The organism is Ruegeria sp. O4, from assembly GCF_056535125.1.
In genome coordinates this window covers 53,902-109,894 of sequence record NZ_JBQERO010000014.1, presented here as the reverse complement: position 1 = coordinate 109,894, position 55,993 = coordinate 53,902, and the positions used below count along the sequence as shown (strand labels likewise).

General features: G+C 59.2%; 45 protein-coding genes (1 of these 45 cut by a window edge). 26 read left to right on the top strand and 19 right to left on the bottom strand.

Going from position 1 to position 55,993, the window contains the following annotated elements; translation table 11 throughout:
• The 11 genes from ACR0J7_RS15425 to ACR0J7_RS15375 all read left to right on the top strand — a co-directional run.
• Positions 1 to 1,099 (top strand): COG4223 family protein (locus ACR0J7_RS15425; RefSeq protein ID WP_480914833.1); only part of this gene is annotated, 1,099 nt, incomplete at its 5' end.
• A gap of 10 nt (positions 1,100 to 1,109) precedes the next feature.
• Positions 1,110 to 2,603 carry a heme biosynthesis HemY N-terminal domain-containing protein gene (locus ACR0J7_RS15420; RefSeq protein ID WP_480914831.1) on the top strand — a complete coding sequence of 498 codons (1,494 nt, stop codon included), beginning with the start codon at positions 1,110 to 1,112 and terminating at the stop codon, positions 2,601 to 2,603.
• Between the two features lie 85 nt (positions 2,604 to 2,688).
• Positions 2,689 to 3,777, top strand: coding sequence for an MHYT domain-containing protein (locus ACR0J7_RS15415; protein WP_480914829.1), 1,089 nt, complete (start codon positions 2,689 to 2,691; stop codon positions 3,775 to 3,777).
• A 139-nt stretch (positions 3,778 to 3,916) separates the two neighbouring features.
• Entirely contained in the window at positions 3,917 to 4,750 is an 834-nt protein-coding gene (locus ACR0J7_RS15410; RefSeq protein ID WP_209505219.1) for an FAD binding domain-containing protein, read from the top strand.
• Between the two features lie 14 nt (positions 4,751 to 4,764).
• Positions 4,765 to 5,259, top strand: a complete 495-nt coding sequence (locus tag ACR0J7_RS15405; protein ID WP_480474462.1) for a (2Fe-2S)-binding protein — start codon at positions 4,765 to 4,767, stop codon at positions 5,257 to 5,259.
• Positions 5,256 to 7,673: an aerobic carbon-monoxide dehydrogenase large subunit gene (locus ACR0J7_RS15400; RefSeq protein WP_480914827.1), complete on the top strand. Its 2,418-nt coding sequence runs from the start codon at positions 5,256 to 5,258 to the stop codon at positions 7,671 to 7,673. Before ACR0J7_RS15405 ends, ACR0J7_RS15400 begins: the two co-directional genes overlap by 4 nt.
• 105 nt (positions 7,674 to 7,778) lie before the next feature.
• On the top strand, positions 7,779 to 8,645 hold the full coding sequence (locus ACR0J7_RS15395; RefSeq protein WP_480487920.1) for an AAA family ATPase: 867 nt from the start codon (positions 7,779 to 7,781) through the stop codon (positions 8,643 to 8,645).
• On the top strand, positions 8,645 to 9,835 hold the full coding sequence (locus tag ACR0J7_RS15390) for a vWA domain-containing protein (RefSeq protein WP_480914825.1): 1,191 nt from the start codon (positions 8,645 to 8,647) through the stop codon (positions 9,833 to 9,835). The genes ACR0J7_RS15395 and ACR0J7_RS15390 overlap by 1 nt, the downstream gene beginning before the upstream one ends.
• A gap of 13 nt (positions 9,836 to 9,848) precedes the next feature.
• On the top strand, positions 9,849 to 10,661 hold the full coding sequence (locus ACR0J7_RS15385) for an XdhC family protein (RefSeq protein ID WP_480914824.1): 813 nt from the start codon (positions 9,849 to 9,851) through the stop codon (positions 10,659 to 10,661).
• 99 nt (positions 10,662 to 10,760) lie between these two features.
• Positions 10,761 to 11,213 carry an SRPBCC family protein gene (locus ACR0J7_RS15380; RefSeq protein WP_480494999.1) on the top strand — a complete coding sequence of 151 codons (453 nt, stop codon included), beginning with the start codon at positions 10,761 to 10,763 and terminating at the stop codon, positions 11,211 to 11,213.
• A 263-nt stretch (positions 11,214 to 11,476) separates the two neighbouring features.
• A complete protein-coding gene (locus ACR0J7_RS15375; RefSeq protein WP_267367879.1) occupies positions 11,477 to 11,701 on the top strand; it encodes a hypothetical protein in 225 nt (74 codons plus the stop codon).
• Positions 11,702 to 11,731: 30 nt separating this feature from the next.
• Here ACR0J7_RS15375 and ACR0J7_RS15370 read toward each other — a convergent pair whose 3' ends face one another.
• Genes ACR0J7_RS15370 through ACR0J7_RS15350 form a run of 5 tightly spaced genes read right to left on the bottom strand, consistent with a single transcriptional unit; the run spans position 11,732 to position 15,938 of the window.
• Complete coding sequence (locus tag ACR0J7_RS15370) at positions 11,732 to 12,274, bottom strand: DUF3833 domain-containing protein (RefSeq protein WP_480487914.1); 543 nt, start codon at positions 12,272 to 12,274, stop codon at positions 11,732 to 11,734.
• Positions 12,271 to 12,888, bottom strand: a complete 618-nt coding sequence (locus ACR0J7_RS15365) for a DUF3833 domain-containing protein (RefSeq protein WP_480487912.1) — start codon at positions 12,886 to 12,888, stop codon at positions 12,271 to 12,273. The genes ACR0J7_RS15370 and ACR0J7_RS15365 overlap by 4 nt, the downstream gene beginning before the upstream one ends.
• Positions 12,885 to 14,108, bottom strand: a complete 1,224-nt coding sequence (locus tag ACR0J7_RS15360) for an MFS transporter (RefSeq protein WP_480914822.1) — start codon at positions 14,106 to 14,108, stop codon at positions 12,885 to 12,887. The genes ACR0J7_RS15365 and ACR0J7_RS15360 overlap by 4 nt, the downstream gene beginning before the upstream one ends.
• Positions 14,108 to 14,653, bottom strand: coding sequence for a hypothetical protein (locus ACR0J7_RS15355; RefSeq protein WP_480898761.1), 546 nt, complete (start codon positions 14,651 to 14,653; stop codon positions 14,108 to 14,110). The genes ACR0J7_RS15360 and ACR0J7_RS15355 overlap by 1 nt, the downstream gene beginning before the upstream one ends.
• Positions 14,607 to 15,938 (bottom strand): NAD(P)/FAD-dependent oxidoreductase, encoded by a 1,332-nt coding sequence (locus tag ACR0J7_RS15350; RefSeq protein WP_480898764.1) that lies wholly within the window; start codon positions 15,936 to 15,938, stop codon positions 14,607 to 14,609. The genes ACR0J7_RS15355 and ACR0J7_RS15350 overlap by 47 nt, the downstream gene beginning before the upstream one ends.
• A gap of 152 nt (positions 15,939 to 16,090) precedes the next feature.
• Between ACR0J7_RS15350 and ACR0J7_RS15345 the strand changes: the two genes are divergently transcribed.
• Positions 16,091 to 16,816, top strand: a complete 726-nt coding sequence (locus ACR0J7_RS15345; RefSeq protein ID WP_480898766.1) for an SDR family NAD(P)-dependent oxidoreductase — start codon at positions 16,091 to 16,093, stop codon at positions 16,814 to 16,816.
• A gap of 3 nt (positions 16,817 to 16,819) precedes the next feature.
• Here ACR0J7_RS15345 and ACR0J7_RS15340 read toward each other — a convergent pair whose 3' ends face one another.
• Both ACR0J7_RS15340 and ACR0J7_RS15335 read right to left on the bottom strand, forming a co-directional pair.
• On the bottom strand, positions 16,820 to 18,472 hold the full coding sequence (locus ACR0J7_RS15340; RefSeq protein ID WP_480898768.1) for a DUF6504 family protein: 1,653 nt from the start codon (positions 18,470 to 18,472) through the stop codon (positions 16,820 to 16,822).
• A 66-nt stretch (positions 18,473 to 18,538) separates the two neighbouring features.
• Positions 18,539 to 18,829, bottom strand: coding sequence for an I78 family peptidase inhibitor (locus tag ACR0J7_RS15335; RefSeq protein ID WP_267364411.1), 291 nt, complete (start codon positions 18,827 to 18,829; stop codon positions 18,539 to 18,541).
• Between the two features lie 130 nt (positions 18,830 to 18,959).
• Between ACR0J7_RS15335 and ACR0J7_RS15330 the strand changes: the two genes are divergently transcribed.
• Positions 18,960 to 20,072: an S-(hydroxymethyl)glutathione dehydrogenase/class III alcohol dehydrogenase gene (locus ACR0J7_RS15330; RefSeq protein WP_480506583.1), complete on the top strand. Its 1,113-nt coding sequence runs from the start codon at positions 18,960 to 18,962 to the stop codon at positions 20,070 to 20,072.
• A gap of 58 nt (positions 20,073 to 20,130) precedes the next feature.
• Here the strand turns inward: ACR0J7_RS15330 and ACR0J7_RS15325 are convergent, their stop codons facing one another.
• The 3 genes from ACR0J7_RS15325 to ACR0J7_RS15315 form a co-directional block, all read right to left on the bottom strand.
• A complete protein-coding gene (locus tag ACR0J7_RS15325) occupies positions 20,131 to 21,069 on the bottom strand; it encodes a DMT family transporter (RefSeq protein WP_480494993.1) in 939 nt (312 codons plus the stop codon).
• A 153-nt stretch (positions 21,070 to 21,222) separates the two neighbouring features.
• A complete protein-coding gene (locus tag ACR0J7_RS15320) occupies positions 21,223 to 21,636 on the bottom strand; it encodes a group III truncated hemoglobin (protein WP_480538448.1) in 414 nt (137 codons plus the stop codon).
• A gap of 49 nt (positions 21,637 to 21,685) precedes the next feature.
• A complete protein-coding gene (locus ACR0J7_RS15315) occupies positions 21,686 to 24,604 on the bottom strand; it encodes an error-prone DNA polymerase (RefSeq protein ID WP_480914820.1) in 2,919 nt (972 codons plus the stop codon).
• A gap of 109 nt (positions 24,605 to 24,713) precedes the next feature.
• On the opposite strand from ACR0J7_RS15315, the gene ACR0J7_RS15310 reads away from it, so the two are divergent.
• Positions 24,714 to 25,178: a DUF1203 domain-containing protein gene (locus ACR0J7_RS15310; RefSeq protein ID WP_267364402.1), complete on the top strand. Its 465-nt coding sequence runs from the start codon at positions 24,714 to 24,716 to the stop codon at positions 25,176 to 25,178.
• Here the strand turns inward: ACR0J7_RS15310 and ACR0J7_RS15305 are convergent.
• Positions 25,175 to 26,167: an ABC transporter ATP-binding protein gene (locus ACR0J7_RS15305; protein WP_480914837.1), complete on the bottom strand. Its 993-nt coding sequence runs from the start codon at positions 26,165 to 26,167 to the stop codon at positions 25,175 to 25,177. The genes ACR0J7_RS15310 and ACR0J7_RS15305 overlap by 4 nt on opposite strands.
• An 87-nt stretch (positions 26,168 to 26,254) precedes the next feature.
• On the opposite strand from ACR0J7_RS15305, the gene ACR0J7_RS15300 reads away from it, so the two are divergent.
• Positions 26,255 to 26,434 (top strand): zinc-finger domain-containing protein, encoded by a 180-nt coding sequence (locus tag ACR0J7_RS15300; RefSeq protein ID WP_267364399.1) that lies wholly within the window; start codon positions 26,255 to 26,257, stop codon positions 26,432 to 26,434.
• A 126-nt stretch (positions 26,435 to 26,560) separates the two neighbouring features.
• Positions 26,561 to 29,362, top strand: coding sequence for a DNA polymerase I (polA, locus tag ACR0J7_RS15295; protein WP_480914818.1), 2,802 nt, complete (start codon positions 26,561 to 26,563; stop codon positions 29,360 to 29,362).
• Between the two features lie 43 nt (positions 29,363 to 29,405).
• Here the strand turns inward: polA and ACR0J7_RS15290 are convergent, their stop codons facing one another.
• Positions 29,406 to 29,645, bottom strand: a complete 240-nt coding sequence (locus ACR0J7_RS15290; RefSeq protein ID WP_480914817.1) for a DUF2798 domain-containing protein — start codon at positions 29,643 to 29,645, stop codon at positions 29,406 to 29,408.
• Between the two features lie 44 nt (positions 29,646 to 29,689).
• Positions 29,690 to 30,454, bottom strand: a complete 765-nt coding sequence (locus ACR0J7_RS15285) for a hydroxypyruvate isomerase family protein (protein WP_480871071.1) — start codon at positions 30,452 to 30,454, stop codon at positions 29,690 to 29,692.
• A gap of 268 nt (positions 30,455 to 30,722) precedes the next feature.
• Between ACR0J7_RS15285 and ACR0J7_RS15280 the strand changes: the two genes are divergently transcribed.
• On the top strand, positions 30,723 to 31,577 hold the full coding sequence (locus ACR0J7_RS15280) for a DMT family transporter (protein WP_480914816.1): 855 nt from the start codon (positions 30,723 to 30,725) through the stop codon (positions 31,575 to 31,577).
• Here ACR0J7_RS15280 and ACR0J7_RS15275 read toward each other — a convergent pair.
• Positions 31,560 to 32,135 carry a DUF1285 domain-containing protein gene (locus ACR0J7_RS15275; RefSeq protein ID WP_480914814.1) on the bottom strand — a complete coding sequence of 192 codons (576 nt, stop codon included), beginning with the start codon at positions 32,133 to 32,135 and terminating at the stop codon, positions 31,560 to 31,562. The genes ACR0J7_RS15280 and ACR0J7_RS15275 overlap by 18 nt on opposite strands.
• A 64-nt stretch (positions 32,136 to 32,199) precedes the next feature.
• Here ACR0J7_RS15275 and ACR0J7_RS15270 point away from each other — a divergent pair, with 64 nt between their 5' ends.
• The 4 genes from ACR0J7_RS15270 to ACR0J7_RS15255 are packed head-to-tail and all read left to right on the top strand — an operon-like array spanning position 32,200 to position 38,877.
• Complete coding sequence (locus tag ACR0J7_RS15270; RefSeq protein ID WP_267365919.1) at positions 32,200 to 33,207, top strand: AAA family ATPase; 1,008 nt, start codon at positions 32,200 to 32,202, stop codon at positions 33,205 to 33,207.
• On the top strand, positions 33,204 to 34,079 hold the full coding sequence (locus ACR0J7_RS15265; RefSeq protein WP_480914811.1) for a DUF58 domain-containing protein: 876 nt from the start codon (positions 33,204 to 33,206) through the stop codon (positions 34,077 to 34,079). Before ACR0J7_RS15270 ends, ACR0J7_RS15265 begins: the two co-directional genes overlap by 4 nt.
• Positions 34,076 to 36,838: a DUF4159 domain-containing protein gene (locus ACR0J7_RS15260; protein WP_480914809.1), complete on the top strand. Its 2,763-nt coding sequence runs from the start codon at positions 34,076 to 34,078 to the stop codon at positions 36,836 to 36,838. Before ACR0J7_RS15265 ends, ACR0J7_RS15260 begins: the two co-directional genes overlap by 4 nt.
• Positions 36,835 to 38,877 carry a hypothetical protein gene (locus tag ACR0J7_RS15255; RefSeq protein WP_480909951.1) on the top strand — a complete coding sequence of 681 codons (2,043 nt, stop codon included), beginning with the start codon at positions 36,835 to 36,837 and terminating at the stop codon, positions 38,875 to 38,877. The genes ACR0J7_RS15260 and ACR0J7_RS15255 overlap by 4 nt, the downstream gene beginning before the upstream one ends.
• Before the next feature lie 20 nt (positions 38,878 to 38,897).
• On the opposite strand, the gene pbpC is transcribed toward ACR0J7_RS15255, so the two are convergent.
• Together pbpC and ACR0J7_RS15245 are read right to left on the bottom strand one after the other, a co-directional pair.
• Positions 38,898 to 40,955 carry a penicillin-binding protein 1C gene (gene pbpC, locus ACR0J7_RS15250; protein ID WP_480482677.1) on the bottom strand — a complete coding sequence of 686 codons (2,058 nt, stop codon included), beginning with the start codon at positions 40,953 to 40,955 and terminating at the stop codon, positions 38,898 to 38,900.
• 36 nt (positions 40,956 to 40,991) lie between these two features.
• The gene (locus ACR0J7_RS15245) at positions 40,992 to 46,418 is read right to left on the bottom strand and encodes an alpha-2-macroglobulin family protein (protein WP_480914807.1); all 5,427 of its coding nucleotides are present in this window, start codon (positions 46,416 to 46,418) and stop codon (positions 40,992 to 40,994) included.
• A 115-nt stretch (positions 46,419 to 46,533) separates the two neighbouring features.
• On the opposite strand from ACR0J7_RS15245, the gene ACR0J7_RS15240 reads away from it, so the two are divergent.
• Complete coding sequence (locus tag ACR0J7_RS15240; protein ID WP_480914805.1) at positions 46,534 to 48,792, top strand: response regulator; 2,259 nt, start codon at positions 46,534 to 46,536, stop codon at positions 48,790 to 48,792.
• A gap of 47 nt (positions 48,793 to 48,839) precedes the next feature.
• On the opposite strand, the gene yaaA is transcribed toward ACR0J7_RS15240, so the two are convergent.
• From yaaA to ACR0J7_RS15225, 3 genes are all read right to left on the bottom strand, one after another.
• Positions 48,840 to 49,610 (bottom strand): peroxide stress protein YaaA, encoded by a 771-nt coding sequence (yaaA, locus tag ACR0J7_RS15235; protein ID WP_480538462.1) that lies wholly within the window; start codon positions 49,608 to 49,610, stop codon positions 48,840 to 48,842.
• Between the two features lie 32 nt (positions 49,611 to 49,642).
• Positions 49,643 to 51,682 carry a DNA helicase RecQ gene (recQ, locus tag ACR0J7_RS15230; RefSeq protein WP_480898795.1) on the bottom strand — a complete coding sequence of 680 codons (2,040 nt, stop codon included), beginning with the start codon at positions 51,680 to 51,682 and terminating at the stop codon, positions 49,643 to 49,645.
• Positions 51,683 to 51,760: 78 nt separating this feature from the next.
• Positions 51,761 to 52,048 (bottom strand): YggT family protein, encoded by a 288-nt coding sequence (locus ACR0J7_RS15225; RefSeq protein ID WP_170382138.1) that lies wholly within the window; start codon positions 52,046 to 52,048, stop codon positions 51,761 to 51,763.
• A gap of 129 nt (positions 52,049 to 52,177) precedes the next feature.
• Between ACR0J7_RS15225 and ACR0J7_RS15220 the strand changes: the two genes are divergently transcribed.
• From ACR0J7_RS15220 to ACR0J7_RS15205, 4 genes are all read left to right on the top strand, one after another.
• Complete coding sequence (locus ACR0J7_RS15220; RefSeq protein ID WP_209598483.1) at positions 52,178 to 53,545, top strand: MFS transporter; 1,368 nt, start codon at positions 52,178 to 52,180, stop codon at positions 53,543 to 53,545.
• The gene (gene mepA / locus ACR0J7_RS15215) at positions 53,542 to 54,405 is read left to right on the top strand and encodes a penicillin-insensitive murein endopeptidase (RefSeq protein WP_480914803.1); all 864 of its coding nucleotides are present in this window, start codon (positions 53,542 to 53,544) and stop codon (positions 54,403 to 54,405) included. The genes ACR0J7_RS15220 and mepA overlap by 4 nt, the downstream gene beginning before the upstream one ends.
• Positions 54,378 to 55,262 carry an esterase-like activity of phytase family protein gene (locus ACR0J7_RS15210; protein WP_480914802.1) on the top strand — a complete coding sequence of 295 codons (885 nt, stop codon included), beginning with the start codon at positions 54,378 to 54,380 and terminating at the stop codon, positions 55,260 to 55,262. The genes mepA and ACR0J7_RS15210 overlap by 28 nt, the downstream gene beginning before the upstream one ends.
• A 91-nt stretch (positions 55,263 to 55,353) precedes the next feature.
• On the top strand, positions 55,354 to 55,993 hold the 5' portion of the coding sequence (locus ACR0J7_RS15205; RefSeq protein ID WP_480772988.1) for a queuosine precursor transporter. Its footprint extends 5 nt past the window's final position; 640 of the gene's 645 nt are visible here — the first part of the coding sequence; the start codon lies at positions 55,354 to 55,356; the stop codon falls past the right edge of the window.

The following is a 55,993-nucleotide window of genomic DNA, read 5'->3' as shown; positions in this document are numbered from 1 at the left end:
CGAAGCCGAAGCCGAAGCCGAAGCCGAAGCCGAAGCCGAAGCCGAAGCCGAAGCCGAAGCCGAAGCCGAAGCCGAAGCCGAAGCCGAAGCCCCGGTCACTGAAAAGACCGTCGAACGCGTAGTTGAAAAACGTGGCGGTTTCGTTCCGGCCCTGTTGGGGGGCGCGCTGGCTGCCGTTGCAGGTTTCGCGCTGGGCAACGGAGGGCTGTTGCCAACCAGCCCGGACAACTCGGGAGCGCTGGCAGAGCTGGAAGCAAAGCTGACAGAGCAGTCGGACCAGATCGCCAAACTGTCACAGGCGCTTGCAAACAGCCCTGATGTGTCTGGACTGGCAGATCAGGTCAAAACGTTGTCGGACAAGCTGACACCGGTTGAAGGCGACCTGAGCACGGTAAAATCCTCGGTCGATGCGCTGTCCGGTCAGGTCGCGCCATTGACGGACCGGATCGCTGCGCTGGAAAAAGCCCCGATTGCCTCCACTGCCTCGCCCGAGGCAACCGCCGCGTTTGAGGCGGAACTGAAGAAACTTCAGGATTCGCTGGCAGCGCAACGGGCTGAAGTCGAAAAAATGGTTTCGGACGCTCAGGCCCTTGAAGCGAAAGCCTCGGCAGAAGCACAAGCCGCAACGAATGCTGCCACTCTGGCGCGCCTGCGTGGGCAGCTGGATACCGGCCAGCCTTTTTCGGAACTGGTTGCTGAATTGAAGGCAGGCGGCGTGAATGTGCCGGACGCCCTGTCCGGCCCGTCGGAAAAAGGCGTGGAAACACTGACCGCGCTTCGGGCGTCGTTCGAGCCTGCGGCGCGAGATGCATTGGCCGAGGCGCGCGAGGCTGAAAAAGGAACGGGTTTGGTCGCCTTCCTGCAACGCCAAACGGGCGCCCGTTCCGTCACGCCTCAGGAAGGTGATGGTCCAGACGCTGTTCTGTCGCGCGCGCAGGCTGCGCTGGCAGATGGCGACCTGACCAAAGCGTTGAATGAACTGAAATCACTTCCCGAAGTGGCGCGGGCTGCGATGGCCGATTGGGAGCAGGCGGCCGGGATACGAGCCGCCGCCGTTGACGCCGTGAATACGCTGGCTTCCAGCCTGAACTCGAACTGAAGGACCTGCCATGCTGTGGTCATTGTTTAAGATCCTCGTTTTTGTTGCGATTATCGGCCTGCTGGCGCTGGGCGGTCACTTCCTGATGCAAACCAGTGGTGGGGTGCAGATCACGGTCGCGGGCACGGAATTCACCCTTGGGCCGCTTCAGTCGGTGATTGCGCTGGGTGTTCTGGTATTTGCGGTCTGGCTGTTCTTCAAACTGCTCAGCCTTTTGGTTGCGACGCTCAAATTCCTCAACGGCGACGAAACCGCCCTGTCGCGTTATTTCGACCGCAGCCGGGAACAGCGCGGCTATCAGGCGCTGGCCGATGGGTTGATGGCGTTGGCCTCGGGCGAGGGGCGCATTGCCATGACCAAGGCCAGTAAAGCCGAAAAGCTGTTGAACAAGCCGGAACTGACGGATCTACTGGTGGCGCAGGCTGCCGAGATGACGGGTGACACCAAGAAAGCTTCGGACACCTACAAGAAACTGGTGACAAACAGTGCGACCCGGTTTGTCGGGGTGCGTGGTATCATGAAACAGAAGCTTGCCGAAGGGGATGATGAAACCGCCCGCAAGCTGGCCGAAAAGGCACTGGCCATCAAACCGCGCCACGAAGAAACACAGGATGTTCTGCTGAATTTGCAGACCAAGGCGCAGGATTGGGCCGGTGCCCGGTCGACGCTGACGTCCAAATTGAAAGCAGGGTATCTGCCGCGCGACGTATTCAAACGCCGCGATGCGGTTCTGGCACTGTCCGAAGCCAAAGGAATCCTGGATGAGGGCGCAACTGTCGAGCAACAGGAGCGCGCGATCGAAGCCAATCGCCTGTCGCCCGATCTGGTGCCTGCCGCCGCAATGGCGGCCCGCGCGTATATCGCCAAGGGGAAGTCCCGGGCAGCGACCAAGATCCTGAAAAAAGCGTGGGAGGTTCGTCCGCATCCGGATCTGGCCCATGCCTTTGCCGAGATCGAGCCGGATGAAACCCCGGAACAAAGGGTCAGGCGTTTCACGGCACTGACCCGCGTTCATCCTGAAAACATGGAAACTCGTTTGATCCTGGCCGAGCTGAACATTGTGGCCGAAGACTTTCCCGAAGCCCGCCGTGCCTTGGGTGATGTTGTCGAAAAACGAGGTGATGCGCGGGCCTATACATTGATGGCTGCCGTTGAGCGCGGCGAGGGTGCCACGGACGCTGTTGTCCAAGGTTGGCTTGCCAAGGCACTGAACGCGCCGCGCGGCCCGCAATGGGTGTGCGACAACTGTCATGACATTCAACCCGAATGGGGACCTGTCTGTCAGAACTGCCACAGCTTCGATACGCTCAGCTGGCAGACGCCACAGACACCCGAGATTTCAACAGCAACTGGGGTTCACATGTTGCCCCTGATCGTCGGTGCACTTGAAAACCAGACTGAAGAACCCGAAACAGTCGAGCCTGCGGAAGACGACGATGTGGTTGAAGTCACAGTGGATGCCGTAGAGGTCGCGGACGATGCAGAGGCTCAGAAACAGGTCTGAGCCCTGCTGTTGCTAACTGTGAATTGTCGCAATCAATTCGGTTTGCTAACGTCATCCTCGCGTCGGGGAGGGCGTTCAAATCCAAATGCTGGACTACTCTCACAACACTTGGTTGGTGGTGGCTTCGCTTGCCGTGGCGCTCATGGCCGGGTTCACGGGTCTGTACCTGACGCATGGCGCGTCCAGGCTGGATAGCCAGCGACGCAAGTTCGTGGTGGCATTGGCCGCTGTCATTCTGGGCGGCGGCATCTGGTCGATGCATTTCGTGGCGATGCTGGGGCTGCAACTGCCAATCCTGTTCTACTATGATGCCCTGATCACCCTGATGTCGGCACTGGTCGCGATCCTGATGGTAGGGCTGGCGTTGCTGCTGCTGCATTTCCGACCGCGTTCGGTTCAGACGATGATCGGATCTGGTGTGGTTGTCGGACTGGGCATCGTCGCGATGCACTATGTCGGGATGGCTGGTATGCAGCTTTGCCGCCCCGTCTATGATGTTTTCGACGTTGCTCTGTCAGCGCTGGCATCGGTAATCTTGTCGGTGTCTGCAATTTGGGTGGCTTATGGCAACCGGACTCAACGAAACATCCTGCTCGGCACGGTTTGTTTCGGGCTGGCGGTGTTCACCATGCATTTTGTTGCCACGGGCCTTACGGATTTCGTCGCGAGCGACAGCCTCGGTGGTGCGGGTCCTGCGCTGGATAATCAGGTTTTGGCAATGGGGGTGACGGTATCCGTCTTTCTGATCTGTGGTGCTTTCCTGTTGACCGGTATCACGTTCATAGAGCCAAAGCCCGTGACTGCACTTGCCTCGGGACCTGTGTTGGAACCCGCCCCAATGCGCGCTGGTGTTCCGTATGAGCGCGAAGGCCAGACCTTATTTGCTCATCCCGCCCGGATCGCCGCAATTCGGGCCGAAGGGCATTACACGGTTCTCTATATGGATGCAGAGAAACTGTTCTGCCCCTGGTCGATCACCGATGCGGAAACGCGGCTTTTGCCCGAAGGGTTCCTGCGGGCGCATCGCAGTTATCTGGTGAACCCGAAACACGTCTCGCGCTTTGAACGTCACAAGGACAACGGCACCTGTTATTTCGATGGTGTTGACGCGTTGAGCAAGGTACCGGTCAGCCGGTCCCGCCTGACAGATATTCGCGAAGCACTGGGGGTGTAGGCGCAACTCGTGCAGTTCTTTCGCATTTCGTGAAACAAGCCTCGCGCTCCGTTTTCCTTAACTGGATCAGTTGAATCCACCGTTCTTTCCTTACCTCAGGTCCCCCAAGGCATATCGCCCGGACCCAGGGAGGAAAAACATGATACCAGCCGGCTTTGAGTATCACCGGCCAGGCGACATTGCCTCGGCCATCGGCATTCTACAGGAATATGGCGACGAGGCGCGCGTGATCGCGGGTGGGCACAGCCTGATCCCGATGATGAAGCTTCGGATGGCCGAGATGGGTCATCTGGTCGATCTTCAGGCCATTGAAGAACTAAAGGGGATAGAGGTCGGGCCTGACACCGTTACTTTGGGCGCGATGGTCACGCAGCACGAACTGATCACCCACAGCGGTCTGGCCGAAGCCATTCCGCTGATCCGCGAGGCGGCACTTCAGATTGCGGATCCGCAAGTGCGGTACATGGGCACTGTCGGTGGCAATGTAGCCAATGGTGACCCGGGCAATGACATGCCGGGTCTGATGCAATGCTTGAACGCCTCGTTCGAATTGTCCGGCCCGGACGGGAACCGGACAGTTGCCGCGCGTGATTTTTATGAGGCCGCGTATTTCACTGCCCGCGAAGACGAAGAAATCCTGATCCGGATTTCGATCCCTGTACCGGGTGCAGGCGTGGGGCAGGCCTATCAAAAGCAGAAGCGCAAGATAGGGGATTATGCGACCGCCGCGGCGGCTGTGATGGTTGGCAACGGTCAGGCCTCGGTTGCGATGACCAATCTGGCCGACACGCCCATCTGGTCGGATGAGGCCAGCACCGCGCTGGCCGGGGGTGATGTCGAAGGGTGCGTTGCCGCAATGCTAGACGCAATCGATCCGGTCGCTGATAATCGCGGCCCCGTCGAATTCAAGAAACACGTGGCAGCCGTGGTGCTGCGCCGCGCCATCGACCGTGCGCAAAGCCGCGCGGGCTGAGGGGGAGGGAACCAATGTCGAAAATGCATGTCAAACTGACCGTAAACGGCAAGCAGGTTGAAGGTCTGGCCGAGCCGCGCACGCTGCTGATCCACTTCCTGCGGGAAGATCTGAAAATCACCGGCCCGCATATCGGGTGTGAAACCAGCCATTGCGGTGCCTGCACGGTGGATATCGACGGCAAGTCGGTCAAATCCTGCACCGCCTTTGTAGCGCAGGTAAACGGTGCTGAGATCACAACCGTTGAGGGGCTGACCAATGATGATGGCAGCCTTGGAGTGTTGCAGGAAATGTTCCGCGAACATCACGGGCTGCAATGTGGGTTCTGCACGCCGGGCATGATCACCCGGGCGCATCGTCTGCTGCAGGAAAACCCGAACCCGACCGAGGAGGAAATCCGTTTCGGCATGGCCGGAAACCTGTGCCGCTGCACGGGATACCAGAATATCGTCAAAGCGATCTCGGCCTCGGCTGATTTGCTCAATGCACAGAAGGAGGCCGCGGAATGACCGACCAGACCCTGACCCCCGAAGAACGCGCTGCCAACCTTAAAGGTATGGGCTGCACCCGAAAGCGCGTCGAGGACGTGCGTTTCACTCAAGGCAAGGGTAATTACGTTGATGACATCAAGCTGGACGGGATGCTGTTTGGCGATTTTGTGCGCTCCCCCTATGCCCATGCCCGCGTCGTCAGCGTGAACAAAGAGGCGGCCTTGGCACTGCCCGGCGTGATCGCCGTTTTGACCGCCGAAGACCTGTCGCCTTTGGGATTGCACTGGATGCCGACACTGGCCGGTGACAAGCAGATGGTGCTGGCCGATGGCAAGGTGTTGTTTCAGGGCCAGGAAGTTGCCTATGTCGTGGCCGAAGACCGCTATGTCGCGGCAGATGCCGTTGAACTGGTCGAGGTCGAATACGAAGAGCTTCCAGTCATCACGGACCCGTTCGAATCGTTGAAGTCGGACGTGGTGCTCCGCGAAGACCTGGAAGGTCAGACCGAAGGCGCACATGGACCGCGTAAACATCACAACCACATCTTTACGTGGGAACAGGGCGACAAGGACGCGACCGAAGCCGTGCTGGCCGAGGCTGACGTGGTCGCCGAAGAGATGATCTATTACCACCGCACCCACCCGTGCCCGCTTGAGACCTGCGGTTGCGTGGCGTCGATGGACAAGGTGACTGGCAAGCTGACGCTTTACGGGACGTTCCAGGCCCCTCATGCAATCCGGACAGTAGTGTCGCTGATTTCGGGGCTGGCCGAGCATAATATCCGCGTGATCAGCCCCGATATCGGTGGTGGGTTTGGCAACAAGGTGGGGGCCTACGCAGGCTATGTGTGTTCGGTGGTGGCCTCGATCGTTACCGGCAAGCCGGTGAAATGGGTCGAGGACCGGATGGAAAACCTGATGTCCACTGCCTTTGCCCGCGACTACTGGATGCAGGGGAAGATTGCTGCCACCAAGGAAGGCAAGATCACTGGATTGTGGTGTCACACCACTGCGGATCATGGCGGTTTCGACGCTTGTGCCGACCCGACCAAATTCCCTGCCGGGTTCATGAATATCTGCACCGGGTCTTATGACATCCCGACTGCCTATCTGGCGGTGGATGGTGTCTATACCAACAAGGCGCCGGGCGGTGTGGCCTATCGCTGTTCCTTCCGCGTGACCGAAGCCGCCTATTTCATCGAACGCATGATCGAGGTTCTGGCCATCAAGCTGAACATGGATGCGGCCGAGTTGCGTCGGATCAACTTCATCAAGGCAGATCAGTTTCCCTATCAATCCGCGCTGGGCTGGGAATATGACTCGGGCGATTATCACACCGCTTGGGACAAAGCGCTGAAGGCTGTGAACTATGAGGGTCTGCGGGCGGAACAGGCGCAGCGGATCGCGGATTTCAAGGAAGGAAAAACGCGCAAGCTGCTGGGCATCGGCCTGACGCATTTCACGGAAATCGTCGGAGCCGGACCGGTGAAGAACTGCGATATCCTCGGGCTGGGGATGTTCGACAGCTGCGAGATTCGCATTCATCCGACCGGATCAGCGATTGCGCGGCTGGGGACGATCAGTCAAGGGCAGGGCCACGCCACAACCTTTGCCCAGATCATCGCCAGTGAAATCGGCCTGCCCGCCGATGACATCACGCTGGAAGAGGGTGACACGGATACCGCGCCTTACGGGCTTGGGACCTATGGATCCCGGTCCACTCCGGTCGCTGGCGCGGCCACGGCAATGGCGGCCCGCAAAATTCGGGCAAAAGCCCAGATGATCGCGGCCTATCTGCTGGAGGTACACGACAATGACGTCGAATGGGACGTGGATCGCTTTGCTGTCAAAGGCGCGCCGGAGCGGTTCAAGACCATGAAGGAAATCGCATTCGCCGCCTATAATCAGGCCATTCCTGGGCTGGAGCCGGGTCTGGAGGCCGTCAGTTACTATGACCCGCCCAATATGACTTATCCGTTCGGAGCCTATATCTGTGTCATGGAGATTGACGTGGATACTGGTGAATGGGAAGTCCGGCAGTTCTATGCGCTGGATGACTGCGGTACTCGGATCAACCCGATGATCATCGAGGGGCAGGTCCATGGGGGTGTGACCGAGGCACTGGCCATCGCGATGGGTCAGGAGATTGCCTATGATGACATGGGCAATGTGAAAACCGGTACGCTGATGGACTTTTTCCTGCCAACCGCGTGGGAGACGCCGAACTATACCACTGACCATACGGTGACCCCATCCCCGCACCATCCGATTGGCGCAAAGGGTGTGGGGGAAAGCCCGAATGTCGGCGGTGTGCCTGCGTTCTCGAACGCAGTGCATGACGCGTTCCGGCCTTTTGGGTTGGTGCAGAGCCATATGCCGCACGATCACTGGCGGATTTGGAAGATTGCCAATGGTCTGGGGATGCATGGGTGATTGGGATCGGACCGGCTGTTGCCGGTCCGACTGGACGGAGGGGGCTCTGCCCACTCCGAACCTCCCCCGGGATATTTGGGGCCAGATGAAGATAGGATCCTGGTTTTGACCTTGAACGACGTGCAGAACGGGTTGGCCGAGCAGGGCTATGTTGCCGATGATCGGTTGGTCATGGCGCTGCATCTGGCGCAGAAACTTGGGCGCCCGTTGTTGCTGGAGGGGCCGGCGGGTGTGGGGAAAACCGAAGTTGCGAAAGCGGTGGCAGCCTGGCGCGATACGCGATTGATACGTCTGCAATGCTACGAAGGTCTGGATGCCAGTCATGCCATCTATGAATGGAACTATCAGCGACAGCTATTGGCGATCCGGGCGAGCGAAGCGCAAGGCGGCGTCGCGGAGGCGCAGCTGTTTTCGGATGAATATTTGCTGAAAAGGCCTTTGTTAGAGGCTATCTCGGAAACGAAACCTCCGGTTCTGTTGATTGATGAGATTGATCGGGCGGATGAGGAGTTCGAAGCCTATCTTCTGGAAATCCTGTCAGACTTTCAGATCACCATACCCGAGTTGGGAACGGTGCAGGCACATGTGCGGCCTGTCGTCATTCTGACGGCCAACGGGACGCGGGATTTGTCGGATGCGCTGCGCAGAAGGTGTTTGTACAGCTTTCTTGACTATCCTTCGAGGGAGACCGAACTGGCAATCCTGCGGGCGCGACTGCCTGAAATCGAGGGGATTCTGGCGCGTCAGATCATCGGTGTTGTACAGGCGCTGCGTCAGGAAGATCTTGAGAAGAAACCGGGCATCGCCGAAATGCTGGATTGGGCAGCAGCCCTGTCCGGGTTGGGTGTCAATGATCTGGCCAAATCCCGCGAAGACGTCCAGGCGACGCTGGTGTGTTTGCTGAAAACTGCCGCAGATTACAATGCGGCACCGCCCGAGGTGATGGATCGCCTGATTGGAAAGGTCGCGTGATGCAGGTTACGCGCTTTCCCTCTCGGGCCTCGGGTCTTGCCGACCGTATGTCGGGTTTCATAGCGCATTTGCGAATGAACGGTATGCAATTGGGGGCGTCGGATGCGGGGGACGTGCTTGCCGCCTTGTCCGAAGTGGATGCAACGGATGCCAAACAGGCCCGGCAAGCCATGTGCGCGGTATTGACCGGAGATGCGGAAGATTGGCGCCGATTTGATGAACTGTTCGACGCCTATTGGTTCAACGCTGGCGCACAGCGTTCGGGAAAAGCGAAAAACAAGCATGTGCGGGTGCAGTCCGCCAAGCCAATGATCTGGCAGACCAGAACTCAGGGTGAGGACGAACCACGATCCGGGTCGGAGCAAGAGGCCACTCTGCCTGACTGCGGTGAAGGGGAAGCCGAAGGGGTGGACGGCAAGTTGATCGCCACGCGAACGGCCAACCTGTCACGCCGGGACTTGCGAGAGTTAATGGACGAAGAGGCCCTAAAGCAGGCTGAAACAGCCGCGCTGACCTTGGCGCGGGCTTTTCGGGACAGGCGATCGCGCCGCCGGAAACGGGCGTTACGCGGGGCTGTTCTGGACATGCGCCGAATACAGCGCGCCAGTCTGGCGCGAGGCGGTGAGCCGCTGGACCTGTATCGCCGAGCGCGGCCGCCGCGCCCGATGCAGATTGTGGCATTGTGCGACGTGAGCGGCTCGATGACCGTGTACTCACGTGTGTTTCTGGCTTTCCTGAAAGGGTTGATCGGCAGCGGGATCAAAGCAGATGCGTATTTGTTTCACACGCGATTGATGCGGGTGACAGATGCGTTACGCGACCATGATACTCTCCGGGCCGCGGGTCGATTGTCGCTGATGGCCGAAGGCTTCGGCGGCGGCACCGATATTTCCGGCAGTCTTGAGCGATTTCTGTCGGGATACGGCGCGCGGACACTGAACGGGCGTACTGTCGTTCTGATCCTGTCGGACGGATATTGCAGTTCTGATCCGCAGGCTCTGGGGGATGTGCTTGCACGTATCAGGCGCAAGGCACGCCGTATCGTCTGGCTGAACCCCTTGAAGGGCTGGAAGGACTATCAACCAATTGCGGCAGCGATGCAGGCGGCTGAACCCTATCTGGATGCGCATTTGCCGGCCAATACACTGGATGCATTGGCGGCGCTTGAGCCGCAGTTCCAAAAGCTGTGAAAGGAGTCTGACCTTGGCGAATTTCGACATTTTTGACACTATCGATCAACTGCGCGGAACCGGAGAGGCATTTTGTGTGGCGACGGTTTTGCGCACGGCGGATGCGACTTCGGCCAAAGCTGGGGGGAAGGCGGCGATTACCCGGGCGGGTGAAATTCTGGGGCATCTTGGCGGGGCTTGTGTGCAGCGCGCAGTCCGGGCCGCGGCGCAACAAGCTTGGACGTCCGGGGTGCCGCAGATTATCCGTGTCAAACCTTCGGAAAAGGTGGTGAAAATGACCGATCCCGATGGTGTGCAAACGTTCAGAAGTGGGTGCCCGTCCGGCGGTACCGTTGATCTATTGGTCGAGCCCTATCAACACGCGCCCCGGCTGGTGATTTTCGGCGAGGGGTTGATTGCCAAAGCTCTGGCGGCGCATGGATCCTTGGCGGGGTTTCGTACGGTTGTCGAGGATGGGCTTGATATTGCTGGAAACCATGTGCGGTTCGCCTTGGAACAGGTCGATGTGTTGGGCGTGGAGCCGCGGGACTATGTCGTGGTGGCTGCGCAGGGGCGCAGCGATGCGTCCGCCTTGAAGGCTGCATTGGAAACCGATGCGGCACGCGTGTCGATGGTGGCCAGTCGCCGCAAGGCAGCTGCCCTGACTGCAAAGCTTATCGCCCAGGGATTGGACCCTTTGAAGGTTGAGCGCCTGAAATCTCCGGCGGGCTTGGACATATATGCCATAGACCCGCATGAGATCGCCCTGTCGATTTTGGCTGAGATCGTGATGTGGCGGAACGGTGAAAAGGCAGCAAAGGTGTCGCATGATGAAAAGCTTGCTTGAACGCCTTTACCGCATGTGGCCTGCGTGGCTGGAACAAAGGATAGCCAAGGTTGCAACGTGCGTATTCCGAAGATGTTGTTGAACAAAGGAAAGACCTGAATGGAACTGACTGATGAAATCCGTATCGCAGCGCCACGGGACGTCGTTTACCGCGCGCTTAACGATCCCGACATATTGATGGAATGCATCCCGGGATGTGAGGAACTGACGCAGAAATCACCAACCGAGCTTGAGGCGAAAGTTGTTCTGAAAATAGGCCCGGTCAAAGCGCGCTTTGCAGGTGAGGTCACATTGGACACGGCCAATGCACCAAACGGGTTCTCTTTGATGGGTGAAGGCAAGGGCGGGGCGGCTGGATTTGCCAAGGGCGGCGCAGACGTATCGTTGACCGAAGAAGGGGACGAAACCGTGCTGAAATACAAGGCGAAGGTTGATGTTGGTGGCAAGATTGCTCAGCTCGGCAGTCGGTTGATTGCGGGAACCGCCAAGAAGTTGTCGGCAAAGTTTTTTACGCGGTTCGGAGAGATCGTGTCAGAGCAGTCGGCTGCATGATCCGGAGCTTTCCATAGCCGAGAGGTTATCAAAGCAGGGACCACTGTCGACAAGGCGGGGAAACCCGCCGTCAACCGAAGGAGCGGCAATCGGCGGTATCTGCAAATTCTCAGTCAAGACAACGCTCTTCAGCGAGAGCTGCGAACACGCCTGTCAACGGAGGGTTGAAAATTGGGTTCCGCCCATAAAAAATTGGCTTTTCCCGAAATAACCGGTAGATTTTCTGTAAAAGGTGGAAAACACCGGAGGCAGTAAGAGAGCAGATGTCACAGGCAAAAACTCGTGTTTTGCGGACCACGATACCTGCCGGTCTTGTAGGCAAACGGGACGGTCTTTTTTTCTTGTGGGGCGAGATTGAGCGCGCCCGTTTGAAAATTGAAGACGGAGCCCACCACGACTCTGCAACGCCAGATGGGCCAAATGTAAACATGGCAGACGCAGCAAGGCGTCTGGTACAGGTGCCGGTGGACGAGTTCATATTTTATTGATGGGCAACGTCTGGATGGAAATAGCGGAATCTATTCTTTTTCAAAGATCAGGATAACTTCGCCGAGGCGTATGCCAAAGCGTGAGACGTAAGCGCGGTTTAACAGACGGTCCTCGGTCAGCAGCCACATCCAATCGTCAAAACTGACGCGCATCGTGCCATCTTTGACAGGCAGGTCAATCTTGTATTTCCAGTTGAAGGTGTCGCCCCTCTCGGTCCCGCTGGCGGTTCCCAGCACACCGGGCGCAGTACCAGTCCACGTGTCATCGCCAGTCTTTGTCAGCGTCCAGATGCGCTGTTCGGTTGCGCCGTCGTCGTAGATAAAATCCTCGACCAGTGTCAGGGTTTCCCCGTCCCATGTGCCGTCGATATCGACTTCAAATCTGCGTGGAACATTCCCCAACACATCCTGAAACTGCCCGTAAGCCACGGTCTTTCCGTCGAAGAATTCCTCGAGGTTCAGTTGCCGTTCAGACAGAAAGGTTGTCGGAACCTTCGGTTTGCCAGAGCAGGCAACCAGAAGTGCAAAGCTTGCGACGGAAACGCATGTAATCAGAGAGCGACCTGTGATCATTGCACCAGCCGCCTTTCTGAAGTGGTGCTATACTCATTTGCGCCACCTACGTGGATCGGATGTGATTTGGGGGTCGGGCGCATTGTTGCAACGAGCTCAGCAACCTTGATGCCAAACTTACGCATCTCGGAACGATTCATAATGACGCCATGTTCTGTCAGATACATCCAGTCTGTAACATCCAGTGTGTGTCCTCCTGCGTCTTTGGGCAGAATGATCCTGTAGGTCAGCTTGATCGTTGCGCCGGATATCGTGCCGTGACCTTCGCCAACGATATCCTCTGCCGTTGCCGTGAACGTATTTCTGGTGCCTAGCGTCAGATACCATTTACGGTTCATCTTTTTGCCATTTGAGTACGTGAAGAACTCGGAAAGTGTGCCGGTGTTCCCATTCCACTCACCGATCATGCGGGCCACAAAGCTGTTCGACATCCTGCCATTGGGGCCATAGATCAGACCCTCGGACAGGATTTCACCGTTCAGATGCCTTTTCAGCGAAAAGATGGGCCCAGTACCGGCATAGTCTGACGGGGTCTGCGCACGAAAGCTCAGCAGTCGGGCGCGGAAAAACATTGCAATCAGCAGAGCCAGCAGGATGATGGCGAAAGCATTCATTTGCTTGTGACCTCGGTTGGCAGGGTCAGGACCATTCCAAAGGCCCCAAGTTTCAGGATGCAGGGCAGCACCGCGTAGGCGAGATTGAGTGTATCAAGCGCTTGGGCGGAATTGGTTTGACCGGGGGTGAAGCCACTGCGCTCCAGCAATGGCAGGGTAAAAAAGGCTGCCAGGGCCAGGCCCAGCTTGCCAGCAAAGGACCAGATACCAAACGCTGTGGACGCGTTAAGACCAGCTCGGGTCAATGTGACCGAAAACATGGCGGGCAGCACGACCATATCCGCGCCCAGAGCGGCACCCGAGGCGAGGCAAATCACCGCAAAACCGGTGAGGTTCCCAGCGCTCAGTGTGGCGGCACCGATAAATCCCGCGATGGAAAGCGGCATTGCAATCATCAGTGTCTGTTTCGGGCCAATTTGGTTACTGAGTTTTGCCCAAAGCGGCACGCTTACGCCCGCGCTGAGGAAAAACAGGATCAACAGTGGCCCGGCTTTACCCTGCAATTGCAATCGGTCCTCTACGAAAAATAAAAACAGGGTCGATGTAATGGCCACGGGTAGGCTGTTGATCAAAGCCAGCACCAAAAGACGCAAACCTCCGGCCTGGCCCAGGCTTGAGAAAGACAGACCGGATCCGGTGATTGCGGGCCGCCGCCAGATCGGAACGGTCAACAAAAGGGTTGCGACCGATAGCAGACCCAGAAACAGACCAAACGCGGGATAGCCTTGCGCGTGGGCTCCGACAGCAACAAAAAGGGCAGGGGCACTTGCCGCGATGATAACGCCTGTCAGTTGTCCGCCTTCCCGATAAGCGGCGAGTGTCATCAACTCCTTCGCGTCAGCGCGTTTCGCCAGCGTCGCACTTCGCCCGTAGAGCAGGATAGTCCCCAGGCTATAAGCCGAAAACAACAGCATCAGAAGAACAACCAGCGTCAGCACATCTGTTCCCTGTTGCAGGCTGAACAGCACCGGGAATCCAATGGCAAGGCCGAGTGCTGCCATGGACGCAAAGACAAGCTGGCCACCGGGCCATCTGTCTATCGCCCAACCGATCAGTGGGTCCTGTACCAGATCGACCAATCGGATCATCAGCAAGACGGTGCCAATCACCCCCAGTCCAATGCCCAGATTCACCGCCGCAAAACGCGGTAGATGAATGTATAGCGGGATGCCCGCCGCAGCGAGCATCAGCGCGTATAAGCTGACCCGAGGGTAAAGCATCAATTTCCCTGAAGCATTTGGGTGAAGGACGCCGACCGCGTGTTTTCGCCAAGAAAAACCGACATGAAACTGCGTTTGATGCCCGGATATGCCATTGTGCAGGTCTTTCGACCGTTCAGCCAGAAACTGACCTTGTCTGGCCCGTCGGACACCGCCAGATAGCTGTCACCCTTGGTGACACCTTTAAAACATACATCCAGTTGGTCGCCAATCGGGGCAGGGTGGCCGACGCGTTTCATCTCGTCGAGCGTCGAGTTGACCAGCGCATTCTTCTTGATGCTTTTACGGTATGTCAGCTGAAGCCCGAAATCTTCACTCCAACTAAATGACGCACCTTTGGGTGTGTAAAGTTTGGCGTCGTAGATCGGAAACCCGAGATAGCGGAAGGTTGCAGTGCCAAGAAGCTGTGCACCATCCAACTCTTCCGTCACAGGCGAGGCAATCAACCCAGTGGGGGCCAGCAAGGAAAGGCTCAGAAGGGTCGCGCGCAGCATCCCGCTATTCGGCGGCAACAGAGATGGCCGGATCTTGTCCAAGAATGGCATAATCAGCTCCGATCATTTGCGGGGTGCCATTTATCCGCTCAACAACATGCATCGCGCTGGCAATCCCGTCTTCGTGAAATCCGTGCCGGTTATACGCACCGGCGAACCAAGTTCGGTTCTGTCCCTGTATCTCGCGAATATGCCCCTGTGCTTTCAGGGCGGCTTTGTCGAATACCGGGTGGGCAAATTCGACCTGATCATAGATTTTATCCTCAGGAACCTCTGTCGAGGCGTTCAGCGTCACAAAAAGCGGGTCGTTGTCCGGTATGTTCTGCAGTCGGTTCATCCAATATGTAACGCCTACGTCTCCGGCCTGTGATCGATAGGTCCAGCTGGACCAGCACGCACGCCGCTTTGGCATCTGGCCAGGATCACAATGCAGGGTGGCAGTGTTGGGTTGGTACCGAATTGCGCCTAGCGCAGCGGTTTCCGCCGGGGTGGCATTCCCGCCCAAAATGGCAAGCGACTGGTCAGAATGGGTGGCCAGGATGATCTCATCAAACTGATCCACCGCACCCTGACTGCGGACCGTAACACCTGTCTCACTCCGGGAAATGTTCTGAACCGGACTAGCCAAACGGATTGCCGCCCCTCTTGTCCGCAGGGCGGCATCGATCCGGCGGACATATTCGATACTGCCACCTTTTACTGTGTACCACTGGTGTTGATTTGCGCGGCCACTGGCCAGAAGGGCGTGATTTCGAAAGAACTGTACCAATGAGCGTGCAGGGAACTGATCCACCAGCTCAACCGGAGTTGACCAGATCGCCCCACACATGGGCATCAGATAGTTGTGGCGGAACCAGTGTCCCAGCCGAAGCTGATCCACCAGCTCACCAATCGTGGTGTCGTCGTCTCTTGCAGCCTCCGGAGCCTTTTTGCCAAAGCGCAGAATGTCGGCAATCATCTTGTAATAGGCGGGGCGCGCAAGATTGCGTCTCTGCGCGGTCAGGGTGCGCAGATTGTTCAACCCATATTCGATACGACCATTGTCGATTGTCGCGCCAAAACTCATTTCGCTTTCGATCACGGGAACATTGAGCTGATTAAAAAGTCGGGTCAGAAAAGGATAGGTTGCGTAGTTGAAGACGATGAAACCGGTATCCACCGGTTGATCGCCGTTCTTCCCGGCCATGACAGTGCGGGCATGGCCACCTAAACGCGGTTCCGCCTCATAGAGGGTCACGTCGTTGTTTTCTGAAAGGTAGTAGGCGGCTGAAAGGCCTGAAATACCTGCACCAATAACCGCGATTTTCTTCCGTACACCCTGGGTTTCGTCGAACATTCCAGCCTCGTTATGTGGTTCTTAGAATGAAATACGCGGGGTAGGTGCAGTTGGATCAATCCGGTTGGAAGTTTTACCAGAGGTGCGATCCCGTTTGATCCAATTGCGTCACGGGCCCGTAGAATATGAAACATGACTGAATCGGCCCGCGCATGAGCAGCATTGACGGAAAAACCTATTGGATCATCGGCGCAAGCGAAGGTTTGGGTCGTGCTTTGGCCAATGCGCTAAGCGACAGAGGCGCGCATTTGATCTTGTCGGCGCGTAGTTCTGAACGTTTGGCTAACATCTGCTCCGAGCTTCCCAATGCCCGCGCGATCCGGTTCGATGTCACTGATTTAGACTCTGTTCGCGGGGCTGTGGCCGAGGCGGGTCTGGTCGATGGGCTGGTTTACAATGCCGGCGCGTATGACCCCGTGCGCTCGGCGGATTGGGATACAGAAGCGTCGCTCAGGATGGGTGATGTGAACTATCTGGGTGCTTTGCGTGTGTTGGGTGAAACCGTTCCGGACCTTGTCAAGGCAGGTCGGGGGGATATTACGCTGATCGGGTCGCTCGCGGGCTATCACGGGTTGCCAGCGGCCATCGGATATGGGGCCAGCAAGGCGGCGCTGATTTCCCTGGCGGAAACGATGCGCCATGATCTGGCAGGCACCGGCGTGACCGTGCGGATCATTAATCCCGGCTTCATCAAGACCCGACTGACTGAGAAAAACAGCTTCAGGATGCCCATGCTGATGAGCCCCGAGGATGCGGCGGGTCGTGTGCTCAAGGCGATGTCGCGGCGCCGTTTTCGTACGGATTTTCCTGCACCGTTCTCGTGGTTTATCCGTCTGATTGACTATCTGCCGGATCTGTTGGTGTACCGAGGGAAATAGACCCTAACCAAACTGCCCGTGACAGAACCAGCCTGCAGACATGGTTCCGCCATGGCCGTAAAACAGCCACAACCGCTCGCCCTGCTGTGTCACCACAACCCAGTAGTCCCGCACGCCGCTGCGCCAGTTCGGGTCATCCAGCCACCATTCCGGTGCGATCCGTTCCGGGCCGGTGGCCTGCGCCAGCTGCCAGTTACGCCCGCGCCAGCGAAAGGCGCTGGGCACGTCAGGGGTTTCCGGTGCCATCACCGGCTCAGGCTGCCACATCAGCAGGGGGCGGGGGCGTGGCGGCGCAGGCCAGTCGCGGGCAGGTTCCGACCATGCCGCCGCCAGCGTTTGCGCCGTTTTCTCAGGGATGTGCGAGGCCGCGGGATGGCGCCGGGTGATCGCCTCAAGCCCCACCCGCGCGCCCAGCTTGCCGATCAGATCATCCACGGCGGTGTTGCCCGCCAGCCGGTTGCGGGCCACACGGCGGGCTTCGGCATGGCCGGCCACGGTACGGGCGTGGATGGGTTCTGTCTGAACCGCCTCAAGCCGCAGCATGTCGATGCCGTAGCCTGCGTCGATCTTGTCAACTTTCATCTCTAACAAAGGGCGAATGCGGTATTTATCGTAAGTTGGGCGGGCCAGGCCGACCTCGATAACCTCAGCTGCCTGATCGGCGCGGTGCGCCTCCAGCCGCAGGGTGCGGGCACCGCGCCCCTTTTCTTCCAGCTTGGTGCAAAGCGTTGGCAGAACCCGATCAACCGCAGCCATGACATCCTCAACCAGACCAATCGGGTTGGGCAGGGTCATCCGCACCGCGAAATGGTGCGGCGGGCGGGCGGGCGAAACAGGCTCGGGCGCGCTGCCCATGGCCTGATCCAACCGCAGAACCAGCCCGCGTCCAAACCTCCGCGCAAGGCTGGCGCGGGGTTGACCCAGCAGATCGCCGATGCGGCGCAGGCCCAGACGGTTCAGCTGCACGACAACCTGATCTTCCAATCGCAGCGCGGCGATAGGCAGGGGGCTGAGTGCGCCATAAGATTGACCCGGCGGTGCGATCCGCGCGCCTCCACCCAGGGCCCTCACTTGCGGCGCGGTGCCGCCTTTGGTCCAGTGCCGCCGTTTGCCCGCCCGGGCGCGGGTGGCACGGGCCTCCTGACTGATGGCGTCGCCATTGCGGTCGGATGTGGCCGCCTGCCCCGCATAGCGCGCCAAAGCCCAGGCTGCGCCCAGCGTGTCGGCGATACCCATTTGTACGCTGAGACCCATATCCGCGCAGTCGGTTTCAAGAACGTTCAGCAACGCCTCCTCTCCGCCAAACAGATGGGCGCAACCTGACAGATCGACGATCAGCCCGTCCGGGGCCTCTTCGGCCACCCATGGGCTGAACTTTCCCGCCCAGCGACGCAACGCGGCCAGGAACGCGGCTTCGGCCGGGGCGTTACGGTGCCGCGTGATCAGGTTGGCACACATGGCATGAGCATCCCGCACCGGCTGGCCGATACGCAGCCCGGCAGCCTGCGCATCGGCATTCACCGAGGTAATAACCTGCATGTTCGACTGTTCGGCCACGATGGCCAAAGGCCCGGTATGCAGCCCCCGCGCAGCGCGGATCAGCCGTTCAGCCCCCAGACGGGGGAACCATAGCGAAAGTATTCGGCGTTTGGGCATTTGCAGGCATCACAATGTTCTTACTTTGTTCTTAAATGAGAATCGATGCCTGAGTCGAGTCCGCCCTTATCCGCAGGTCAGCCGCAGGATGATCCCGTCGCCATTCACGTACACGTTCAGCCGGTCGATGCGGTAATCCTGTGTGGCGATGCCATCCGGGCCCAGCACGCGCGACCGTGCGGGCAGGTTTGCCTGAATGTTCGAAACCGGCTGGCCAACGGTATCGGAAAAATCTTCTCCCTGACAAAAGGCCAGATCGACCGGGGCAGGTTCCGGCGGCAGCAAAGCGTCTTCGGGCGCGGGCGGGGTTTCAGCACAGGCCGCCAGAAAGAACAGGATCGGGAAAAATCGGTGCATTGGCGTTCCTCATTCTGGCAATGTCGTTTCTGCAATATCAATTAATTAGCCAACCTGCCATGAAAGCACGGTTGAAAACACCCTGTAATTGACGCAGGGTCGGGGCAAAAGTGACAGGGAGATAAGTAGCATGCGTACCCGTGCCGCCGTCGCCATTCAGGCAGGCAAACCTTTGGAAGTGATGGATGTGAACCTCGAAGGCCCCAAGGCGGGCGAGGTTCTGGTCGAGATCAAGGCCACCGGTATCTGTCATACCGACGAATTCACCCTGTCGGGTGCCGACCCCGAAGGCTTGTTCCCGGCCATTCTGGGCCATGAAGGCGCAGGCGTGGTGGTTGAAGTGGGTCCGGGCGTAACCAGCCTGAAGTCGGGCGATCATGTGATCCCGCTTTACACGCCGGAATGTCGCGAGTGTGAATACTGTCTGCACCCCAAGACCAACCTGTGTCAGGCGATCCGGGAAACCCAGGGCAAGGGTCTGATGCCCGATGGCACCTCTCGTTTCTCGACCTTGGATGGCGATCCGATCCTGCACTACATGGGCTGCTCGACCTTCTCGAACCACACAGTTCTGCCTGAAATCGCCCTGGCCAAGGTGCGCGAGGACGCGCCGTTCGACAAGATCTGCTATATCGGCTGTGGTGTCACGACCGGTATCGGCGCGGTCATCAACACCGCCAAGGTGGAAATCGGCAGCCGCGCAATCGTGTTTGGTCTGGGCGGTATCGGCCTGAACGTCATTCAGGGTCTGCGTCTGGCCGGAGCAGACCAGATCGTCGGCGTCGACCTGAACCCCTCCAAAGTGGAAATGGCCACCAGGTTCGGCATGACCGACTTCGTGAACCCGTCCGAGGTTGAAGGCGATCTGGTGCCGTATCTCGTCAACCTGACCAAGGGCGGTGCGGATTATACGTTTGACGCCACAGGCAATGTCGGCGTGATGCGCGCAGCACTTGAATCGGCGCATAAGGGCTGGGGCGAATCCATCATCATCGGCGTGGCACCTGCAGGGGCCGAAATCTCGACCCGGCCATTCCAGCTGGTTACCGGTCGTTCATGGCGCGGTACCGCGTTCGGCGGCGCACGTGGGCGCACGGATGTGCCCAAGATCGTCGACTGGTACATGGAAGGCAAAATCGAGATCGACCCGATGATCACCCACACCATGGGTCTGGACGACATCAACCACGGCTTTGACCTGATGCATAAGGGCGAAAGTATCCGTTCGGTGGTTATCTACTAAGAGTAAAATCCACAGTTTTCTAACCACGGCGCGCTGATCGGCGCGCCGTTTTTTAGACCTACTTTCCAGGCCGTGTTGCCCCTGTGTCTGCCCGGGGTGAACGAACCCGCAGAACCGGGGTGTTGACCGAGGTGGTGTTGGCCCGGCTTTCTCGCCAAACAACATAGACACCGGATGCGATGATGATGCTGGCACCGACGGCGACCCAGATGTCAGGGCGCTCGTCGAAGAAGATCATGCCAAACAGCGTCGCCCAGATGATCTGGCTGTACTGGCTGGGGGCGACGACACCGGCGGGTGCGGCGCGGTAGGCCAGAATGATCAGGTGTTGGGCGATGACCGAGAACACCCCGACCAGCGCCATCATCGCCAGGTGCAGCAGGGAAGGCGGCTGATATACAGCCGGTTGGGCAAGGCTCATCACAACGATGGCCAATAGCATCGGATAGAGGATCAGCACGGCCGAGCGTTCCTCATTCCCGATCTTGCGCACAAGGACCGAGGCGAAGGCGCTGCAAAAGGCGGCCATCAGGGCGGCCATATGGCCTAGTGTGATATCCGTTGCACCGGGGCGCAGAACGATCAGGACGCCAATTAGGCCGACGCCAACCGCAGCCCAGCGCTGGACGCGGACCACTTCACCCAGTATCGGGATCGACAGTACCGTGACGATCAGCGGGAAAGAAAACAGCAGGGAATAGACCTCGGCCAGTGGCAGAACCGAAAACGCGTAAAATGCGCAGGACATGGCCGTAACCATCAGGCCCGAGCGCAGCAATACCAGCCATGGGTGATGCGGCAGAAAGTTTCCCGTCGTGCGGTCGGTCAGGATCGTGACGGCCATTGGAACGAACGAAAACAGCGTGGCGAAAAAGATGATCTGCATCACTGAATAGGTGCCGCCCAGCACCTTGATCAGCGCGTCGTGGCTGGCAAAGACGGCAAATCCCAGAAATGCATAGCCAAGCCCCCGCAGGGTGTTGTTTTGAGCACTCATCAATCCGGCCTCGGCCTATGTTGGTATGGTGACGATACATCATAGCAGCGCAGGCAGGGTTCCCGGCTGTCCGTAGTGCTGCTTAACCCTATTCCGAGGGCGCGAATAGCCCTTATTTTATCGCTAACATCGCATGGCCGCCATGATCCGGGATCATCGCAGGATCGGCGGCGCGTCTTTGGGCTGTCGTGCGGATTGGACACCTGCCTTCATGCCGACACCGATGCGGCGGGCCAAGGCGACCCACGGTGTGGCCGTTTCCGCGGGCAGGGTCCGGGCGGCGACCTCCTCGAACAGATCCAGCCAATGGGCAAAGAATTCCGGTTTCACATCGGGCCGTTCGATATGGACCCGTTGCGGATTGCCGTCATAGCAGCGCTCATACAGGATGGCATTGCGCCAGAAGGCGGCGATCTTGTCTTCATGCGCGGACCAGTCGGTGACGTGGTTTGCGAATACGGGTCCAAGAACCGCGTCTTGCCGGACACGGGCATAAAAGGCGCGAACTTGCGCGTTGATTTGCTCGGGCGTCGCGGGAAAGCGCGGGGGAAGGATGGGTCTGGTCATGACGGCCTGAATTTCGCCTCTGTTTTTTGGCAGATAGGGTGTTCCGGGGTTACGGAACAGAGGTGGTTTTGTCGCGCCCATCCGGTGTCAGCAGATGCCGCAGCAGGGCCACCGGGTGCGCCCGCAGGCTGAGGCGGGTGGCGACGTAATCTTCGACCACCTGTTCGCCCAGCGTCATTTGCGGCAGATAAGCCTCGGGTTCGTCCAGCGCCTCGCCCTCCAGATCTTGCGAAAACAGGGGCAGAGGCTTGGCTGTGGCAATTGCCTTGGCCTGCCACAGCGCCTCGCGCCGGGTCAGGTCGCAGGCGGCGAAGGCATCAGCCTCGGCCAGCCGTTCGATCACCGACGGCCCAAGGCCTGCGCGGCGCCAGACATCGTCGACCTGGGTGTAGCCGTTGCCGCGCGCGGCGGTCAGCCAGCTGGCATCTTCCTCGCTCAGGCCCTTGATCTGGCGAAAGCCCAGCCGCAGCGCTAGCCCGCCATGACCATCAGGCTCCATCACATTGTCCCAAAAGCTGGCATTGATGCAGACCGGGCGCACCTGCACCCCATGCTCGCGCGCATCCCGTACAATCTGGGCCGGCGCGTAGAACCCCATCGGCTGCGAGTTCAGCAGGGCGCAGGCGAAGATGCCCGGATGGTGGCATTTGATCCATGCCGAGGCATAGACCAGCAGCGCAAAACTGGCCGCGTGGCTTTCGGGGAAACCGTACGAGCCGAAGCCTTCGATCTGGGAAAAGCAACGTTCCGCGAAATCCTGTTCATACCCGTTGCGCTTCATCCCGCGCAAAAAGAGCGCGCGGAACTCGCTGACATTGCCATGTTTCTTGAAGGTCGCCAGCGAGCGGCGCAGCCGATCGGCCTGTTCCGGGGTGAAGCCCGCGCCGACAATGGCGATTTGCATCGCCTGTTCCTGAAACAACGGCACGCCCAGCGTTTTGCCCAGCACCTCGCCCAGCGCGTCCGAGGGGAAGCTGACCTCCTCCTCTCCGTTCCGGCGGCGGATATAGGGGTGGACCATGTCGCCCTGAATGGGGCCGGGGCGGATGATGGCAACCTCGATCACCAGATCATAGAAATTACGCGGCCGCATCCGCGGCAGGAAGTTCATCTGTGCACGTGATTCCACCTGAAACACGCCGATGCTGTCCGCCTTGCAGAGCATGTCATAGACTGCCGGATCCTCGGGTGGCAGGGTGGCAAGGGTATAGCTGGTCTGGTGGTGCTGGCCGATCAGGTCAAACGCCTTGCGGATGCAGGTGAGCATCCCGAGGCTGAGGACATCGACCTTGAGGATGCCAAGACTGTCGATATCGTCCTTGTCCCAGCAGATGACCGTGCGGCCCTCCATCGTGGCGTTTTCGATGGGGACAAGCTCATCCAGCCGACCCTCGGTGATGATGAATCCTCCCACATGCTGCGAGAGGTGGCGGGGAAAGCCGTCGATCTCATAAACCAGCATTAGAGTCTGTTTCAGGCGCCGATCTTCGGGGTCGAGACCAATTTCGCGCATCCGTTGCGCCTCAAGCCCCGAGGCCGAGAAAAAGCCCCAAAGCTGTGAGGAAAGCGCCGAGATTGTATCTTCGGTCAGGCCCATGGCGCGTCCAACCTCGCGGATGGCGCGTTTGCCGCGGTAATGGACCACCGTGGCACAGAGGCCCGCGCGTTCGCGGCCATAGCGGTCATAGATGTGCTGGATCACCTCTTCGCGGCGTTCATGTTCGAAATCGACGTCTATGTCTGGCGGTTCATCGCGCGCCTCGGAGACGAAGCGTTCAAACACCATGGTGCCCATCTCGGGGCTGACCTCGGTGATGCCGAGGCAAAAGCAAACGACCGAGTTGGCAGCCGATCCGCGCCCCTGGCAGAGGATGCTGCGCGAACGGGCGAAATGGACGATATCGCGGACGGTCAGGAAGTAGGGTTCGTATTTCAGCTTGCCGATCAGCGTCAGCTCATGCGCCAGCATTTTTTTCGCCTTTTCGGGCGCCCCGGCGGGATAACGCCATTTCAACCCCTCATGCGCCAGACGGTGCAGGCGCTGGGTCGGGGTTTCTTGTGTGCTGCCCTCGTTGGGGTATTCATAACGCAGCTCGTCCAGCGAGAACGTGAGTTGTTCGCTGAGCGCATAAGCGCGGGCAACGGCCCCCTCATGACCTTTGAAGATGCGTAGCATCTCGGCCTCGGAGCGCAGGCGCTGTTCACCATTGGCCAAAGCGTCCCGACCCAATGCATCCACTTTGCGACGCAGGCGGATGGCAGTCAGCACATCGCCCAGTTTGCGGCGGGTGCCGTGGTGCATCATCGGTGTCGCGCTGGCGAGCGTGAGGATGCCAAGCTGTTTTGCTTCAGTCTCTAATAAAGAGAAAAATGCGCTATCGGCGCCATCATACCGGGGGTGCATCAACAGATGCATCCGCCCGGCAAAGCGGCGCGTCAGCTGCTGCGCCTGTGTCCGCCACGCGCCCGCGCCGCCCGGAGAGCCCGCCGCCTGTGGCCACAGCAGCAGGTGGAGGCCATCGGAAGATTCGAGCAGGTCAGACAGGTGCAGGATGCAGTCGCCTTTCTCGGCGCGCAGGCGGCCTTTGGAGAGGATGCGACACAGGTTGGCCCAGCCCTGCCGGTTCAGGGGCAGAGCGGTGACCATGGGCGCATCGGTGAAGATCAGTCGCGCCGCCGGGATCAGGCGGGGAACCGCGTGGATGGGATAGGAGGGCGGCCTGGGGATGTGATCGGGGCAGGGTGGACCGATTGAGGTATTCTGCGCCTCCCACGCCAGCCGTTCGCGGACCTTGCGGGCGATCTCGCGCGCCTGAGTATGGGCGCGGACGATCCCGGCGACCGAGTTGTCATCGGCAATCGCAATGGCGGGTAGGCCCAGGGTGACGGCACGCTCCATATACTCCTCGGGGTGCGACGCCCCGGTGAGGAAGGTAAAATTCGACGTGATCGACAGCTCGGCATACATGGCGATTCCACATTATATTCACGTTTTGTTCTTTTTCGAGTCCTTTGCGCAGGAAACGGGTCGATTGGGTCCGGTCGCACGGGCATGGTCAGCAAAAAGGAGATCCGAGATGTTCAAAATCACCGCTTTGCCCACCAACGATGTACGCGCTCTTCAGGCAGGTGGCGCGGATGCATATGGTTCAACGCCGGAACGCGCTGTTTCGACGGGTGCAGGTAACCCGTGCCGCCACTGCCTGCGACATATCCCCGAGGGCGATGAGATGCTGATATTGGCACATCGACCTTTTTCAAAGACACATCCCTATGCGGAAACCGGCCCGATCTTTTTGTGTGCAACACCATGTGATCGGTACGAGGAAGACGCGCTGCCCGAAATTCTGACCACCTCGCCCGACTATCTGATCAAGGGCTACGGTACGGATGACAGGATCGTCTATGGCACTGGGGCGATCACGCCGACGGATCAGATCGGCGCAAAAGTCAGGGATATCTTTTCCCGATCCGACGTTGCCTATATTCACGTGCGATCCGCGCGGAATAACTGCTATCAGGCGCGAATAGACCGGGCTTAAAGCTTGACGCGGTGGATGCCCCGGCGTGGCTGATCCTGATCATCCGCCGGATGATCTTCGGTACGGGACGAGGTCAGGGCAAGGAATACATCCTCAAGATCGGCCTCTTCGGTGCGGACGTCGCGGATGCGGATATTCGCGGCGCGTACCGATTCCAGAACCTGTTCGGCGCTGGTCTGGATGTTTCGGTATTGCAGGACAAGGCTGCCATCATTGCGGAGAGCTGCCTCGACGCCTTCTGACGCAGGCAGATCAATGATCGGGCTGTCGGGCACAATCACCATGGTGCGGCTGTCCATGCGGCCCAGCAAGTTGGCCGTGCTGTCCTGCGCGACCTTTTCGCCGTGGTTGATAATGGCGATCTCGTCGCACATCTCCTGCGCTTCTTCCAAGTAGTGGGTGGTCAGGATGATGGTCATGCCCCGTTCGTTCAGCTTGCGCACATTGGCCCAGAGCATCTGGCGCAGTTCGATATCCACACCTGCTGTGGGCTCATCAAGCACAAGGATTTTCGGGTGATGCACCAGTGCTTTGGCCAGCAGCAACCGCCGCCGCATCCCGCCCGAAAGAGTGCGTGCATAGGCCTCGGCCTTGTCGCTTAGACCGACCAATTCCAGAATCTGATCACTGCGCCGTTGGGATTTCGGAACGCCATAGAGACCGGCCTGAACCTCAAGCGCGCCGCGCGGGGTGAAAAACGGGTCGAGGTTGAGCTCTTGTGGCATTACACCGATGGCCGATCGCGACTGGCGTGGACTCTGATCCTGATCGAAGCCCCAGATCGCCACGCGACCCGCCGATTTCACCACCAGACCAGCCAGGATATTGATCAGGGTCGATTTTCCGGCACCGTTCGGACCCAGCAGACCAAAAACCGAGCCGCGCGGGACGGTCAGGTCAATGCCTTTCAGCGCATGCTTTTCGGGCTGACCCTTGCCACCGCGATAGGTTTTGCGCAGCCCTTCGATCCTGATTGCCGCGTCGCACATGTGGCACTTGCCCCCGGTTTGATCATCGCTCATAAACGCACCTAATACATGCCCGCGTGGCCGACAACCGAAGAAGGACCGCCAGCCGTGACCATCGAAGCGCCGGAAACAAAGATCGTCGAAACCGCCCGTGTTGCCTGTGATGGCGGCGAAGGTGCGTTGGGTCATCCGCGCGTGTGGCTGCAAATTCCAGAAGACGCAGGCTGGGTCGAATGCCCCTATTGCGACTGCAAATATGTTCTGGCCGGGCATCAGACTGACGCCTGAGCTTGTGTTGCCCTGTGCGGGCATTGAGTATTTATGAAAAGATGAAGTTTGCGGCTGCGGTGCGGGTGGCTCTATCGTTGCGCCCGTGGCATTAGTGTTCTCGCAAACGATCAGAGAGGGCGCGAAATGACCACGAATTTCGGAAAAGGGTGTCACCTGCATCTGATTGACGGATCGGCCTTTATTTTCCGGGCTTATCATGCGCTGCCGCCACTGACCCGCAAGTCGGATGGGTTGCCGATTGGGGCTGTTTCGGGCTTTTGCAACATGCTGCAGAAATATGTCGAGGGAAACACCGGGGCAGATGCGCCGACCCATGTGGCGGTAATCTTTGATAAGGGTTCCCATACTTTCCGGAACGATCTTTATGACCTCTACAAGGCCAACCGCGAGGCGATGCCCGAGGATTTGCGCCCACAGATGCCGCTGACCCGCGAGGCGACAAAAGCGTTCAACATCGCCTGCAAGGAGATGGAGGGCTATGAGGCTGACGACATTATCGCGACCCTCGCTGTTCAGGCACGAGATGCGGGTGGCCGTGTGACCATCGTGAGTTCCGACAAGGACTTGATGCAGTTGGTCGGGGACGGCGTCGAAATGCTGGATGCGATGAAGAACAAACGCATTGACCGGGATGGCGTTGTCGAGAAGTTCGGGGTCGGACCGGAACGTGTGGTCGATGTTCAGGCGTTGGCCGGTGATAGCGTCGACAATGTTCCTGGCGCGCCGGGGATCGGGGTCAAGACGGCGGCTTTGCTGATCAACGAATTCGGCGACCTAGAGACCCTGCTGGACCGGGCAGATGAGATCAAGCAGCCCAAACGCCGCCAGACCCTGATCGAAATGCGAGACCAGATCGAGCTTTCGAAGAAACTAGTTCAACTGGACGAGAATACTCCGCTGGATTTCACCTTGGACGACCTTGAGGTGAGGGACCCCGATGCAGACACGCTGTTGGCGTTTCTAGCGGAGATGGAGTTCCGCACCCTCACCAAGCGCATCGCTGACAAGCTGGGGGTTGAGGCTCCGGTGATTGCCGACGCGCCTGCGCCAGCGGTGGCAGAGGTCGAGGCCGAGGTGATCCCGTTTGACAGTTCGAAATACGAATGCGTACGTGATGCAGCGGTCCTGCAAAAGTGGATTGACCAGGCCTATGAGCGTGGTTGGGTGGCTGTAGACACAGAGACCACGGGTCTGAACGAGATGATTGCCGGTCTGGTGGGTATTTCGCTGTGCGTCGAGGCCGGAGAAGCCTGTTACATCCCGTTGACCCACCGCGATGGATCAGCGGATGATCTGTTTGGATCGGATGCCTTGGCCGATGGGCAGATGCCATTGGATGAAGCCCTGAGGCTTTTGAAACCGGTGCTCGAGGATCCGTCGGTCCTCAAGATCGGGCAGAACATGAAATATGATGCTAAGATCTTCAGGCGGTATGGCATCGACGTGTCACCCATCGACGATACGATGCTGATGTCCTACGCCATGCATGGCGGTGAGCATGGGCATGGGATGGACACCCTGTCCGAGCGTTATCTGGGCCACACACCAATCCCGATCAAACCGCTGCTGGGGTCGGGAAAATCGGCAATTACCTTCGACAAGGTCGCGATTGACGAGGCCACGGCTTATGCCGCCGAAGATGCGGACATCACCTTGCGTTTGTGGCAGCTGTTCAAGCCGCAATTACACCGGGCGCAGGTGACCACGGTCTATGAGACGCTGGAACGGCCGCTTGTGCCGGTGCTGGCCGAGATGGAGATGCATGGCATCAAGGTCGACCGTGATGTCCTGAGCCGGATGTCCAACGCATTTGCCCAGAAAATGGCCGGATTAGAGGCTGAAATTCACGAGCTGGCCGGGGGAAGCTTTAATGTCGGATCGCCTGCTCAGCTGGGCGAAATTCTGTTCGACAAAATGGGTCTGGAAGGTGGCAAGAAAGGCAAGACCGGCAAATACTCGACCGGCGCTGATATTCTGGAAGACCTCGCAACCGAGCATGAACTGCCGCGCCGCGTTCTGGACTGGCGGCAGCTGAGCAAGCTGAAATCGACCTATACCGACGCGCTGCAGACCCATATCAACCCCGACACAGGTCGGGTGCATACGTCTTATTCGATCACCGGAGCAAATACAGGGCGTCTGGCCTCGACCGATCCGAACCTGCAAAACATTCCGGTGCGGACAGAAGAAGGGCGGCGTATTCGTGAGGCTTTCATCGCCGAGCCGGGCAATGTGTTGGTAAGCCTCGACTACAGCCAGATCGAGTTGCGGATTCTGGCCCATATCGCCGATATTTCGGCTCTGAAACAGGCGTTTTCGGACGGTTTGGATATTCACGCCATGACCGCGTCCGAGATGTTTGATGTGCCGTTGGATGAGATGACGCCTGATATCCGCCGTCAGGCAAAGGCAATCAACTTCGGCGTGATCTACGGCATCTCGGGCTTTGGTCTGGCCCGAAACCTGCGCATTCCGCGGGCCGAGGCGCAGGGCTTTATTGATCGTTATTTCGAACGTTTCCCAGGCATTCGCCGTTATATGGACGACACAGTCGAATTCGCGAAAGAGCACGGCTATGTGCAAACCCTGTTCGGGCGCAAGATTCACACGCCCGAGATCAATGCCAAAGGGCCACATGCCGGGTTCTCGCGCCGCGCAGCGATCAATGCGCCAATTCAAGGTACGGCGGCGGATGTGATCCGGCGCGCGATGGTGCGAATGCCGGACGCGATCGCCGGATTGCCTGCCAGGATGCTGTTGCAGGTTCACGACGAGTTGCTGTTCGAAGTGGCCGAAGATGCAGTGGATCAGGTGATCGACGTGGCCCGAGACGTGATGGAGGGCGCTTCGGATCCTGCGGTCAAACTGGATGTGAAGCTGGTCGTGGATGCCGGGAAGGGTGCAAACTGGGCCGAGGCGCACTAGCGGCGTTGTTCATCAGTCCTCGACGGTCTGCACTATCAGCGGGTCAGCCCTGCGGCCCGACCATACGGTTCACCATTCGTTGCACGGACGGGCCAAACAGCAGGATTACGGTGAAGGCGATGGGCCAGCAAAAAGCCCAGGACGCCATCCAGTCGCCAACTGTGCCGGGGTTAAACCCGATTGCTTTGACCGTCGCGATCCCCGTTACAATCAAGGACATGAGGCCGGACATGATCAGGCTGAAAACGGCACGGGCATAGCGGGCTGGTATCAAAGCAGGCATCCTAATGGTCGCAATGCCCTTGATTTGCGGTATCTGAATGAAAATTACCAGTGCAAGTCCCGCATCCAGTCGAGTGTGTCGCAGGTGCGTTGAATTGAGGGTGTGTATTCCGCGCTGATCCAGCCGCTATAACCTGCCGCGTCCATGGCCGAGAACAAGGCCTTGAAATCCGTTGGTCCGCGACCCGGTTCCGTGCGATCCGGGGCTGCGCCAACTTGGGTATGGACCACCTGCGGATGAAAGCGGTCCCAGACAGCCAGCGCGTCGCCATGGATCATATGGGCGTGAAAGCTGTCATATTGCAGGCCGACATTCGGGCGATTCACCTGGTTGAGAACCTCTGCTGCCAGATCGTAATCGTTCAAAAAATATCCGGGCTGTGAAACCGGGTTGAGCGGCTCGATGGTGAATTGTTGCTGTGGGGCGAAATCGGCGGCCCATTGCAGATTTTGCACAAAACAACTCAATGCATCCGGCCCGGTGGCGTACCCGGACATGATGTGGATCAGACCGGGGCGTAGCACCCCTGCATATCGCAGGACACGGCGAATGTCCGACTGGAACCGCGATTGACCATCGGGGATTGCTGCGTAACCCGGCGCACCGCCGGTGTAGTTGGGCGGTGGCGCGTTGATCAGCACAAGCTCCAACCCGTTGGCAAGCAAGGCGCGGCGGGTTTCCGTCGCGGCGATGTCGTAAGGAAACAATACTTCGACCGCTGTGAACCCGGCATCTGACGCAGCCTGAAACCGCTCCAGGTAAGGCATTTCGGTAAATAGCAGTGAAAGGTTGGCAGCAAATCTGGGCATGAGCGGTCAGTGGTTGTGTTGATCCGACCATAACCAAGGGATGATTTTCGGGGAAGGGATCGAAAACGACAGATTGTCGAAAATCGACCAGATCGCTTGCACCGAATCAGCAAGGGTCCGCACAGCGCGGCGCGTCATTACGGGTGCCGTCTTAACAAAAGGTCCGAATCCAATGGCGATGAGCCCGGAACCCGTACGCGGGGCAACTACCGCTATGTCTGGTGGCCAAAACCCTGCGTTGTCAGGGAATGGGCTGGCGGTTGCCTCCATGATTACCTGGGCAGCGGGGTTCCCGGCGGCGGAAGTTTTGCTGCAAACCTGGCCCCCTGTTGCATTGCTGACCGCGCGCCTGGCGCTGGCGATTGCCGTTCTGATACCGGTCTGGATCCTGCTGGATGGCCCCAGCAGAGTGTTACGCGCAAGATGGGGTCGGGCGATGGTTGTCGGCGGCTTTGGTTTTGGCTTTGCCATGTTTCTGCTGATCCTTGCGCAGAAAATGACGGACCCGGTGACAGTCGCGATCATTGCATCCTGCGCGCCTTTGCTTGCAACGGTATTGGAGCTGATGGCAGGAACCCGACGGCTGAAGTGGACCTTTGCGTTGGGTGTTCTGGTGTCGGTTCTGGGTGGGCTGATTGCAACCAGCACCGCCGCGCCCGAACAACTGGGGCTGGGCGCGGTTCTGGCGATCCTTGCAACGGGCCTGTTTTGCTGGGGTAGCATGACCACTGCGCGCGACTTCCCCGAACTCAGTCAGATCGGGCGCTGTACAATTACTTTCGTCGGTGGGTTGCTCATGGCCGCAGTGCTGAGTTTTGGGGCGGCCCAGCTGGGCATGGATGTGCTGCCAACCGCCGCCATTGATGGGCAGCAATGGGGGATGCTTGGGATCTATGCCTTGATATCACTGGGGCTCAGCCAAGTGTTGTTCATCTCGGCCGTGGGAAAGCTGGGCGTGGCGCTGGCTTCGTTTCACATCAATATCGCCCCGTTTTACGTGATGCTGATCATGCTGATGCTGGGGGAAGACTGGAACTGGACCCGTGCGCTGGGCGCGGGCGTAGTCGCCTTTGCCGTCGTGCTGGCCCAGGATCGCGCTCCACGGTCAGCCAAGATCGGCTGAAGGGATCAGCGGGAAGAATTGCCCACCTGACCAGACACCAAACCAGCCCTCATGGTGGCTGCCAATCTCGACAAGGCGATAGAAGCTTTTGCGATCTATGCGCGCTTCGAGGTTGGCGCGGATCAATATGTAGGGTGACGGTTCTTCTGTTTCGGGATCAATAACAACCCGGATCGGATGCCCAGGACCTGCAACAGCGATGTCGTCCACTTGTGTGCGAAAGGTCAGGTCTTGCGTCTGACCTTCGCCGGTTTGCTCGAAATCCACGGCGATGAACGGCGCGTCCTCGACAGTGATTCCCACCTTTTCAACCGGCGTGACCAGATAGTATTTCCCGTCTTCTTTCTTAAGAATTGAGGAAAAAAGCTTCACAAGCTCGAACCGATTGATGGGCGAGCCTAAATAACTCCATGTACCATCTTTTGCGACACGGATGTCCAGATCGCCACAAAACGGAGGATTCCACAGGTGAACGGGCGGTAAACCCCGGGTTTTGGCGGCTTTTACCGATGCGGCCAATCCGTCGGGCGAGGGTTTCACAGGTTTTTGTCCGCTCATTGCTTTTGCCATTTCCTCTCAGCGCGATACACTTCAATCATATTCGTCCACGGAAGGGAAAGTCATGAACGAACCTGCCGACCTCGTAGCCGAGATCGAAGCGCTGGAAAACAAGCTGCAAGAGGCCAAGGCCTCGATCACCCGCCGCTTCATCGGGCAGGAAAGGGTCGTTGACCTGACCCTGGCTGCGCTTTTGTGCGGTGGTCACGCCCTTCTGATCGGTCTGCCGGGCTTGGGCAAGACGCGTCTGGTTGAAACCCTGTCAACGGTGATGGGGCTGCATGGCAATCGCATTCAGTTTACGCCCGACCTGATGCCAGCCGATATTCTTGGATCTGAGGTGTTGGATACGGCCGATGATGGCAGCCGTCATTTCCGTTTCATTCCCGGCCCGATCTTCTGTCAGCTGCTGATGGCGGATGAAATCAACCGCGCAAGCCCGCGAACGCAATCCGCGCTGCTGCAGGCGATGCAGGAACGTACGGTAACAGTAGCCGGTGAGGACCGTTCCCTTGGTGTGCCATTCCACGTTCTGGCCACGCAAAACCCGATCGAACAGGAAGGCACCTATCCCCTGCCCGAAGCGCAGCTGGACCGGTTTCTTGTGCAGATCGATGTAGAATACCCCGACCGCCAGACCGAGCGGGATATTCTGCTGGCCACGACCGGTGTTGACGAAGACGAAGCACATCAGATTTTCAGTAAGGAAGAGTTGCTGGCTGCGCAGGTCCTGCTGCGTCGGATGCCCGTCGGGGACTCGGTTGTCGAGCTGATCCTTGATCTGGTGCGGGCCTTCCGCCCTGAAGAAGCGGGTGTATCCGAACGGGTTGCCGAAACCGTCGCGTGGGGTCCCGGGCCACGCGCTGCGCAGGCGCTGATGATGACGGTTCGGGCACGTGCGATGTTGCAGGGGCGTCTGGCACCCAATGCCGAGGATGTGCTGGACATGGCGCGCCCGGTGCTTAGCCACCGGATGGCTCTCAACTTTGCGGCACGGGCACGCGGCGACAGTTTGGCCGACCTGATCGACTCGACTGCTGTCGGGTTGATTCGGACCGAGGCGGCAGCGTGAATGCCGCGCTGACCCTTCGCGAAAGATCCGAGGCCGAGGCATCGCGGCTGCCGCCCCTTTTGGCGCGGGCCGAGCATCTGGCGGGTACCGTTCTGCTGGGTGACCATGGACGGCGGCGCTCTGGCATGGGGGATGATTTCTGGCAATACCGCCCAGCGCAGATCGGCGACAGTCGCCGGATGATCGACCACCGCCGCTCGGCGCGTGGAGATCAGCAATATGTGCGGGAACGCGAATGGCAGATCGCGCAATCGGTAATGCTTTGGGTCGATCAGGGGGCGTCGATGCGGTTTGCGTCCGACAAATCGTTGCCGACCAAAGCGGACCGAGCCCGGCTTTTGGGGCTGGCAACGTCAATCCTGCTGGTCCGCGGCGGTGAACGCGTTGGCCTGACCGGCACGACATTGCCGCCCCGGCGCGGCAATGCGCAGATCATCCGGCTGGCGCAAGCCTGGTCCGAGGATGATCAAACGGATTACGCGCCACCCGAACATCGCGCCATGATCCCGCATGCCCGTGCCGTATTCATTTCGGATTTTCTTGGTCCAATGGATGAAGTTGAACTGGCCCTGACCAAAGCCGCAGACCGTGGTGTTCGCGGCGTAATCCTTCAGGTGCTGGACCCAGGAGAAGAGACATTTCCTTATCGTGGGCGTACGATTTTCGAAAGCGTTGGAGGGTCCGTCCGGCACGAAACGCTCAAGGCGGCAGAGCTGCGGGACCGCTATCTGCAACGCCTCGCCCACCGCAAGGATGCGCTGACGCAGCTTTGCCGGGCGACTGGCTGGCAAATGGGCCTGCATCACACGGGCGATAGCGCACAAGCGGCTCTGTTATGGCTTTATCGGGCCTTGGACGGGGGAACGCGATGACGGTTCTGGCGGGCATCGGCTTTACCGCTCCATGGGTTCTGCTGGGTCTTCTGACCCTGCCGATCCTTTGGCTGATCCTGCGCGCGGTGCCGCCAGCGCCGATCCGCCGGATGTTCCCGGCGGTGACGCTGCTGCTGGGCCTAAAGGATGATGAAAGCGTTTCGGACCGCACGCCGTGGTGGCTGTTGCTGCTGCGGATGCTGGCAGCTGCGGCGGTGATCATAGGTCTGGCCGGTCCGGTTCTGAACCCGTCGCGGGATGAGATCGGGTCCGGGCCGCTGCTGATGGTGCTGGACGCCAGTTGGGCAGGCGCGACCCGATGGCCCGCCACGCTGGATCAGATCGATGCGCAACTGACCGAGGCTGGTCGCGCGGGGCGCACAGTGGCTATCCTGCGCCTGACCGAACCAGAAACACCCGTTTTTCAGGCGGCCGAGGCATGGCGAGGGCATTTGCCGGGATTGATGCCCAACCCATGGCAGCCGACCGAACCTCAGATCGCACAGACCATTGCGGCACTAAATTCAATTGATGGCGGGTTTGATACCCATTGGTTCAGTGACCGGCTGGATTACGCGGATCATGCGGCGCTGGTCTCCAGCTTGCAGGCTCGTGGCGATGTGGTGGTTTATCAGGCGGCGTCCCGGCCCATGGCGATCCTGCCTGCCGCTTATCAGGACGGGTTGATCCAATTGACAGTGCAGCGCGCAGGCCCCGGACCCGAGGAACGTGTGACTGTATTGGCACAAGGGCGCGACCCGGCCGGAACGGCGCGTGTGCTACATTCAGTGGAACTGACCCTGGAAGCCGGGAACGCTTCGGCGCAGGTCGATCTGGCGCTGCCATCCGAACTCCGCGCGCGGATCACGCGGTTCGAAATCCAGGGCCAAAGGTCTGCCGGGGCCGTGACCCTGACCGATGACAGCCTGCGTCGGCGCGAGGTCGCGCTGATTGCCGGGAGTTTGAACCGCGAAGGTCTGGAGCTGCTGTCACCCCTGCATTATCTGACTCAGGTCCTGAGCCCCACGGCGGATTTCGTCGATGGTGGCCTACCCGAAGTTCTGCCCGCCAATCCGGATGTCATTGTTCTGTCAGATGTGGCCCAGATGTCGGAACCGGAAAAGGCGGACCTGATTGAATGGGTCGAACAGGGCGGTTTGTTGCTGCGCTTTGCCGGCCCGCGCATGGCGGCCAGCGATCTTGGGCGTGACACCGAAGACACCCTGCTGCCTGCACGGCTGCGCAGCGGTGGGCGATCTGTCGGCGGCGCGATGAGCTGGGGTGAGGCCAAGACCTTGGCACCATTCCCCGAAACCTCGCCCTTCTATGGACTGGACATCCCTGATGACGTGGTCGTTTCCACTCAGGTCATGGCACAACCAGACCCTAACTTGGCGGATCGCGTAATTGCCTCACTGTCTGACGGCACGCCTTTGGTGACTCGTAAGGCGTTGGGGTTGGGGCAGGTGGTGTTGTTCCATGTGACCGCCGATGCAGAATGGTCGAGCCTGCCACTGTCGGGCCTGTTCGTTGAAATGCTGGATCGGCTGGCCGTGGCTTCGGCTGCAAAGTCCCGGCAAGAGGCCCAGTTACTGGGAACAACATGGGAGCCGGTACAAATCATGGACGGGTTTGGCACCTTGACAGATGCCGGAACCCTGGCCGGTGTCGACGGGGTTGAACTGATATCGGGCCAGATCGGGCCGGAACTGCGTCCGGGGCTTTATGAAAGCGGCAAGCAGAAGCTGGCGTTGAACGTCGTCTCGGAAGAAACCCAGCTGCGTCCCGTTGTCTGGCCCGCGAATGTGCCGATCAAAGGGCAGGAGGTCAGTACGGAAACGCCGCTCGGTGGCCTGTTGCTCAGCCTTGCGCTGATTTTGCTGACAGTCGATGTTATTGCATCGCTTGCTTTGTCGGGCAGGTTGGGTCTGGCCCGGACGACGGCCGCTGCGCTGGCTGCCTTTCTGCTAGTACCCGAAGGTCACGCGCAAACGCCTGAGGACACCGAGTTTGCATTGGCTGCGACCCACGAACTGGTATTGGCGCATGTCCTGACTGGCGACGCTCAGGTGGATGATATTGCGCAAGCCGGGTTGCGGGGACTTGGTCAAACCCTGTTCTATCGCACATCGGTCGAACCGGCAGACCCCATTGGTGTTGATCTGGAACGGGATGAACTGGCGTTCTTTCCGTTGCTTTATTGGCCGATCTCAGCAAGCCAGTCGCAACCTTCGGCCGAGGCTTATGTGAAGCTAAACGCCTATCTGCGGTCCGGGGGGATGATCCTGTTTGACACGCGTGACGCGGATATCGCCGGTTTCGGTGCCTCCAGCCCAAATGGCCGCAAACTGCAACAACTGGCCGGACCGCTGAATATACCTGCATTAGAGCCGATTCCGCGCGATCATGTTCTGACACGCACGTTCTACCTGTTACAGGATTTTCCGGGCCGATATTCAGGCACCGAGGTTTGGGTTGAAGCCGCGCCACTGGATGCAGAACAGATCGACGGGATGCCTTTCCGCAATCTGAACGACAATGTGACGCCGGTGGTCATCGGCGGCAATGACTGGGCCGGTGCCTGGGCGGTGGATCGCCACGGGCAGGCCCTGTTGCCCGTCGGGCGCGGTTATGCCGGGGAACGGCAACGCGAGTTGGCCAATCGTTTTGGTGTCAATCTGGTGATGCATGTGCTGACGGGGAACTACAAATCCGATCAGGTTCACGTGCCCGCCCTTCTGGACAGGTTGGGACAATGACAGGAACCGTCATCTTCGATCCGCTGATCCCGTGGGCGATGCTGCTTGTCGTGGGTATGATTGCCGTGGCCGGGGTCGTGATGGCCTTGTGGCGCGGATTGTCGGGATGGGCCTTGCGTGGGTTGGCGGCGCTGGTGATCATCGCTGCGCTGTCCGGCCCGGTCTATCAGATCGAAGATCGTGCACCGCTGACAGATATCGTTCTGATGTTCGAGGATGAAAGCGCCAGCCAGACGCTTTCAGATCGGGCGGAACAAACAGCAATGGCCGCAGATGACCTAGCCGCAGAGATCGAGGCACGCGACAATACAGAACTGCGCCGTATCCGGGTTGGCGATGGTGAAGGTGATGAGGGCACGCAGATCATGGCAGCCCTGAACGAAGCCCTGGCGGAAGAGCCGCGCGCGCGTATCGCAGGTATCCTCGTGGTGTCAGATGGGATCGTGCATGATGCCGATCAGGCCCCGGATCTGCCCGCGCCGATGCACCTGCTGCAAACCGGGCGGGAAAGCGACTGGGATCGCAGGCTTATTGTCCGAAACGCCCCTGCTTTCGCCATCATTGGTGAATCGGTGACCTTGACCCTGCGCGTCGAAGACAGCGGAGCTGCCCCCGCAGGTGCAACATCTGCGCCGCTGGAAATTTCGGTGGATGGGGGCGAGCCCGAGCAGTTCAGCATTCCAATCGGTCGCGATGTCGAACTGCCCGTCACATTGCCCCATGGCGGGCGCAACGTGATCCAGTTTTCCGTCCCTCAGGCTGAGGGCGAGTTGACCGACCGCAACAACACGGCCCTGATCCAGATGAATGGCGTAAGGGACCGCCTGCGTGTGCTGCTGGTCTCGGGTGAACCGCATCCGGGCGGTCGCACGTGGCGTAACCTGTTGAAATCTGATAGTTCTGTTGATCTGGTGCATTTCACCATCCTGCGCCCGCCCGAGAAACAGGACGGTGTGCCCGTTGACGAGCTGTCGCTGATCGCCTTTCCGACGCGTGAGTTGTTTCTGGAAAAGATCAACGATTTCGACCTGATCATCTTTGACCGCTACAAGCGGCGCGGGATTCTGCCTGCGATTTATCTGGACAATGTCACAAGCTACATCAACGAAGGCGGCGCGGTCCTGGTTGCCGCCGGACCTGATTTCGCCGGTGCCGACAGCATCTTCCGCTCGCCCCTGGCGCCAGTTCTGCCTGCTCAGCCAACCGCGCGGGTGATCGAGGAACGATATGTGCCGATGGTCAGTGATCTGGGGCATCGTCACCCTGTCACGACCAACCTTGGAGAATCCGAGGATTGGGGGGCGTGGTTGCGACAGATCGACGTGAAACATCGCTCGGGCGACGTGCTGATGACCGGGGTCGAGGATCGTCCGCTGCTTGTCCTGAACCGTGTCGGCGAAGGGCGCGTTGCGATGCTTGCGTCTGACCATGCCTGGCTTTGGAGTCGTGGCTTCGAAGGAGGGGGTCCGCAGCTGGAGCTGTTGCGCAGGCTGGCCCATTGGATGATGAAAGAACCGGAACTGGAAGAAGAGGCGTTGTGGGCCGAGGCCAACGGTCAGTCCATGCGCATCATTCGTCAGACGCTCGGGACAGAAGTCGGCCCGGTAACAGTCACCTTACCGAATGGCGAAACGTTGGAGATTGCCTTGAAAGAGGTTTCTCCGGGTCGGTTTGAAGCGCAGTATTACGGCCCCGAGATCGGCCTTTATCGTTTGCAGGAAGGCGACCACATGGCTGTGATCGGCCTTGGCCCTGCTGCACCGAAGGAGTTCGAGCGCACCATCGCGACTGGTGATGTCCTTGAACCGGTGCTGGCCGGGTTGCGGGGCGGTGTGATCCAACTGGAAGATGGGCTGCCGTCGATCCGCAACGTGCGCGCCGGACGCCCCGCCGCCGGGCGGGGCTGGATCGGTCTGACTCCACGCAACGCGTATGAGACGCGGGATGTCACGCAGGCCGGGTTGCTGCCGCCCTGGCTTGTCTTGCTGCTGGCTGGAGGCTTTCTGCTGGGCGGTTGGCTGCGGGAAGGGCGGCGTTAACGCTGGCCCATTGCTGTTCTTTAACGGGAACCGGGCGCGCTCTGGTCGATCCGGAACGAGGCCCGGTCGGATTGGCCCTGTGCATCCACCACCACAAGTGAGGTAAATCCGGGTCCGGGATTGGGAATTTCGAATTCTCGCTGCCGTTGCCCGGTCAAGACAGGCACGCCGTTGGTCAAAACGGAAAACGGCCCGACACCACCGCGTAGTTTCACCGTGAGAGGGCTCCCGAAAGTCTCTAACACAGCGTTTTCTGGTGGAAACAACAGATCAGGTGCGGTTTGGTCCGTTTCGAAAGCCGCCGCGCGGGGCCGGAAACGTTGCAACGGTTGCGGCAATTGCGCCGCGCCAACCAACAGTGTTGATGGTGGCGGTGGGCGCAGGGGCGTGAGTTCGGGTTTCAGCAGGCCGAAAGCCTCGGTCAGAAGCGGCGCGGCAACGTCCCCTCCGAATGCGCCGGGAACAGGTGTGCCATCCGCGCGTCCCAGCCAGACCCCGATGACATGCTGCCCGTCAAAACCAATGGCCCAGGCATCGCGGTGCCCATAAGAGGTTCCCGTTTTGAAGGCCAGCGCCCCTGAAGTGCTGCCCGTGGGTGGTGTGATCCCGGATAGGATATCCGCAATCTGCCATGCTGAGGTTTCGGACAAAACACGAGAGGTGAGCCGTGCATCAGCCAGGGCGTCATGGCGCAGAATCGGGCCTTGCCCACCAGCGGCCAGCGTCACGTAGATCTGCACAAGATCATGCAAGCTCAGACCGACGCCACCCAAGGATATTGCCAATCCGGGTGTACCACTGCTCAGGCGCGGTTCTGATCCTGCTGTCCGCAGTGCTGCCATCACGCGCGCAGGGCCCAGCTCGTGCGTCAGGCGCACGACAGGGATATTCAGCGACAATTGCAGCGCGTCCCGAACCCTTACATCGCCCCTGAAAACGCCATCGAAGTTTCGCGGGGCGTAACGCCCGAACATCACCGGGCTATCGCGGATCAGGGTTTCCGGATGGGCCAGCCCCTGATCGAATGCCAGCCCGTAAACCAGAGGTTTCAGCGTCGATCCGGGCGACCGCACGGCTTGGGTCATATCCACGAACCCTTGTCGTGCATCCTGATACCCGGCTGACCCGACCGAGGCCAAAATCTTACCGTCGCGATGATCTGCCACGATCAGCGCAGCGGACACGTGCGGCCCGACGCGCGCGGCGGCCCGAGCGACCACAGTTTCCAACCGGGCTTGCACCCCTGCATCCAGGGTCAGATCAAATACACCGGTTGCACGGGTTTGGCCTTTCACGCGGTCGGTCAGATGGGGTGCAAGGCGCGGAAACGGGATCATTCGACCAGGAATGGTTTCCGTCAGGGCTGCGTGCATTTCAGCCTTGGTCAATACGCCGTAGCGCTCCAACCTGCGCAAAATCCGATCTCGGGCAATTTGGGCTGCCTTGGGTCTGCGATCCGGGCGTCGCGCCTCCGGGGATTGCGGCAAAGCGACCAGCAGGGCCGCCTGTGCGGCGGTCAAACGGGTTGCTTCTTTGCCGAACCAGGCGCGTGCACCGGCACGGATACCTTCCAGATTGCCGCCATAGGGGGCATGGGTCAGGTAGAGGTTCAGGATCTGTGTCTTGCTCAGCTGCCGCTCCAGCGCCAATGCGACCCTAATCTGGCGAAACTTGCCACTCCAGCGTCCGGTCGATCCATCTTCGATCAGCCGCGCGACCTGCATGGTCAGGGTTGACCCGCCTGAAACAGCGCGCCCGCTCCAAAGGCTTTGCCCGGCTGCGCGCAGCAACGCGACAGGGTCCACGCCCGCGTGGGTCCAGAAACGTTTATCTTCGTACCGGATCAGCATAGCGGTGAAATTGGGATCGACCGCACCGGGTTGCAGCCTCCAGATGCCATCTGCAATCGGGAACACGCGCAGAAGGTCACCGTTACGATCCCGCATCTCGACCGAGGTTTCAGTCAGAACGGGCGGCAGCACTGTGGCGTCGACCCAGCGGTCAACACCATCCCGCGCCAACGCCGCCAGATAGAGAGCACCGGCCAACGCAAATAACAGGCGCGGCACCCTAGGCATGAGAGCCGCCCAAACAGGGGTATGAACGACGTCCGGTCACTGCACCTCGACCCGTCCCGTCGCCGTTCGCGCACGGTTCTGGGGGCGGTACATATCCTCGACCGAGGCCGCCGGATGGTGGAACACGCCCGGTGTGACAGCACGGGCGACATAAGCCAGTGTCACGGTCTGGCGCCTTGACAGGTCAACCGCAGCCAGGAACCTGTCCGAGCGGAACTCGGTATGTGTGGCATCAGACAGATCCAACCAGTCCAGCGACCGTACATCGCCCGATCGCAGCAGGTTCGGGTTGTCAATCTCGATTCCGGCGGCAAGGGGATCGTCCACCATCAGACGCGCCCCACCGCTTTCAAACGGCGTGACCGTCAGAACCGTGACAAACCGGTCCCCCACGGCAAAGCGGCCTGCGTCAATCAGATCGCCGTCCATCGAATAATACTGCCGTTCGATTGCATAGCCGGTGCCACCAGCCCCAGGCGGATCTTCGGGGATTCCGGTCACCGTCAGGGTGATATCGGTTGCCTGACCGTCGGTCGCAGTGATGTTGACCTCTTCCGCCTGCCCGGATTGCAGAACCTGAACAAAGGGGCCGGATACTGACACGCCATTGACCGTCAAACCGGAGCCGGACGGATCAGACACCAGCGCGTGCGCCGCCAGCAGGGACCATGTGGCCTCTTGCGTGGACAGGGGAGTGCGGCCCGTGCTTACCCGTTGGATCAATGCGTTGCGGTCAATCGCCTCGCTGCCCGCATCTACCGCCAGGGTCAGCAGGCCCGCCGCATCCCGCAGGCGGGTGCCGTAATCCGCGCGCCAGTGGTTTTCCTGATCGTTCGGCACCTGTTGCAGCATCCGCGCCGCACGGGCGAACATCGCGTCTGCGCGGGTCTGGTCCCCGTACGAGGCCAGCGCAGCGCCCAGTTGCGCTGCAGCCAACGGCGTGTCGAAAGCATCCCCTTTGACATCCGCATAATAACGCAGATCGCCCATCGCCGCCGCGCCTTCCCGCGCCAGAACCATCAGGGCATAAGCGATATCCTGACCACCTTCGTCAAAATCCGGCGCATAATTGACCCGATTGCGCAGGTTATCCATGGCCTGCGCAAAAGCCTGATCCGGTACCGGGTGCCCCTGCGCACGGGCGCGCGACAGGAAATCGGTCACATAGGCGTCCAGCCAGAAATCACCGCTGCCTGCGCGCCACAGGCCAAAGGCACCGTTTGCAGCCTGACGAGTCAGGATGCTTCGGATTGATTCCGTGATGCGTTGATTCACCTCCGGGCCATTGCCCAGCCCCGAGGCCTGCGCAACAGATGACAGGTAAAGCAGCGGCAGCGCCTTGCTTGTGATCTGCTCGGTGCAGCCATAAGGGTAACGGTTCAACTGATCCAGCAGGCCGGGCATATCGAACTTTGCCAGTGCTCCGGCGGACAGGATGGCCTTGGCCGAGCCGGGTTGAAACCCATCAAAAACATCCTGCGAAAACAAAAAGCTGTCGCCCGCACCCAGCGCAAAGCGCCGTGTCCGGGCAATCACGGGATCATTGGCCCGCACCGGCATCCGCAGGGTTTGCGACAGATCGCGCCCGTCTGGCGTGGTGATGGAAACGCTGATCTCTGGATCGCCAATAACATGGGCCGTTACAGGGATGTCGAACACCGCTTTGCCACCATCCTCCAGCAGAAAGCTTGCCGGTACCGGGCCCAGTTCCAGCCCACCAGTGGTGGTCAGGCCAAGCGCCATGTCTCCGGATGTGCCATCCGCATGGACAATCTCAAGCCGCATCCGACTTTGATCGCCGGGGGCCAGAAACCGCGGCAGACTGGCCGTCACCACCACCGGGTCGCGGACGATCATGTCCGCTTCGGCCTGACCGACGGCTTTTTGTGACCACGCGACGGCCATCAGTCGGACCGTACCATTGAAGGCGGGCAGGGGGATGTCGACCTCAACCTTTCCATCCGCACCGACCTGAACCGGGCCGCTGAACACCGCCATCAGATCTTGCGTCGGTGGCGGGGATTGGCGGCGCATCCCGTTGTCATTGTCGCCGCCAGAGCGAACCGTACCCATCGTTCCGTTCATGCCGTCGATCAGCCGCCCGTAAACATCTCGCAGGTCCACGCCCAGACGACGTTGCCCGAAATAGTACGCTTGCGGGCTTGGGCTTTCGAACCCCGTTAGGTTGAGGATGCCCACATCCACAGCAGCAAGGGTCAGCCAGACTGGATCATCGCTTGCAACATTTTTGACCCTAACAAGGGTCTTCTGTGTTTGACGGGGCGAGGTAACCTCGGGCACCTCAATGGCAACTGACAGCGTGCGATCCGCGGGATCAATGGCAGCATAGGAGACGCCCATGGCGCGTGCCGGGTTCTGACCGGCCGCAACATCCATCGGTCGGATCACTGTGGCCGTGACATAGGCACCTGCACCCCAATCTTCTGTCACCTCTATCGGGATAACTGTCTCGCCCTCCTTTACGGCAACCATCTGGCGATGGATCAGGCGGTTCGAAAGCACCTCGATCTGGGCGATACCTGCCATGCGCGGAACGATGCGCAGCTGTGCGGTTTCCCCGGCGCGATAGCTGTCGCGATCCAGCGACATCTCAAGCCGGTCAGGCGTGGTCGAAGCATCTGCGGCCTGATACCAGCCTGCGTGGAAATCGACAGCGGTTTCCGTAAAGGTGCCATCAATACGTTGGACCACCAGTTCATAACGGCCCCAGTCCACGGGCTGGGACAACGCCAAAGGATCAGTAGCGACGTCAATCTCTCCGGTGGCAACGCGAGTGCGTCTGGTTGTCGGTTCCCAATTCCAGTTTCCGTAAAGCTGATACCATTGATACCGCGTTTCGATCTTGTTCAGCGTCCAGCGCAGGCGCATCGGGCTGGGGCTCAGGTCGGGTGCAAGGCCAATGATCTGAAACGCTGCCTCGGTACCTTCAGGGAGTACGTCCTCGAACAGGGGTTTGACACCGATCACAGGTTGCGGCGGCAGGACAGGAACGCTCAGGCGACGTTCAACAGGGCGGCCTGAGCCGTCAGCCAGTCGCGCAATAACCTCGGCTTCAATTGGTTTCCCTTCCGTCTCTAACAAAGGGATTTCAACGGCAATAGATGCTTTGCCGTTTGCATCTGTGCGCATGTCACCAAAATAGGTGCTTTTGATCGATGTCTCGGCGTCATAGCGGCCAAAGCGATACCCGTCGTAGCCCGGCACTGTGTCCGCCGGGCGTGCGATAACCTGACCGTCGATGCTCAGGTCGGACCCCGGCGCACCAAACAAATAGCGCGCGTCGATCGAAAGCGGAGGGCTGTCGCCGGGACGCAGGGGCGCGTCCGGCAGGGTCAGCTCAAAATCTATACGTTCCGGCAGGAAGTCTTCTACCAGCACTGTTTGTCGCGCCAGCGCATCGCCTTTGGGATCAGACTTGATCTCGATCCGCCAAGCGCCGCGTGGTGCATCTGCCGCAACAGGCAGGGCAAAGATATGCCCCCCGGCGACGCCGCCATCCGAGACGGTTCGGCGGTATTCCACGCCGTCAGGGCGATACAGGATTGCAATCAGGGGCAGGCCCTCGATAGCCTGCGTCTCACCATCGCGCGAAAGGGCGGTGAGGTGTATCACCTCTCCGGCTCGATAAGCGCCGCGATCCGTGGCTAGAAAAACATCAACCGGCCCCGCAGGTGCACGCCCTTCAACACCACGATCTGACAGGTCAAAGGCAGGATCGGTCAAGGATAGAAAGCTGAAGTCACTGTCCCCGGTCGATGCCATCACCAGCGCGGGCGCACTGGCCCCCTTGCCCCGTGTCAGGCCGGGATCGAACCGGACATAACCCGATTCATCCGTCCGCGCTTGGGCGATGACCGCATTTGCGCTTGTGACCAGTGAAACCTCGACACCTTCACGGGGTGCCGCGTCGCTCAACCCGCGCACCGTGACGTGCAATCCATCGGTGCCAAGCACGCTGCTGATCCCAAGATCGGACAGAACAAACCATTGCGTCGCGCCCGGGTCGTCATAGGGATCAGCCCCCGGAACACGGGCGGTCAGCGTATAGATGCCAGCGGGCTGATCCGCGATCGCTTCTGCCATGGGCAGGCGCGCCGTCATGGTCTGGTTCAGTTCGTTGGCCACTTCGGCGGTGCCAGTCCAGATATCCTCGGCAATTTCATCGGAAAATTCTGCTTCCTGCCATTCACTGAGCGGGCGACCGAAGAAATCCTGCTGAACCGCGCGCAACAGGTTCCGGTCGCTGACCCTCCGCAGGATCAGGTTCAGCTCGGTGACGTTGACCGTTTCAACGGGCAACGCAGCATCAACGGATTTCGGCAGAACGTAGCTGCGCCCGGGAAACCGGACCAAAGGCGCCCGGTCGCGCACGTAATGGGTAAGCTCAACATTGCGGTTCAGCGCCTCGCCCGAGGCGGAGGGCAAGCCTTCGCGTAGCGTCAGGCGATAGCGCTGACCATGGGCGACACCGTCAACGCACAGCTGCCTGCCCTCAGCCTGTACCACCAACCCGTCATCGTTGCGCTGGACAAACGGATCATAGTCGACCCCCGCCTTGACCAACGGTTCCGAAAACTCAACACAGATCCGCGGCGCGGCGGCGTCGCTTTCGACAGAACTGTCGACCACGCGAAACCCGTATTTCCCGATGGCATCATTCAGTGCGGCCAGTACATCCTCGCGCGGTTGGATTTGCTCGGCCAGCCGCAGCACCGGGATCATATCGCGCCCACGCTCGACTTCCTCCAGGGCGCGGGCCAATGTCATCAGGGCGGCAACCTGCGTGCCGGGAGTATCGGCGCGCAGATAGCCATTGGTTGCGGCATTCAGCGCACGGTTGCGCAGATCGCGCCTTTCACTCCAGTCCGAAGAGTTTGTCTGCAACAACAGGCGCGCGTATTCCACCCACAGATCAGGCGCATCGCTGAGCGATACGGCCACACCAGTCCAATTCATCGCCTGCCGCGGGCTGCTCGCGCTGCGCGCCGCGTCCAGAACAGCCTGCAGGTCGTTACCCTGTGCCATATGCAAAAAGCCCAGATCGCGCGCCTGATCTGCGGCCTGCTTCAGGTCAGCAGTACCAAGTACATTCAACGCATTTGCACGCGTTTTTGCCAAAGTTTGGGTCTGATCTAGAGTAAGCACCTTCTGCGCAGACACAGCCCCCTGATAGGCCTCTTGCCGGTTTACACCGCTTTTTGGAAAACAGGCATTGGATCGGGTGTTGTAGGTGAACGCGGTGCAAAGTGTATTGGCGGAACAAGCCTGAATGCAGGACTTCAGATCGGTATCGAAAAGGGCGTCCAGATCCGAGCCATAAAAATCTGCGTCCCGTGTCGTGATGTAGCGGAAATCAGGCACTGCATCCTGCGCCTGGGTGGCGCCGGGCTGGACCAATAGTGAAAAGACGTAAGTTATTGAAATAAAAACAAAGCGGCGCATGGTGCCCTCCTCTTTGGGCACAGCGTTGCATGGTGTGCGCCTGTTGTGCAACGGCTTAAACAGTTTTTCATCTTCCGCCGGGATGCTGGGCGCAGAGCGTTCTGGAATCAATCAAATGAGTCTTGCACATAAATTGGCACAGGAACGGCGCGCGCGTTTGGCAGCTGAACGGATGCTGGCCCTGAAACAGGCCGAGCTTTCGGCAGCCAATCGCAAACTGGGTCAACATGCCATGGCGTTGACCAAACGAATTGGCGAAACGCAGGCTGAGGTTGAAACCGTTCGGGATGAAAACGAAAAGGTCAAATCCGATCTCTGCTTGGCCAACGCCAAGATCGAGGTTGCCGAACGCCGTTTGTGGCACTCGATTCAGACAATTCAGGACGGATTTGCCTTTTTTGACGGTGACAACCGGCTGATCGGCGCAAACGCCGCGTATCTGAGCGTTTTTGAAGGCCTGGACGAGGTCGCGCCGGGAATATCATACCCGCGTATTCTGCATTTGCTGACGTCAGAAGGTATTGTCGATATCGGGGATGAATCCGCGGAAGACTGGCAGGCCAGAATGCTGGCCCGCTGGAGCCGCGCCAATCCGCCACCAATCGTTATGCAGCTTTGGAACGGTCACTATATCCGTCTGATCGACCAGCGTGGCAGCGGTGGTGATATGGTGAGCCTTGCTCTCAACATCACAGCGTCGGTCCGGCACGAAATCGAGCTTAAGGCGGCGCGCGAGCGAGCCGAAGCAGCAAACCGGGCCAAGTCGGCCTTTCTGGCCAATATGAGCCATGAAATCCGCACTCCGATGAACGGCATCGTTGGCATGTCCGAGTTGCTGGATGAAACACCGCTGGACGAAGAGCAACGGCTATACGTCAACACGATCCGCAATTCGGGCGAGGCGTTGCTGGTCATCATCAACGACGTTCTGGACTATTCCAAGATTGAGGCGGACAAGTTGGCTCTGCACCCCGAGCAGTTCGATCTTGAACGCTGCATTCTTGAGGTTGCGATGCTGCTACAGCCCAGCGTGCGCGATAAGGGGCTGACATTGCTGGTGGATTACGACTTGTTCTTGCCAACCCTTTTTGTAGGCGATCCTGGTCGGATACGGCAGGTTTTGACCAATCTGGTCGGCAACGCCGTCAAGTTCACCTCCGAAGGCTACGTGCTGGTCCGGGTGACAGGGGTGCCCAACCCGGATGCGCAGATCTGCGACATCCATATCGCGATTGAAGACACCGGAATTGGCATCGACGCCGAGAAAATCGACCACATATTTGGCGAGTTCAATCAGGTCGAAGACGAGCGCAACCGCCAGTTTGAAGGCACCGGGCTTGGCCTTGCCATCACCAAGCGGCTGATCACCTTGATGGGCGGCACGGTCTGGGTTGAAAGCGAACCGGAACAGGGATCCTGTTTCGGTTTTCGCGTGACACTGCCCACGGTAGAAGGTCCGCAACCCGAGCCTCCGAACCTGGCGGAATGTTTGAAACATGTCCTGCTGGTCGAAGACCTTGCCGTGAACCGGGCCATTCTTGCCAAGCAGCTTGGGCGACTGGGGGCTGAGGTGACGGTTTGCACGTCGGGGACCGAGGCGCTGTCACAGATGAATGATCAGATTGATCTGGTTCTTTGTGACCACGACCTGCCGGATATGGATGGGCTGGACCTTGCGGTCTCGCTCAGGGATCGGGGGTGGGGTGATATTCCGGTGGTTGTGATGTCGGCAAACCCAGGCTTGATTCACGCGCATCCTGCCCGTGACCTGATCGACGGTGTCTTGCAGAAACCCATCCCGCGGTCCGAGTTGTATAGCAGGCTGATGGCGCTTGACAGCCCATCGTTGGAAAGGTGCCCTTTGGACGTGGGCAAAACAGTCTCTAAAAAGCGAGATTCTGAATCTGCGCACCCCCGACGCATGAGGGTTCTTGCCGCAGAGGACAACCGCACCAACCAATTGATCCTGAAGAAGATGGTCAAGGATCTGAATATCGATCTTCGCTTTGCCTCGAATGGGATTGAAGCGGTTGAGATCTATCAGGAGTTCGAGCCAGATCTGATCTTCATGGATATTTCCATGCCAAAGATGGACGGCAAACAGGCAACAGCGGAAATTCGCGGGCTTGAGGTTGCAACCGGTCGTCACGTTCCCATCGTTGCCCTGACGGCCCATGCCATGGCAGGGGATGATCAGGGAATTCTGTCAGCCGGCTTGGACCACTACCTGACCAAACCGCTACACAAGAACCGAATTCACCAGATGATCCTGCAACACCAACCCGATTGCGTCTGCTCGGTCGCAGACACCATGCCCAGTGGCAAAATCCGGCGTGAGCGGGGCGAAAACCCGAATCCGACCTCATCGGGCTGACACTTCAGGCGTTTGCCATCGGGATGCAAGTTCTAGTGACCTGGGTTTCAGGCGGCATAAGGTCTGACGAAAACGGGCTTATCCGCTTCCGACAGATCAGGGCGGTATTCATAGCCGCCACTGTCGAAATCCAGCAGTCCCTTAGGGTCGGTCAAGCGGTGTTGGATGATATACCGCGCCATGGCACCGCGTGCCTTTTTGGCAAAGAAGCTCACTATCTTTGGGGTGCCGCCCTTATCTTCCATGAAGACCGGTGTGATGACGCGCAGGTTCAGGGCATTCAAATCTACCGCACCAAAATACTCCTGACTGGCACAATTCACCAGAATGTCGCTGTTAATTTCGGCTCCTTGCGCGTTCAGTGCCTTGCTGAGCTGATCGCGCCAGTATTCGTAAAGGTTCTTCCCTCTTCGGGTTTTAAGCTTGCTGCCCATCTCAAGCCGGTAGGGCTGTATCGCGTCGAGTGGCCGCAACACACCATAAAGGCCGGAAAGGATGCGCAAGTGGTCTTGCGCCCATAACAGCTCGTCTTCGTCCAGCGAAGCAGCTTCAAGCCCTTGATATGTGTCGCCAGCAAAAGCAAGCGCAGCCGGGCGTGTGACCTTGGCGTCGGGTGCATCCGAAAAAGCGCGATACCGGTCGCGGTTCAGGCGTGCCAGATCGTCGCTCAGATCCATCAGTTTCTTCAGATCACTCAGCGTCAGGTTGCGAGCGGTTTTGGACAGCCGGATCGCATCCTCCTGAAAATCGGGCTGCGTTACCCCGACATTCCGCTCTGCCCAGTCCAGCCGTTTGGCCGGGGAAATCACGATCAGCATATCCGCCCTCTTTCTTGCCTGTTCGGGGGTATCTAGCCCGCCTCACGCAGCACGTCCAGAAAAGCGGCGCCAAACCTTTCGTGACATCGATCACCCAGCACCTGCGCAATCCCACGGGGATCGTCTGGGCGGAGTTGCGCAACTTTTGCCAATTGTGAGGCCGAGCAGGTCAGGGGCTTGTCGATCCCGGCTGGACCGCGCGACAGCAAGGACTGAACTTCCATCAAACGGTCGTAAATCTCACCCTGATTGCGGCCAGCCAGTTTTCGGCGCGCCGGATGAACACTTCTTGTTTCGCCCGCGATTACTTCAAGGAACGTATCGCCATAGCGTTCCAGCTTTTTGGCCCCAACACCGCCGATCCGGGCCATATCGTCCAGCGTTACAGGGCGCTTTTCCGCCATCTCGATAAGCGTACGGTCCGGAAAGATGACATAGGCCGGAACACGTGCAGCTTCAGACAGGGCACGGCGTTTGGCCTTGAGCGCGGATAGCAGCGGGGCGTCTTCTTCGGACACCATTGCCTTGACCGCAGGCCGACGGACCGCATTGCGCAGCGTATCCTTGCGCAGGTTGATTTGCGTCTCGCCTTTCAGAATTGGTTTGGCCGCTTCGGTCATGCGCAATGCGCCGTGACGTTCAGGGTCGGGGCGGACCAGATCGTGTCCCATCATCTGGCGGAAAATGGCCTGCCATTGCGGGCGCGTCCAATCCTTTCCGACGCCAAAAGTGGACAAATCCTCGTGGCGGCGGGCGCGGATTTTGTCGGTCTCATTTCCCAGCAGGATATCGATCAAATGGCCTGTACCGAACCATTCCTCGGTCCGCAGGATCGCGGACAGGGCCATGCGTACCGGAGTTGTGCCATCGAAAACTTCGGGCGGGCTGTCGCACAGATCGCATTTGCCGCAGGGTCCTGTGGTCTCGCCAAAGTAACCCAACAATGTCTGGCGGCGGCATTCTAATGCCTCGGCCAGACCCAGCAAGGCATTCAGACGCGCATGATCGGCCATGCGGCGCTCGGGCGGCGCTAGACCCTCGTCAATCTGTGATCGCCGCAGGCGAATGTCATCGGGGCCGAACAGGGTCAGCGTTTCGGCCGGGCCGCCATCGCGCCCGGCGCGTCCGATTTCCTGATAATAGGCTTCGATTGATTTCGGCAGGTCCGCATGGGCGACCCAACGGATATCGGGTTTGTCGATGCCCATGCCAAAAGCCACGGTTGCGACGACGATCAACCCGTCCTCGCGCGCGAAACGGGTTTCGACAATGCGGCGGTCCTCGGCCTCCATCCCGCCGTGATAGTGGCAAGCCGAGTGCCCCTCGGTGCGCAGGGCCTGAGCAATCACCTCGGTTTTGTTTCTGGTGCCGCAGTAAACGATACCCGACTGGCCTTTGCGTGCATCTGCGAAATCAAGGATCTGCTTGCGCGGCCCGTCTTTTGCGGCAAAGGCCAGATGGATGTTGGGCCGGTCAAATCCGCGCAGAAATTTGCGTGGCTCAATGCCATCGAACAGTTTTTCGACAATCTCATCCTGCGTTTCGGCGTCCGCCGTGGCGGTAAACGCGGCCAGCGGAACCTTCAGGGCGCGCCGCAACTCTCCGATCCGTAGGTAATCAGGGCGAAAGTCATGCCCCCATTGACTGACACAATGGGCTTCGTCCACGGCGATCAGGCTGACGTTGATCCGACGGAGCATCCCAAGCGCCGACCCGGCAGCCAGACGTTCGGGTGCCATGTAAAGCAGCTTTAGCCGCCCGTCCTCCAGCGCGTCCCAGACGGCCTCGGTTTCCTCGGGCGTGTTGCCGGATGTCAGCGCACCGGCCTCGACCCCGGCCTCTTGCAGCCCCCGCACCTGATCACGCATCAGGGCAATGAGCGGAGATATAACGACCGTCACGCCATCGCGGAGCAGTGCAGGGAGTTGAAAGCAAAGAGACTTCCCGCCACCTGTGGGCATGATCGCCAGCACGTTTTCACCTGCCGTCACGGCGTCGACAATCTCTTCCTGCCCGGGGCGGAAGGCGTCGAATCCAAAGACATCTCGCAGCAAGGGTGCGGCGTCGAACATATGCGGGGGTGCCCTGTTTTAAGGTTTATCTGCTCTTAAAACAGGACAATCACATACTAAGATTAAGTGAACAAGAGGTCAGTAGAAATAGGGCGCGTTGTTGATAAGGATGATCCGCAAGGCATAGACGCCGATCAGCACCACCAGCGGGGTCAAATCCAACCCACCCATATTGGGTAGAACGCGGCGGATCGGCCCGTAAATAGGCTCTAAAATGCGATTTAACCCGTACCAGATTTGTGCAACCAGTTGTTGGTGCAGGTTGAGCACCTGAAAGTTGATCAGCCAGCTCATGATCACATGGGCCAGAATGATGAACCAGACAATGTCCAGGATCAGCAGCAGGATTTGGATCAGCGACAGCATGGGATCTCCGTTTTCTTGTTGGACGAGACCTAAGCACCCTTTCAGCAAAGAGCAAGTAGGCTGAACTCTGCGCTTGCGAATTGCCCCAAAGCCCCGTCTTATGACCGCAACAAGAAAACAGGGGCAGAAATGGCAGAAATATCCAAGCGCAGGCGTATCTGGGGCTGGTGGTTCTTCGATTGGGCCAGTCAGCCCTATCACACTCTTTTGGTCACGTTCGTGTTCGGCCCTTACTTCGCGGGCGTCGCTGCGGAATATTATCTGGCATCCGGCCTGGACGCGGGGTCTGCGGATGCACAGGCGCAGGTGGTCTGGGCCAACTGCATGACCATAGTTGGTTTGATTATTGCCTTCGGTGCACCGCTGATGGGGGCGATGGCCGATGTGTCTGGTCGGCGCATCCCCTGGATATTCGCCTTTTCCGTGATGTACGCAGTAGGTTCCGGCGCGCTTTGGTACACGATGCCCGATGGCTCGAACATGTGGTTGATGCTGTCTGCCTTCGGTCTGGGTTTCATCGGCGCGGAATACGCCCTGATCTTCATCAATTCCCAACTGCCCGATCTGGGTGACGACAGCGAAGTGGGCGAAATCTCCGGCTCGGGCTTTGCTTTTGGCTATTTCGGCGGCCTGATCTCGCTGGCGATCATGCTTGCGCTGTTTGTGGAGCAGGCCAACGGCAAAACGCTGATCGGGATGGACCCCTTGTTTGGGCTGGATGCGTCGCAACAGCAGGGTACGCGCTTTGTTGGGCCGTTTACCGCCGGATGGTTCATTCTGTTCATGGTGCCCTACTTCCTTTGGGTCCATGACGACGAAACGACAAACAAAAAGGGCAGCGTTGCCGAGGCGCTGCGGCTGTTGGCAAAATCAGTGTCTAACCTGCGCCATCGCACCAGTTTGGCCAGTTACCTGGGCTCATCCATGTTCTATCGGGATGCGCTGAACGGGCTTTACAGTTTTGGCGGCGTCTATGCCCGGCTAGTGTTGGAATGGGACCTGATCAAGATCGGTGTTTTCGGCATCGTCAGCGTTCTGGCTGCAGCGGCATTTTCCTGGGTGGGCGGCAAGCTGGACAAGAAATATGGTCCCAAGCCCGTGATTATCGTTGCGATCTGGGTGTTGATCCTTGTCTGCATCACCATCGTTTCAATGGACCGGTCCCAGATATTCGGTATCGCCATGTCCGAAGGGTCGGGCTTGCCGGATATGGTTTTCTTTGGTTGCGGTATCCTGATCGGAGGCATGGGCGGCATCCTGCAATCCTGTAGCCGGTCGATGATGGTCCGGCATACGGACCCGGCAACCCCCGTCGAAAGCTTTGGCCTTTATGGTCTGTCGGGTCGTGCCACCGCCTTTGCTGCGCCACTTCTGATCGGGATCGCCACCACGGTGACAGGAAGTGCTCGTCTGGGGGTGTCACCCATCGTTCTGTTGTTTATTCTGGGTCTATTCCTGATGCGCTGGGTGAGACCGGAAGGGGATCAGAGCAGATGATTTTAAAACGTTTTTTGGTAATTTTGGCGGCGCTTGCTATTGCTGGCACTGCGACGGCAGAACCGCTGGCAAAGCAGTTGTTCGGGGCGCAGAAACAAGGTTCACAGCAAAAACCGGCCGCTTTCGGCAGTTATTCGCGCGGATGTGCTGCGGGGGCAGTTCAACTGCCTGAAACGGGGCCTACATGGCAAGCTATGCGCCTGTCGCGCAATCGCAACTGGGGGCATCCGCAGACGATCGATTACGTGCAGGACCTCAGCAGATTTGCAGCCAGTCAACCGGGATGGAACGGTCTCTATATAGGGGATATCAGCCAGCCACGCGGCGGGCCGATGACCTCGGGCCATCGCAGCCATCAGCTGGGGCTGGACATCGATATCTGGATGCTGCCGGGCGAAAACATGCGCCTGAGCCGCAAGTCACGCGAAAACATCTCGTCCATCTCTCTTCGTCGTTCCAATGGCGCTTACGTCAACGGCAACTGGACCAAGCAGCATCATGCACTGTTGCGTGAAGCGGCAAAAGACAAGCGTGTGGCCCGGATTTTCGTGTTTCCCGGGGCCAAGGTTCAGATGTGCGATGACGAAAAAGGCAATCGCGCCTATCTGCGGAAAATCAGGCCCTGGTGGGGGCATCACTATCATTTCCACGTGCGCCTGAACTGCCCCAGAGGGTCAAAGGGTTGCGTGAATCAGGACGCCCCCCCCAAGGGCGATGGCTGCGCCGAGGCCCGGCAATGGGTGCACAACATTCTGAACCCGCCGCCACCTGACCCGAATGCACCGCCGCCGAAGAAACGCCGGGAATACGTTCTGGCCGACTTGCCGCAACAATGCTCCGCCGTTTTGCAATCCAACTGAGTGTAGCGCTGTTTCTTGCCCCGGTGGCCGCCGCGCTGGATGTGAAATCTGCGGCCCACCTGGACAGTTTCGTTTGGCGGCATCCAGCAAGTTGGTTTGGCGGATTTTCAGCGCTTCATATCTCGGACGACGGAGGCCAGATGATTGCGCTTAGCGACCGGGCGCGGATCGTGACCGCACGGATTGAGCGGCGCGAAGGCCAGATCGCGGATATTCACGTTCTTGGTCAATGGCCGGTGCTGTCCAGCAATGGGCACATCATGAAAGGCGGCGTCGGCGATTCCGAAGGCATCGCGGTGACGCCGGACGGCGGGATATTCATCTCGTTCGAAGGGGTGCATCGTGTCGCCTATTACCCTACACCGGGCTCAAGCGCGCGTGTGTTACCTCGCCCGAATGCGTTTCGGGACCTAGCCGACAATGGTTCTTTCGAAGCTCTGGCCATTGATGGGCGCGGCTGGCTTTACACTTTGCCGGAAAAGAACCGCACCGCTAAAGGGGACATTCCGGTTTACCGTTGGAATGGCGGCACATGGTCGACCCCGTTTGTTCTGCCACAGTGCGGCGGCTTTAAACCCGTTGCCGCGGATTTCGGTCCCGATGGACGGTTCTACGTTTTGGAACGCAAGGTATCCTTGGTCGGTTTTCGATCGCGACTGCGGCGATGGGACGTGGAGAACGAGAAACCAGGCACCGAGGAAACCCTGTTCGAAACCGGAACGGGCGCGCATGACAACCTCGAAGGATTGTCGGTCTGGCGCGACGGGCAGGGCCGGTTGCGCGCCACAATGATTTCGGATGACAACTTTCTGGCGTTGCAGCGGACCGAACTTGTGGAATACCTGCTGCCCGATTGACAGGGCGCAGGCAAAGGTCTAAAGGCACGGCTTGCCTTGGGACGGTCCCTTGGCCAAGTCGCCGCTACCTTGTCAAAACGGGCATCAAAACATGCAACGTAACTTCATTCCCGGCATTATTGCCATGGCCACCATTGTTGTGGCCTCGAACATTCTGGTCCAGTTCCTGATCCTTGACGGGCTGCTGACATGGGGTGCTTTCACCTATCCGCTGGCCTTTCTGGTTACAGACATCATGAACCGCGTCTATGGCGTGGGTCCGGCCCGTAAGGTCGTGTTTGCCGGCTTTGTCACCGGTGTTATCTGTTCGCTGATCGGCAGCCAGATCATGTTGCAGGGTGACGGGTTCACCTATGCTGCCGTACCGCTGCGCATCGCCGTTGCATCGGGAACCGCCTTCCTGATCGCGCAACTGACGGATGTCACCGTGTTCAATTCCCTGCGCGGTGGTCGCTGGTGGCGTGCACCGCTGGTGTCGACGCTGGTGGGGTCGGCACTGGATACCGCGATCTTCTTCACCCTCGCCTTTTCGGCTTCGGTCACCTTCTTCGGCGCCAATGCTGACGCCGCAATCAACTGGGCGTGGGAACCTGTTCCGTTCATGCTGTCCGGCCCGATGGCACCACTTTGGGTGACGCTGGCTTTTGCGGACTGGTTGGTGAAGCTTTCACTGGCGCTGATCGCCCTGATCCCGTTCAAGGTGATCGTTGCGCGGCTGACTGTGCAGCCTG

What these genes read in the sequence shown, in the direction of transcription:
- ACR0J7_RS15420 (WP_480914831.1), top strand. Translation starts at nt 1,110, where the DNA reads ATGCTGTGGTCATTGTTTAAGATCCTCGTTTTTGTTGCGATTATCGGC.
- ACR0J7_RS15415 (WP_480914829.1), top strand. Translation starts at nt 2,689, where the DNA reads ATGCTGGACTACTCTCACAACACTTGGTTGGTGGTGGCTTCGCTTGCC.
- ACR0J7_RS15410 (WP_209505219.1), top strand. Translation starts at nt 3,917, where the DNA reads ATGATACCAGCCGGCTTTGAGTATCACCGGCCAGGCGACATTGCCTCG.
- ACR0J7_RS15405 (WP_480474462.1), top strand. Translation starts at nt 4,765, where the DNA reads ATGTCGAAAATGCATGTCAAACTGACCGTAAACGGCAAGCAGGTTGAA.
- ACR0J7_RS15400 (WP_480914827.1), top strand. Translation starts at nt 5,256, where the DNA reads ATGACCGACCAGACCCTGACCCCCGAAGAACGCGCTGCCAACCTTAAA.
- ACR0J7_RS15390 (WP_480914825.1), top strand. Translation starts at nt 8,645, where the DNA reads ATGCAGGTTACGCGCTTTCCCTCTCGGGCCTCGGGTCTTGCCGACCGT.
- ACR0J7_RS15380 (WP_480494999.1), top strand. Translation starts at nt 10,761, where the DNA reads ATGGAACTGACTGATGAAATCCGTATCGCAGCGCCACGGGACGTCGTT.
- ACR0J7_RS15375 (WP_267367879.1), top strand. Translation starts at nt 11,477, where the DNA reads ATGTCACAGGCAAAAACTCGTGTTTTGCGGACCACGATACCTGCCGGT.
- ACR0J7_RS15370 (WP_480487914.1), bottom strand. Translation starts at nt 12,274, where the DNA reads ATGATCACAGGTCGCTCTCTGATTACATGCGTTTCCGTCGCAAGCTTT.
- ACR0J7_RS15365 (WP_480487912.1), bottom strand. Translation starts at nt 12,888, where the DNA reads ATGAATGCTTTCGCCATCATCCTGCTGGCTCTGCTGATTGCAATGTTT.
- ACR0J7_RS15360 (WP_480914822.1), bottom strand. Translation starts at nt 14,108, where the DNA reads ATGCTTTACCCTCGGGTCAGCTTATACGCGCTGATGCTCGCTGCGGCG.
- ACR0J7_RS15355 (WP_480898761.1), bottom strand. Translation starts at nt 14,653, where the DNA reads ATGCCATTCTTGGACAAGATCCGGCCATCTCTGTTGCCGCCGAATAGC.
- ACR0J7_RS15350 (WP_480898764.1), bottom strand. Translation starts at nt 15,938, where the DNA reads ATGTTCGACGAAACCCAGGGTGTACGGAAGAAAATCGCGGTTATTGGT.
- ACR0J7_RS15345 (WP_480898766.1), top strand. Translation starts at nt 16,091, where the DNA reads ATGAGCAGCATTGACGGAAAAACCTATTGGATCATCGGCGCAAGCGAA.
- ACR0J7_RS15340 (WP_480898768.1), bottom strand. Translation starts at nt 18,472, where the DNA reads ATGCCCAAACGCCGAATACTTTCGCTATGGTTCCCCCGTCTGGGGGCT.
- ACR0J7_RS15335 (WP_267364411.1), bottom strand. Translation starts at nt 18,829, where the DNA reads ATGCACCGATTTTTCCCGATCCTGTTCTTTCTGGCGGCCTGTGCTGAA.
- ACR0J7_RS15330 (WP_480506583.1), top strand. Translation starts at nt 18,960, where the DNA reads ATGCGTACCCGTGCCGCCGTCGCCATTCAGGCAGGCAAACCTTTGGAA.
- ACR0J7_RS15325 (WP_480494993.1), bottom strand. Translation starts at nt 21,069, where the DNA reads ATGAGTGCTCAAAACAACACCCTGCGGGGGCTTGGCTATGCATTTCTG.
- ACR0J7_RS15320 (WP_480538448.1), bottom strand. Translation starts at nt 21,636, where the DNA reads ATGACCAGACCCATCCTTCCCCCGCGCTTTCCCGCGACGCCCGAGCAA.
- ACR0J7_RS15315 (WP_480914820.1), bottom strand. Translation starts at nt 24,604, where the DNA reads ATGTATGCCGAGCTGTCGATCACGTCGAATTTTACCTTCCTCACCGGG.
- ACR0J7_RS15310 (WP_267364402.1), top strand. Translation starts at nt 24,714, where the DNA reads ATGTTCAAAATCACCGCTTTGCCCACCAACGATGTACGCGCTCTTCAG.
- ACR0J7_RS15305 (WP_480914837.1), bottom strand. Translation starts at nt 26,167, where the DNA reads ATGTGCGACGCGGCAATCAGGATCGAAGGGCTGCGCAAAACCTATCGC.
- polA (WP_480914818.1), top strand. Translation starts at nt 26,561, where the DNA reads ATGACCACGAATTTCGGAAAAGGGTGTCACCTGCATCTGATTGACGGA.
- ACR0J7_RS15290 (WP_480914817.1), bottom strand. Translation starts at nt 29,645, where the DNA reads ATGCCTGCTTTGATACCAGCCCGCTATGCCCGTGCCGTTTTCAGCCTG.
- ACR0J7_RS15285 (WP_480871071.1), bottom strand. Translation starts at nt 30,454, where the DNA reads ATGCCCAGATTTGCTGCCAACCTTTCACTGCTATTTACCGAAATGCCT.
- ACR0J7_RS15280 (WP_480914816.1), top strand. Translation starts at nt 30,723, where the DNA reads ATGATTACCTGGGCAGCGGGGTTCCCGGCGGCGGAAGTTTTGCTGCAA.
- ACR0J7_RS15275 (WP_480914814.1), bottom strand. Translation starts at nt 32,135, where the DNA reads ATGAGCGGACAAAAACCTGTGAAACCCTCGCCCGACGGATTGGCCGCA.
- ACR0J7_RS15270 (WP_267365919.1), top strand. Translation starts at nt 32,200, where the DNA reads ATGAACGAACCTGCCGACCTCGTAGCCGAGATCGAAGCGCTGGAAAAC.
- ACR0J7_RS15260 (WP_480914809.1), top strand. Translation starts at nt 34,076, where the DNA reads ATGACGGTTCTGGCGGGCATCGGCTTTACCGCTCCATGGGTTCTGCTG.
- ACR0J7_RS15255 (WP_480909951.1), top strand. Translation starts at nt 36,835, where the DNA reads ATGACAGGAACCGTCATCTTCGATCCGCTGATCCCGTGGGCGATGCTG.
- pbpC (WP_480482677.1), bottom strand. Translation starts at nt 40,955, where the DNA reads ATGCCTAGGGTGCCGCGCCTGTTATTTGCGTTGGCCGGTGCTCTCTAT.
- ACR0J7_RS15245 (WP_480914807.1), bottom strand. Translation starts at nt 46,418, where the DNA reads ATGCGCCGCTTTGTTTTTATTTCAATAACTTACGTCTTTTCACTATTG.
- ACR0J7_RS15240 (WP_480914805.1), top strand. Translation starts at nt 46,534, where the DNA reads ATGAGTCTTGCACATAAATTGGCACAGGAACGGCGCGCGCGTTTGGCA.
- yaaA (WP_480538462.1), bottom strand. Translation starts at nt 49,610, where the DNA reads ATGCTGATCGTGATTTCCCCGGCCAAACGGCTGGACTGGGCAGAGCGG.
- recQ (WP_480898795.1), bottom strand. Translation starts at nt 51,682, where the DNA reads ATGTTCGACGCCGCACCCTTGCTGCGAGATGTCTTTGGATTCGACGCC.
- ACR0J7_RS15225 (WP_170382138.1), bottom strand. Translation starts at nt 52,048, where the DNA reads ATGCTGTCGCTGATCCAAATCCTGCTGCTGATCCTGGACATTGTCTGG.
- ACR0J7_RS15220 (WP_209598483.1), top strand. Translation starts at nt 52,178, where the DNA reads ATGGCAGAAATATCCAAGCGCAGGCGTATCTGGGGCTGGTGGTTCTTC.
- mepA (WP_480914803.1), top strand. Translation starts at nt 53,542, where the DNA reads ATGATTTTAAAACGTTTTTTGGTAATTTTGGCGGCGCTTGCTATTGCT.
- ACR0J7_RS15210 (WP_480914802.1), top strand. Translation starts at nt 54,378, where the DNA reads ATGCTCCGCCGTTTTGCAATCCAACTGAGTGTAGCGCTGTTTCTTGCC.